46 protein-coding genes and 1 tRNA gene (2 of these 47 running past the window's edge) are annotated in these 57,671 nt (G+C 67.4%); 22 read left to right on the forward strand and 25 right to left on the reverse strand.

The features are described 5' to 3' along the window. Nucleotides 1-1,840, reverse strand: partial view of a nitrate reductase subunit alpha gene (locus ACFWVD_RS03225; RefSeq protein WP_379240274.1) — the start only. The gene continues 1,868 nt to the left of window position 1, outside the view; the window shows 1,840 of its 3,708 coding nt (coding positions 1-1,840); the start codon lies at nucleotides 1,838-1,840; its stop codon lies beyond the left edge, outside the window. Between the two features lie 645 nt (nucleotides 1,841-2,485). Here ACFWVD_RS03225 and ACFWVD_RS03230 point away from each other — a divergent pair. Continuing rightward, nucleotides 2,486-3,211, forward strand: coding sequence for a helix-turn-helix transcriptional regulator (locus ACFWVD_RS03230; protein ID WP_379240275.1), 726 nt, complete (start codon nucleotides 2,486-2,488; stop codon nucleotides 3,209-3,211). On the opposite strand, the gene ACFWVD_RS03235 is transcribed toward ACFWVD_RS03230, so the two are convergent. Continuing rightward, nucleotides 3,208-4,020, reverse strand: a complete 813-nt coding sequence (locus ACFWVD_RS03235; RefSeq protein WP_379240276.1) for an alpha/beta fold hydrolase — start codon at nucleotides 4,018-4,020, stop codon at nucleotides 3,208-3,210. The two genes, ACFWVD_RS03230 and ACFWVD_RS03235, sit on opposite strands and share 4 nt — an antisense overlap. 191 nt (nucleotides 4,021-4,211) lie before the next feature. Between ACFWVD_RS03235 and ACFWVD_RS03240 the strand changes: the two genes are divergently transcribed. Both ACFWVD_RS03240 and ACFWVD_RS03245 read left to right on the forward strand, forming a co-directional pair. Beyond that, on the forward strand, nucleotides 4,212-4,613 hold the full coding sequence (locus tag ACFWVD_RS03240; RefSeq protein ID WP_379240277.1) for a hypothetical protein: 402 nt from the start codon (nucleotides 4,212-4,214) through the stop codon (nucleotides 4,611-4,613). A gap of 114 nt (nucleotides 4,614-4,727) precedes the next feature. Beyond that, nucleotides 4,728-6,272 (forward strand): alanine/glycine:cation symporter family protein, encoded by a 1,545-nt coding sequence (locus ACFWVD_RS03245; RefSeq protein ID WP_379240278.1) that lies wholly within the window; start codon nucleotides 4,728-4,730, stop codon nucleotides 6,270-6,272. 44 nt (nucleotides 6,273-6,316) lie between these two features. On the opposite strand, the gene ACFWVD_RS03250 is transcribed toward ACFWVD_RS03245, so the two are convergent. The 5 genes from ACFWVD_RS03250 to ACFWVD_RS03270 all read right to left on the reverse strand — a co-directional run bounded on the left by ACFWVD_RS03250 (nucleotide 6,317) and on the right by ACFWVD_RS03270 (nucleotide 12,982). Continuing rightward, nucleotides 6,317-7,435, reverse strand: coding sequence for a hypothetical protein (locus tag ACFWVD_RS03250; protein ID WP_379240279.1), 1,119 nt, complete (start codon nucleotides 7,433-7,435; stop codon nucleotides 6,317-6,319). Between the two features lie 9 nt (nucleotides 7,436-7,444). Then, complete coding sequence (mtnC, locus tag ACFWVD_RS03255) at nucleotides 7,445-8,131, reverse strand: acireductone synthase (protein WP_379240280.1); 687 nt, start codon at nucleotides 8,129-8,131, stop codon at nucleotides 7,445-7,447. After that, nucleotides 8,128-8,697, reverse strand: coding sequence for an acireductone dioxygenase (locus tag ACFWVD_RS03260; RefSeq protein ID WP_379240281.1), 570 nt, complete (start codon nucleotides 8,695-8,697; stop codon nucleotides 8,128-8,130). Before ACFWVD_RS03260 ends, mtnC begins: the two co-directional genes overlap by 4 nt. Further along, nucleotides 8,694-10,367 carry an S-methyl-5-thioribose-1-phosphate isomerase gene (gene mtnA, locus ACFWVD_RS03265; RefSeq protein ID WP_379240282.1) on the reverse strand — a complete coding sequence of 558 codons (1,674 nt, stop codon included), beginning with the start codon at nucleotides 10,365-10,367 and terminating at the stop codon, nucleotides 8,694-8,696. Before mtnA ends, ACFWVD_RS03260 begins: the two co-directional genes overlap by 4 nt. A 209-nt stretch (nucleotides 10,368-10,576) precedes the next feature. After that, nucleotides 10,577-12,982: an arylsulfatase gene (locus ACFWVD_RS03270; protein ID WP_379240283.1), complete on the reverse strand. Its 2,406-nt coding sequence runs from the start codon at nucleotides 12,980-12,982 to the stop codon at nucleotides 10,577-10,579. Nucleotides 12,983-13,083: 101 nt separating this feature from the next. Here ACFWVD_RS03270 and ACFWVD_RS03275 point away from each other — a divergent pair, with 101 nt between their 5' ends. The 4 genes from ACFWVD_RS03275 to ACFWVD_RS03290 are packed head-to-tail and all read left to right on the forward strand — an operon-like array spanning nucleotide 13,084 to nucleotide 18,372. After that, a complete protein-coding gene (locus tag ACFWVD_RS03275) occupies nucleotides 13,084-14,661 on the forward strand; it encodes an ABC transporter substrate-binding protein (protein WP_379240284.1) in 1,578 nt (525 codons plus the stop codon). Continuing rightward, nucleotides 14,658-15,617, forward strand: coding sequence for an ABC transporter permease (locus ACFWVD_RS03280; protein ID WP_379240285.1), 960 nt, complete (start codon nucleotides 14,658-14,660; stop codon nucleotides 15,615-15,617). Before ACFWVD_RS03275 ends, ACFWVD_RS03280 begins: the two co-directional genes overlap by 4 nt. Nucleotides 15,618-15,676: 59 nt before the next feature. Next, on the forward strand, nucleotides 15,677-16,480 hold the full coding sequence (locus ACFWVD_RS03285; RefSeq protein WP_379240286.1) for an ABC transporter permease: 804 nt from the start codon (nucleotides 15,677-15,679) through the stop codon (nucleotides 16,478-16,480). After that, nucleotides 16,477-18,372 carry a dipeptide ABC transporter ATP-binding protein gene (locus ACFWVD_RS03290; protein ID WP_379240287.1) on the forward strand — a complete coding sequence of 632 codons (1,896 nt, stop codon included), beginning with the start codon at nucleotides 16,477-16,479 and terminating at the stop codon, nucleotides 18,370-18,372. Before ACFWVD_RS03285 ends, ACFWVD_RS03290 begins: the two co-directional genes overlap by 4 nt. 50 nt (nucleotides 18,373-18,422) lie before the next feature. Here the strand turns inward: ACFWVD_RS03290 and ACFWVD_RS03295 are convergent, their stop codons facing one another. From ACFWVD_RS03295 to ACFWVD_RS03315, 5 genes are all read right to left on the reverse strand, one after another. After that, on the reverse strand, nucleotides 18,423-18,584 hold the full coding sequence (locus ACFWVD_RS03295) for a hypothetical protein (RefSeq protein ID WP_379240288.1): 162 nt from the start codon (nucleotides 18,582-18,584) through the stop codon (nucleotides 18,423-18,425). Between the two features lie 194 nt (nucleotides 18,585-18,778). Beyond that, a complete protein-coding gene (locus ACFWVD_RS03300) occupies nucleotides 18,779-20,218 on the reverse strand; it encodes an ATP-binding protein (RefSeq protein WP_379240289.1) in 1,440 nt (479 codons plus the stop codon). Nucleotides 20,219-20,284: 66 nt separating this feature from the next. Further along, the gene (locus tag ACFWVD_RS03305) at nucleotides 20,285-22,027 is read right to left on the reverse strand and encodes an NTP transferase domain-containing protein (RefSeq protein ID WP_379240290.1); all 1,743 of its coding nucleotides are present in this window, start codon (nucleotides 22,025-22,027) and stop codon (nucleotides 20,285-20,287) included. Between the two features lie 202 nt (nucleotides 22,028-22,229). Continuing rightward, entirely contained in the window at nucleotides 22,230-22,520 is a 291-nt protein-coding gene (locus ACFWVD_RS03310; protein WP_379240291.1) for an MGMT family protein, read from the reverse strand. Nucleotides 22,521-22,524: 4 nt separating this feature from the next. After that, on the reverse strand, nucleotides 22,525-23,313 hold the full coding sequence (locus ACFWVD_RS03315) for an alpha/beta fold hydrolase (RefSeq protein ID WP_379240292.1): 789 nt from the start codon (nucleotides 23,311-23,313) through the stop codon (nucleotides 22,525-22,527). 115 nt (nucleotides 23,314-23,428) lie between these two features. Here ACFWVD_RS03315 and ACFWVD_RS03320 point away from each other — a divergent pair, with 115 nt between their 5' ends. The 4 genes from ACFWVD_RS03320 to nudC all read left to right on the forward strand — a co-directional run bounded on the left by ACFWVD_RS03320 (nucleotide 23,429) and on the right by nudC (nucleotide 32,888). Continuing rightward, complete coding sequence (locus ACFWVD_RS03320) at nucleotides 23,429-27,148, forward strand: ATP-dependent helicase (RefSeq protein WP_379240962.1); 3,720 nt, start codon at nucleotides 23,429-23,431, stop codon at nucleotides 27,146-27,148. Then, nucleotides 27,145-30,714: an ATP-dependent helicase gene (locus tag ACFWVD_RS03325; protein ID WP_379240293.1), complete on the forward strand. Its 3,570-nt coding sequence runs from the start codon at nucleotides 27,145-27,147 to the stop codon at nucleotides 30,712-30,714. The genes ACFWVD_RS03320 and ACFWVD_RS03325 overlap by 4 nt, the downstream gene beginning before the upstream one ends. A 201-nt stretch (nucleotides 30,715-30,915) precedes the next feature. Continuing rightward, entirely contained in the window at nucleotides 30,916-31,971 is a 1,056-nt protein-coding gene (locus ACFWVD_RS03330; RefSeq protein ID WP_379240294.1) for a potassium channel family protein, read from the forward strand. A 26-nt stretch (nucleotides 31,972-31,997) separates the two neighbouring features. Further along, nucleotides 31,998-32,888 carry an NAD(+) diphosphatase gene (gene nudC / locus ACFWVD_RS03335; RefSeq protein ID WP_379240295.1) on the forward strand — a complete coding sequence of 297 codons (891 nt, stop codon included), beginning with the start codon at nucleotides 31,998-32,000 and terminating at the stop codon, nucleotides 32,886-32,888. 10 nt (nucleotides 32,889-32,898) lie between these two features. On the opposite strand, the gene ACFWVD_RS03340 is transcribed toward nudC, so the two are convergent. Next, nucleotides 32,899-33,129, reverse strand: coding sequence for a mycoredoxin (locus ACFWVD_RS03340; RefSeq protein ID WP_379240963.1), 231 nt, complete (start codon nucleotides 33,127-33,129; stop codon nucleotides 32,899-32,901). Between the two features lie 111 nt (nucleotides 33,130-33,240). Between ACFWVD_RS03340 and ACFWVD_RS03345 the strand changes: the two genes are divergently transcribed. From ACFWVD_RS03345 to ACFWVD_RS03355, 3 genes are all read left to right on the forward strand, one after another. Further along, complete coding sequence (locus tag ACFWVD_RS03345) at nucleotides 33,241-35,397, forward strand: ATP-dependent DNA helicase UvrD2 (RefSeq protein ID WP_379240296.1); 2,157 nt, start codon at nucleotides 33,241-33,243, stop codon at nucleotides 35,395-35,397. Between the two features lie 110 nt (nucleotides 35,398-35,507). Further along, nucleotides 35,508-35,807, forward strand: a complete 300-nt coding sequence (locus tag ACFWVD_RS03350; protein WP_379240297.1) for a hypothetical protein — start codon at nucleotides 35,508-35,510, stop codon at nucleotides 35,805-35,807. A gap of 138 nt (nucleotides 35,808-35,945) precedes the next feature. Continuing rightward, nucleotides 35,946-36,251 (forward strand): WhiB family transcriptional regulator, encoded by a 306-nt coding sequence (locus tag ACFWVD_RS03355; protein ID WP_379240298.1) that lies wholly within the window; start codon nucleotides 35,946-35,948, stop codon nucleotides 36,249-36,251. Nucleotides 36,252-36,314: 63 nt separating this feature from the next. On the opposite strand, the gene ACFWVD_RS03360 is transcribed toward ACFWVD_RS03355, so the two are convergent. Further along, the gene (locus tag ACFWVD_RS03360; RefSeq protein ID WP_379240299.1) at nucleotides 36,315-36,902 is read right to left on the reverse strand and encodes a helix-turn-helix domain-containing protein; all 588 of its coding nucleotides are present in this window, start codon (nucleotides 36,900-36,902) and stop codon (nucleotides 36,315-36,317) included. Nucleotides 36,903-37,096: 194 nt separating this feature from the next. Between ACFWVD_RS03360 and ACFWVD_RS03365 the strand changes: the two genes are divergently transcribed. Together ACFWVD_RS03365 and ACFWVD_RS03370 are read left to right on the forward strand one after the other, a co-directional pair. Beyond that, entirely contained in the window at nucleotides 37,097-38,200 is a 1,104-nt protein-coding gene (locus tag ACFWVD_RS03365; RefSeq protein ID WP_379240300.1) for an aryl-sulfate sulfotransferase, read from the forward strand. Next, a complete protein-coding gene (locus tag ACFWVD_RS03370; protein ID WP_379240301.1) occupies nucleotides 38,188-39,522 on the forward strand; it encodes a uracil-xanthine permease family protein in 1,335 nt (444 codons plus the stop codon). The genes ACFWVD_RS03365 and ACFWVD_RS03370 overlap by 13 nt, the downstream gene beginning before the upstream one ends. Nucleotides 39,523-39,548: 26 nt before the next feature. Here ACFWVD_RS03370 and ACFWVD_RS03375 read toward each other — a convergent pair whose 3' ends face one another. From ACFWVD_RS03375 to ACFWVD_RS03385, 3 genes are all read right to left on the reverse strand, one after another. Further along, a complete protein-coding gene (locus tag ACFWVD_RS03375) occupies nucleotides 39,549-40,901 on the reverse strand; it encodes an ABC1 kinase family protein (protein WP_379240302.1) in 1,353 nt (450 codons plus the stop codon). A 58-nt stretch (nucleotides 40,902-40,959) separates the two neighbouring features. Next, entirely contained in the window at nucleotides 40,960-41,835 is an 876-nt protein-coding gene (locus ACFWVD_RS03380; protein ID WP_379240303.1) for a TOMM precursor leader peptide-binding protein, read from the reverse strand. A 210-nt stretch (nucleotides 41,836-42,045) separates the two neighbouring features. Beyond that, nucleotides 42,046-43,485, reverse strand: a complete 1,440-nt coding sequence (locus ACFWVD_RS03385) for a zinc-dependent metalloprotease (RefSeq protein WP_379240305.1) — start codon at nucleotides 43,483-43,485, stop codon at nucleotides 42,046-42,048. Nucleotides 43,486-43,613: 128 nt separating this feature from the next. Between ACFWVD_RS03385 and ACFWVD_RS03390 the strand changes: the two genes are divergently transcribed. Then, nucleotides 43,614-44,639 carry a PDZ domain-containing protein gene (locus ACFWVD_RS03390; RefSeq protein ID WP_379240306.1) on the forward strand — a complete coding sequence of 342 codons (1,026 nt, stop codon included), beginning with the start codon at nucleotides 43,614-43,616 and terminating at the stop codon, nucleotides 44,637-44,639. Here ACFWVD_RS03390 and ACFWVD_RS03395 read toward each other — a convergent pair whose 3' ends face one another. Beyond that, on the reverse strand, nucleotides 44,640-45,218 hold the full coding sequence (locus tag ACFWVD_RS03395; RefSeq protein WP_379240307.1) for a PPA1309 family protein: 579 nt from the start codon (nucleotides 45,216-45,218) through the stop codon (nucleotides 44,640-44,642). A gap of 156 nt (nucleotides 45,219-45,374) precedes the next feature. Here ACFWVD_RS03395 and ACFWVD_RS03400 point away from each other — a divergent pair, with 156 nt between their 5' ends. Beyond that, nucleotides 45,375-48,356, forward strand: coding sequence for a UPF0182 family protein (locus ACFWVD_RS03400; RefSeq protein WP_379240308.1), 2,982 nt, complete (start codon nucleotides 45,375-45,377; stop codon nucleotides 48,354-48,356). A 70-nt stretch (nucleotides 48,357-48,426) separates the two neighbouring features. Here ACFWVD_RS03400 and ACFWVD_RS03405 read toward each other — a convergent pair whose 3' ends face one another. After that, the gene (locus tag ACFWVD_RS03405) at nucleotides 48,427-48,972 is read right to left on the reverse strand and encodes a transglycosylase family protein (RefSeq protein WP_379240309.1); all 546 of its coding nucleotides are present in this window, start codon (nucleotides 48,970-48,972) and stop codon (nucleotides 48,427-48,429) included. A gap of 356 nt (nucleotides 48,973-49,328) precedes the next feature. Here ACFWVD_RS03405 and ACFWVD_RS03410 point away from each other — a divergent pair. Further along, nucleotides 49,329-49,402: transfer RNA gene (locus tag ACFWVD_RS03410), tRNA-Met, on the forward strand. A gap of 51 nt (nucleotides 49,403-49,453) precedes the next feature. Here the strand turns inward: ACFWVD_RS03410 and ACFWVD_RS03415 are convergent. The 4 genes from ACFWVD_RS03415 to ACFWVD_RS03430 all read right to left on the reverse strand — a co-directional run bounded on the left by ACFWVD_RS03415 (nucleotide 49,454) and on the right by ACFWVD_RS03430 (nucleotide 53,675). Next, nucleotides 49,454-49,711, reverse strand: a complete 258-nt coding sequence (locus tag ACFWVD_RS03415; protein ID WP_379240310.1) for an HPr family phosphocarrier protein — start codon at nucleotides 49,709-49,711, stop codon at nucleotides 49,454-49,456. A gap of 26 nt (nucleotides 49,712-49,737) precedes the next feature. Beyond that, a complete protein-coding gene (locus ACFWVD_RS03420) occupies nucleotides 49,738-51,813 on the reverse strand; it encodes a fructose-specific PTS transporter subunit EIIC (RefSeq protein ID WP_379240311.1) in 2,076 nt (691 codons plus the stop codon). 114 nt (nucleotides 51,814-51,927) lie between these two features. Further along, on the reverse strand, nucleotides 51,928-52,911 hold the full coding sequence (locus ACFWVD_RS03425) for a 1-phosphofructokinase family hexose kinase (RefSeq protein WP_379240312.1): 984 nt from the start codon (nucleotides 52,909-52,911) through the stop codon (nucleotides 51,928-51,930). Next, nucleotides 52,908-53,675: a DeoR/GlpR family DNA-binding transcription regulator gene (locus ACFWVD_RS03430; protein WP_379240964.1), complete on the reverse strand. Its 768-nt coding sequence runs from the start codon at nucleotides 53,673-53,675 to the stop codon at nucleotides 52,908-52,910. The genes ACFWVD_RS03425 and ACFWVD_RS03430 overlap by 4 nt, the downstream gene beginning before the upstream one ends. Nucleotides 53,676-53,936: 261 nt before the next feature. Here ACFWVD_RS03430 and ACFWVD_RS03435 point away from each other — a divergent pair, with 261 nt between their 5' ends. Then, complete coding sequence (locus tag ACFWVD_RS03435) at nucleotides 53,937-54,752, forward strand: amino acid-binding protein (protein WP_379240313.1); 816 nt, start codon at nucleotides 53,937-53,939, stop codon at nucleotides 54,750-54,752. 14 nt (nucleotides 54,753-54,766) lie between these two features. On the opposite strand, the gene ACFWVD_RS03440 is transcribed toward ACFWVD_RS03435, so the two are convergent. Continuing rightward, nucleotides 54,767-54,991 carry a hypothetical protein gene (locus ACFWVD_RS03440; protein WP_379240314.1) on the reverse strand — a complete coding sequence of 75 codons (225 nt, stop codon included), beginning with the start codon at nucleotides 54,989-54,991 and terminating at the stop codon, nucleotides 54,767-54,769. A gap of 96 nt (nucleotides 54,992-55,087) precedes the next feature. On the opposite strand from ACFWVD_RS03440, the gene ACFWVD_RS03445 reads away from it, so the two are divergent. Together ACFWVD_RS03445 and ACFWVD_RS03450 are read left to right on the forward strand one after the other, a co-directional pair. Beyond that, the gene (locus ACFWVD_RS03445; protein ID WP_379240315.1) at nucleotides 55,088-56,260 is read left to right on the forward strand and encodes an alpha-hydroxy-acid oxidizing protein; all 1,173 of its coding nucleotides are present in this window, start codon (nucleotides 55,088-55,090) and stop codon (nucleotides 56,258-56,260) included. Between the two features lie 142 nt (nucleotides 56,261-56,402). After that, the gene (locus ACFWVD_RS03450) at nucleotides 56,403-57,161 is read left to right on the forward strand and encodes a DUF6319 family protein (RefSeq protein ID WP_379240316.1); all 759 of its coding nucleotides are present in this window, start codon (nucleotides 56,403-56,405) and stop codon (nucleotides 57,159-57,161) included. On the opposite strand, the gene ACFWVD_RS03455 is transcribed toward ACFWVD_RS03450, so the two are convergent. Further along, nucleotides 57,158-57,671 carry the 3' portion of a diguanylate cyclase gene (locus tag ACFWVD_RS03455; protein WP_379240317.1) on the reverse strand. 989 nt of this gene lie beyond the right edge of the window, so 514 of the gene's 1,503 nt are visible here — the last part of the coding sequence; its start codon lies off the right edge, out of view; it ends in the stop codon at nucleotides 57,158-57,160. The two genes, ACFWVD_RS03450 and ACFWVD_RS03455, sit on opposite strands and share 4 nt — an antisense overlap.

Genomic DNA, 57,671 nt, shown 5'->3' on the forward strand with positions numbered 1-57,671 from the left:
ACTGGTCATTGGTCAGGTACCAGAACACGGTGCCCTGCATCTGACGCGGCGGCCGCTGCCAATCTGAAGCGGAAGCCAAAGTGGCCCAACCGGTTACGGGACGGCACTTCTCCTGGCCGACGTAATGGGCCCAGCCGCCACCGTTCTTGCCCTGGCAGCCGGTGAGCAGCGTCAGTGTGAAGAAGGCACGGTAGATCTGATCGGAGTGGAACCAGTGGTTGGTGCCCGCGCCCATCAGAATCATCGAGCGACCGCCGGAACGCTCTGCGTTGTCAGCGAATTCGCGTCCGATGCGCGCGGCCTGCACGGCCGGAACGCCGGTGATGCGCTCCTGCCACGCCGGGGTGTACGGGGAGTCCGCGTCGTCGTAACCCTTGGCCCACTCACCCGGCAGCCCGTCACGGCCCAGGCCGTACTGCGCAAGCAGCAAGTCGAATACCGTCGTGACACGTTTGCCCGCAACGGTTTTCGTCGGCACACCACGCAGGATCGACCCGGCGACATCGGTGTCGAAACGGGGCAGCGCGATGGTGGCAGGCGCCTCGTCGGTGTGGCCGAGCAGGGTCAGCAGCGGATCGATGCCCTCGAGGTCGAGGTTCCACTTGCCCGCGTCGGCCTCGTTGAACCGGTGCCCCAGAGAACCGTTGGGCACCACCGGGTTTCCGTCCTGATCCAGCAGAACCGGCTTGTGTTCGGCGTTCTCGTCGGTGTGGCCCAGATCGGCCGCGGTGAGGAACTTGCCGGGCAGTGCGCCTTCTTGATCCGCCGTCTCGTCGAGGCAGATCAGGTACGGCAGGTCGGTGTAGGACTTGATGTAGTCGGTGAACATCGGAGTCTGCTTCTCGAGGAAGAACTCCTTGAGCACCACGTGCCCCATCGACATCGCCAGTGCCGCATCGGTTCCCGGGTTCGCCGCCACCCACTCGTCGGCGAACTTGGTGTTGTCGGCGTAGTCGGGGGAGACCACCACGACCTTCTGGCCGCGGTACCGCGCCTCGGTCATGTAGTGCGCGTCGGGGGTCCGGGTCACCGGGACATTGGAGCCCCACATGATCAGGTAACCCGCGTCGAACCAGTCCGCGGACTCGGGCACGTCGGTCTGATCACCGAACACCTGCGGCGAGGCCACCGGCAGGTCGGCGTACCAGTCGTAGAACGACAGCATGTAACCGCCGATCAGCGACACGAAACGCGCGCCGGTGGCATGGCTGACCATCGACATCGCGGGGATCGGCGAGAAGCCGGCCACCCGGTCGGGTCCGTACTGCTTGATCGTGTAAACGTGTGCGGCAGCGGCGATCTCGGCGGCTTCCCACCATTCGGCGCGTACGAACCCGCCCTTGCCGCGCGCGGTCTTGTAGGCCTTGGCCTTGACCGGATCCTCGACGATCGACTCCCAGGCCAGCACCGGATCCTTGAGCTCGGCCTTGGCCTTGCGGTACAGGTCCAGCAGCGTCCCGCGCACATACGGGTAGCGCACCCGGGCGGGGGAGTAGGTGTACCAGGAGAACGAGGCGCCGCGAGGGCAGCCGCGCGGCTCGTACTCGGGCTTGTCCGAACCCACCGACGGGTAATCGGTCTGCTGCGACTCCCAGGTGATCACGCCGTCCTTGACGTAGATCTTCCACGAGCACGAACCCGTGCAGTTCACCCCGTGCGTGGAGCGCACCACCTTGTCGTGCGACCAGCGATCCCGGTAGAACTCGTCGGCATCGCGACCACCGACCTTGTGGATCGACCGGTTGTCCGCGGACACCTCGCCGCGCTGGAAGTACTTACCGAGGTTCAGCAGTGTGTCGCCGAAATCGGGCGACGGACCTTGCGTGCGCGTATTAACCACGACGCCCCCTTCGAGCTGTGAAATCGGGCTGTTGGGGAAACAGTAAGGAGGCCGAGGTCGTGGGCAAAACGAACTTTTCACATCCGGATTCGGGCCCGTGTGAGCTGTGAGGTGGGCGAAATGTACTGGTCACGGGGGAGGTGACCAGCGTCATCGACGATCGGAGCCCCACCAGCGTGAACGAGCCTGCAACGGCGCGAACGGCCACGACGCGGGTCGGCTCGGCGGGTCGACGGTGATGCTTCGGAAACGACGGGTTCTCCCGCGGTTTACATTTGTTTACACACCTGGCGTGCCCACTGAACAGCGCGGATGTGACGCCGCGCACAAGTATGGTGGGGCGGCCGGATCGTGTCGGCCGTCGGCGGTGGGCAGTGTAGTCGAGGCGAAAACAATAGAATTCGAGATCGATCTATATCGTTCTGTGTCAATATGATTGGTGACCGGCGGCACAGTTGCCTGTCGTTAACTACCCAATGTTCACGCTCGGTAATATAAAGAAACGGCATCTTTTCCGTTTTGCTATTGGATCGTGGTTGAAGCGTCATCCAGGATGAAGTCATGCAGACAGGGAGGGCAGGGGTGCTACCGAAAACTTCGTCCGAGGGACCCGACGGTCCACCGCGACCGCCGACACTGGGTGGATTGCTGCGGCGACTGCGCGACGACCGGCATATTTCCCGGGAGAAGTTGGCATTCGCCGCGGGAGTGAGTTCCAGCTACATCACCCACTTGGAAAGCGGCGACCGTGAGCGGCCCACACGCGCGGTGATCGACGCGCTGGTGCGCTACCTGGACCGCATTTCGCCGGTCAGCGATATCGAACGCAGACACCTGCTCGATCTGGCCGGACTCGCCCCGATCGACAATCCCTCGGTGCAGGATTTGCGTGCGGAAATCACCGATGACATGCGTCGCACCCTGACACTGCAGGAACCCAATCTGGCGGCTTACGTCGACACTCGCTGGAATGTGCTGACAGGCAACGAAACCTACGCTCGCGCGTTTCCCGGCCTGATCGACGATGTGAATATTCTGCGGTGGTTCTTCGGTAACCCGCTGTCGCGCGAGGTGATGGTCGAGTGGGAGAAGGAATCCACGCTCACCGTGAACTGGTTGCGCGGGCTGATCGGTCAGCAGGCGGGCGGCGACTGGGCCGCGGAACTGCTCGAGGAGTTGGCGCAGTACCGCGACTTCCGCCGTATCTGGGACTCGGGCGACACCGCCTACGGCCGCGAACACACGGCCATGCGCCTGCGTGACCAGCACACCGGCGAGCACTACACCGTCGACGTCCAGCTGTTCCGCCTGGATTCCGTGGCCTACCCCGGCCGCATCCAGTACTACCTGGGCGTGCGCGGCCCCGCCTAGGCCGCCGCCCGCTCCGCGCACCGGGCCACCAGGCCTTTCACTGCCGCGCCCACCTGCTCGGGGTGGGTCAGCGCGCATCCGTGACCGCCGCCGGTCACCGTGACCACGGCACCCGCGTTGTGTAGTCCCGCCGCCAGGTGCGCGCACTTGTCGGCGGTGCTGTTGTGGTCGTGTTCGCCGCGCAGAACCAGTGCGGGAGCGGTGATTTCGCCCAGTCGCCCCAGCACGCAGTCGCGGCCGATCAGGCAGTCGGCGGCCGGGCGGATCGCGCTCCGGTCGCCGGCGAGCCAGCGGTCGATCCACGGCTGCCAGGCGCGCGGATCATCGCCGCCGATCAATTGCGGTGCGAGATTCTCCGCCAGCGGCGCCAATTCGCCCGTCCCGCACCAGGTGTCGAAGAAATCCTCGTAGTAGTTTTCGTCGGCCCTGGTGCACGCACCGGCTTCGGTATCCAGCAGCGCCAATCCGGTGACTCGCTGCGGCGCGAGCAGCGCCATGCGCAAGGCGACGTATCCGCCCTGGCTCATGCCGCCGACGATCGCGGTCTCGATGCCCAGCGAATCCAACACCCGCAGACCGTCTTCGGCGAGATCCCAATAATCGAAACGAGGGTCGGTGCCGTATCCCGTGCGTCCGTGTCCGCGGGCATCCCACGTCACAATGTTGATGTCGGTGTGCGCCAAGACACTTCGCAGGGGATCGAACATGGATTGGTCCATGAGGAACCCGTGCGCGAGCAGCAGGGTGGGGCCACCGACGTCGCCGGTGCGGAAATGGATATCGACCGAATCAGAGTGCGCGAAGGGCATTGTCGAAACATACAAACTCGGCCGCGGAAAATCGACAGTCCGACAACAATGCGATACCGCCGGTTCGGTGGATTCACTGGCGAGTGGGGGTACCTCACAGGGGTTTGCTGAAATGCGTTCAGCTATGGACAAATACATTCATCGGCGATGAGATCGGAGACGTACCGAAATTCGGGCAGGAAAGGTCGGCCATGCACACCGTTACCCTGGACCACTGGACCGAACTCCGCGCGGCGCTGGAGGGTTTGTTGCTGCACGACGCGATCGGCATGGACGCGAAGATGCGGCACGCCGTCGCCGCGGTTGTTCACCTGACCGTCGACACCCCGCACGGCCCGCCCGAGGACGCCGAGGAATTCCTCGGCAGGTTCGACGCGTCGTGGCTGGTGGCCTCGTGGTTGGGGCACGACACCGAGTTGTCGCTGATCGCGACCCTGTGCGCGGGCGAGATCCCGGCGCTGTCGTGGTGCGAGCTGATGTTCACCACCACCCTGGCGCCGTGGTCCACCGCACCGGTCGCGGTGCACGCGCGGCGAGTGTTCGCTCCGATGCAGCGGGGCAGGTTGGGCGCAGTCGCCGCCCACGTGGGTTGAATCCTGGGTGATCAATAGTTTCGCTAACAAGAACGTAACGGGTACAGCTACCCGACCGTTACTCGGCGTGCGATTATGTCTCCCGACCGCGTTACCGTTAGGGAGCAAAAACAAGTGTCTGAGTTCTTGACCACGATCAACGGGTACATCTGGAGTGACTCGCTGATCTATCTGTGTTTGGCCGCAGGTTTGTACTTCTCGATCCGGACCAGATTCGTGCAGTTGCGCGAGATCCCGGAGATGATCCGGCTGCTGATCAACGGGGAAAAGTCCAGCTCCGGCGTCTCGTCGTTCCAGGCACTGGCCATGTCGCTGTCGGGCCGGATCGGTACCGGCAATATCGCCGGCGTCGCGACCGCGATCGCGTTCGGTGGCCCCGGCGCACTGTTCTGGATGTGGGTGGTGGCGTTCCTCGGCGCGTCCACTTCCTACGTCGAATGCACGCTGGGTCAGATCTACAAGACCCGCGACAGCATCACCGGTGAGTACCGCGGCGGCCCCGCGTACTACTTCAGCAAAGCCATGGCACACACCAAGGCCGCGCCGCTGTTCAAGGTGTACGGCGTGCTGTTCGCCGCGGTCACCGTGCTGGCCTGTGGTCTGCTGATGCCCAGTGTGCAGTCCAACTCGATGACCGCCGCGATGCACCAGGCCTGGGGCCTGTCGGAGTGGGTCATCGCCGTGGGCACCGTGATCGTGCTCGCCTTCGTGATCATCGGCGGCGTGAAGCGCATCGCCGCGTTCGCGTCGGTGGTCGTGCCGTTCATGGCCGTGGCCTACATCCTGATCGCCATGGTGATCGTGTTCGCCAACGCGGGCCAGATTCCGGAAATCCTCTCCCTGATCTTCCGTAGCGCGCTCGGCCTCGACTCCGCGTTCGGCGCGATCGTGGGCTCCGCGGTGATGTGGGGCGTCAAGCGTGGCGTCTACTCCAACGAGGCAGGCCAGGGCACCGGCCCGCACTCCGCGGCCGCCGCCGAGGTCTCGCACCCCGCCAAGCAGGGCCTGGTCCAGGCCTTCGCCGTGTACATCGACACCCTGTTCGTGTGCACCGCCACCGGTTTCCTGATCCTGTCCACCGGCGCCTACCGGGTCTTCGACGGTGAATCCGCCGACGGCGCGATCCTGCACGACGGCGGCGCGCTCCCGTCCGACGTCGCCGTGGGCCCCGCCTACGCGCAAACCGCGGTCGACACCCTCTGGGGCGGCTTCGGTTCCACCTTCGTCGCGATCTCGCTGGCGTTCTTCTGCCTGACCACGATCATCGCCTACTACTACATGGCCGACACCAACGTCCGATTCCTGCTCGGCAAGAAGGCCGCCACCCCCGTCCCGTTCCTGCGCGGCACCGTCGGCAGCAACACCACCCTGGTCCTACAGGCCCTGATCCTGACCTCGGTCGCCGCGGGCGCGGTCTCCACCGCCAGCGACGCCTGGGCACTGGGCGACGTCGGCGTCGGCCTGATGGCGTGGCTCAACATCATCGGCATCCTGATCATCCAGCAGCCCGCCTTCAAGGCCCTGCGCGATTTCGAACGCCAGAAGAAGGAAGGGAAGGACCCGGTCTTCAACTCCAAGAAGCTGGGCATCCCGAACGCCACGTTCTGGGAGACCTACCAGCCCGAGTCCGAACGGGACAAGGAGTCGGTCTCGTCCTGATCGTTGATCGTCGAGGTCCGGTCGACCCCGGACCTCGGCGAGGCCTACCGCTCGACGAGGGTAACGCCGAGGTCGCGCAAGCGGGGAAGGACTTCTGGCGGAAACAACGCTCTCGGCAGGACCATCGGTGCGGCGCCGTAGTGCACGACCGAACAGTCTGCGTGCAGGACCACCTTGGTGACCAGCGAATACGGCACGCGCAGTTGGAAGGTGTGCCCGGCCAGCACGACCGCGTCAGTGCCGAACTGCGCCGCCAGCCCGCTCGCTACCGGCAGCATTCCTTGGTACTGGCGCAAGGCGTTGTCCGACGGATGACGCATCCAAAACCGAATCGTCAACCCGCACAGGGATGCGACCACCAACGCCGTCAGCGCACCGCGGACTCCGTATTCCAGTGCGCCGAGCACACCGGCCTCCGCCAGCATGAAGGCGAGGGCGACCGGAGTCCACGCTCGCCGCCACGGCTGCAGGCGGCGAGCGACGGTTAGTCGGTGTGCGGTATCGGCGGCGATCACCGTGTGGACTTGCGGGTGGGGGAGTCGAGGAAGCGGTGGCAGCGGGGCCGGGACGTCTGTGGGCTCGGAGTCGATGAGCCGACGTAGTCGCGCGAGCAGCGCGTCGGGGAACAGCGCCCGCGGTAGGGCGACGTGCCGGTTGTCGAAACTCAGGGTGACGACGTGGCGCGCAGCCGTGACGGATCGCAGACGGTCGTAGCCGATACGGGTGCGCGACGCACTCTCCGCCAAGTCGAGTGCGTCGGCGCCGAGCGTGATGGCGCAACTGCCCGTCGTGACATCGGACCGCGACACGCTCCGGAACTGTCGATGGAGCGAAAAGTACGTGATGACCAGTACATACGCGACGATCGCACCCTGAAACATCACGATCGTTTTCCAGGGCAGGTTCAACCAGAGCAGCGCGATCGTGCAGGCCGGCACTGCGATCGCGAGGAAGATCCCGATGAATCGTGGCGCCGCCCGGAGAGCATTGTGGCGGGCGAGTTGTGCCGCTGTGTCCGGCGTCAACGCGACGGTCGCGTCGGGGACGTCGAGGCCCGGGATCTCGGGTGCGGGCTGGGTGAATGGGTCGATGTCGGGCTGCGCTGTGGTCGGCGGATTCGTCGGTTGCGGGGCGGATTCGAGGCTTTGCCCCTGGTCGTTCATGGAAGCAGACTAAACGGTCATCTCGACGTCGGCGAACGTGCTCACCCAGTGGTGGGGCGGGCGTGCCGGGTTGGGCTCGCCGGGGCGTCGGACGCCGACTACCTGCCAGCCTGCGGCGACCGCGGCGTCGAGTTCGTCGGGGTGGTCGGACAGGAACAGGATGTGCTCCGGCGGGGTGGCGATGCGTTCGGCGATGCGGTCGTAGGACTTGGGGTCGCGTTTGGGGCCCGCGGTGACCAGGTCGAAGTGGTCTTCGATCAGCCCGGAGAGGTCGCCGGGTTCGGCGTAGGTGAACCAATCTCGTTGATTGCGTTCGGAACCCGAGGAGTAGACATAGAGGTGCAGGCCTTGGGTGTGCCAGGTTTTCAGGGCGGGGGGGACGTCTTCGAAGAAGCGGCCGTGCAGGGCACCTGCTCGGAAACCTTGGGCGCAGATTGCTCCCTGGGCGGCCTTCAACGGTTCGGCTTTGATGTCGGAATGTAGCCAGCTGGTGAGGATTTCGGCTATTCGGACGGTGTCGGCGGTGGGTTCTTCGGCCAGTTCGCGGGTGGTGGCGATGACCGATTGTGCTGCGCCGTCGGCGTTTTCGGCCAGCCACTGGGGTAGGTGCTGTTCGGTGTAGCCGTAGAGGTCGGTGCGGACGGCGTCGGTGGGGCTGGTGGTGCCCTCGATGTCCACGACGATGGCGCGGATCATGCGAGCAGCTCGTCGAGGGTCGGGAAGCCGGCGCTGATCTTGTCCCCGGTGAAGTCGCCGATCCAGCCGTCGGCTTCCTCGAAGAAACGCAGGGCGATGAAATCGGGGCGGGTGCCCATGTCGAACCAGTGCAGGGTGCCCGCGGGGACCGAGAGCAGGTCGCCCGCTTCGCAGACCGTCGCCAGGACGGCGTCGTCTACGTGCAGGTAGAAGCAGCCTCGACCGGCGGCGAAGAAGCGGACCTCGTCTTCGGCGTGGCGGTGTTCGTCGAGGAATTTGGCGCGCGCGCCCGCGGCGGTGGTCGGCCAGTCCGGGTCGGTGTCGTCGGGGTGGATGCGCGCGACGTCGATGTGCCGGTACCGGCCCGACGCGTTGAGCTCGGCGATCCGCGGGGCGTAGTGCGCGAGCAGGGTGTCGGAATCGGTGGTGGCGGCGTCGGGCAGCACGTCCCAGTGCGAGTAGGCGATGCCGTGTCGGGCCAGCTCGGCGGCGATCTCGGTGGGGTCGGTGGTGCGCACGCGGACGTTCGCGGCGTTGTCGGCGGCCATCACTTGCAGCAGGGTCATCGTGATCCGATCTCGAGAGGCGAGGCGTGCGTGCGGCCGGTGCGGGTGATCAACTCGCACAGGGCTTCCAGGCATTCGGCGCGGTCGCGCGCCTGAGCCAGAGTGTCGCCCCAGGTGGTGATCCCGTGGGCGGTGATGAACAGAATCGGTGGGGCGTCAGGGTTTTCGCGCAGGTAGGTCTCGATGTCGGTGCCGATGCGGGGGACGTGCGGCCAGTTCGGGAAGACCGGGATCTCGAGCGTCGACGGGTCGGCCAGGCCGAAGCCTTTGAGTAGTTCGAAACCGTTGATGCGCAAGGTGGTTACTGAATCTTGTGCGGCGGTCGTAGCGAGGGTGGTGGCGAAGGGGGAGTGGACGTGCACGACCGCGCCTGCGGGGCGAGTGCGGTAGACGGCGGTGTGAATGCTGGTCTCCGCGGAGGGTTTCCGGCTTTGCCCGGGGCGTGCGGTGGTGTCCTCGATGGAAACGAGCACCGTATCGCGTTCGCTCAGTTCACCTTTGGACAATCCGCTGGCGGTGATGAGGGCATCGTCGTCGATGCGCACCGAGATATTGCCCGCGGTGCCGGGCATCCAGCCGCGCCCATACAGTTGGCGTGCGGTAGCGGCGATCGCCTGCCCTTGCTCGGTGAAACGCTGTTCGGCGCTGACATCCGAATTCCGGTACACCACACCGTTTTCCGTGACAACGGCCGTCACCAGCTCGGTCGGTGTCACGTCGAAGGCCGGGTTGAATACCGCGGTGCCTGCCGGTGCGGTCTCGACCCCGCCGAACCCGGTGACCTCGGCGGCCGCGCGCTGTTCCACCACGATCTGCGCGCCGGTCGCCATCGCGGTGTCGCGGGTGGACTCGGGCGCGACCACGATGAACGGAATGCCGTGGTGGCGGGCGGCCAGCGCCAGCGCGAACGTGCCGATCTTGTTGGCGACGTCGCCGTTGGCGGTGATCCGATCCGCGCCGACCAGCACCGCGTCGACCTGGCCGGTCGCCATCGCCCAGGCGGCGGCGGAGTCGATGGTCAGTCGATGCGGGATGCCTGCTTCGGCCAACTCCCACGCGGTGAGTCGGGCGCCCTGCAGCAGCGGGCGGGTCTCGTCGACCAGCACGTCCTCGACGGCACCGCGCTGGTGCAGCACCCGGATCGCGCCGATCGCGGTGCCGACCGCGCTGGTGGCCAGGCGGCCGGTGTTGCAGTGGGTGAGCAGGCGCAACGGGCGGTCGCCGCACAGCTGTTGCACCAGGTCGGCGGCGTGGGTGGCGGCGGCGAGGTTGACTCGCCCGTCCTCGGCGAGCATGTCCAGGGTCTCGGCCAGCACCGCGTCGGCACCCTCGGCGATCCGGGCGCGCACCCGGTCGACGGCCCACGCGAGGTTGACCGCCGTCGGTCGAGCCGCGGCAATCCGATCGGCCTCGGCGTGGACCGCGGCCACGTGGGGCATCGCGTTGGTCGGATCCGCTGCGTCATCGCGCGTATGGGCCCTGGTCGCGATGACCACGCCGAACGCCCCCGCGATGCCGATCGCCGGCGCCCCGCGGATGGCGAGGGTGGTGATCGCGTCGATGATCTCGTCGACGGTGCGCAGGCGCAGTTCGCGGACCTCGTGCGGCAGTCCGCGCTGGTCGATGGTCACGAGCGCACCGTCGTCCCAGATCAGGGAACTGTCGTCCATCGGAGGTCCTCACTGCGCGGTAATTCTGGCTGGTAGACGGTATCCGACCTGGTCATCGTGGTGTGCCGGGGGGCTGCGCTGAGCACGTGCTGTTCGCGCACGGCGAGTCCCGTGGCAACCGGCGTAATCACGCAATTCGCACGTTCTCAGTCAGTTTTCTGACTGGAAAGCGTCGTTGTGCGTGATTACGCCGGTCGGATCGCGATCGGTCATTCCGCGGCGTACTCGGCCTCGCGCTCCACCGCGTCGATCGTGCGCTGCGGGACCCGGATCGGTCCGGGCGTGTAGGTGATCGCCCGCAGCGCGCCGGTGTAGCGGAACGGCCCCCGGCGTTCGCGCAGATCCCACGAGACCGGGCCGCGTGCGTCGACGCCCACCGAGATCCCGGTCCACGGCGCCATCCCGACCAGTTGCACCTGATCGGTGAGTTCGGCCAGCGGCGTGCCGTCGACCTCGATGGTGAAGTCCCAGCGCAGGTGCGGCGCGACCGTGGCACGCACCCTGATCTCGCGCGTGCCGAGAGGCAGCGGCACCCCGACCGACGCGTACCGGCCGTAGCTGTTCACGCCGAGCACCACCTCCCCGTCCTCGACGTACAGCACGTACCCGCCCAGCGGATCGCCGTGTGCGACCAGTACACCTTCGTCGCCGGGTCGATAGCCCTCCTGAGCTGCGACTACCGGCGTTGGACCGTTGTCGCTGGGCGGTGAGGCGATGTGCGGGCTGCGGATGTCGGACGAGCTGGCGGAACGTGTGCCGGTGAGGTCTGCGGTAATGGTGAAGTCGCGGTAGGCGATCAGCCGTTGCGAGCGGTAGCGCTCGAGGGTGGGCGTGCCGGGCAGCAGCCGAACCGGGGCGGCGAACCGAGCTTCCTCCGGGCGGCGACGGAAAAGGTCGGCGCGGGTGAGCAGTGGGAAAACCGTGTTGGCCCAAGCAGATTCGTCCCAAGCGGCGGCCAGCTCGGCAGCTTTCTCCGGAAACTGCGCCGAAAGATCGTGCAGCTCCGTGGGATCGGCGCGCACGTCGAACAGTTGCCAGTTCGGTGCGTCGAGCGCATCTCCGTCCTCGTGCAACGACAGCAACTTCCACCCGTCGCGGTAGAACCCACGGTGGCCGGTCATCTCCGAATACTGCTCGGTGTGCAGGGTCGGCGCGGCGGGATCACGCAGCAGCGCGGCGGCGGAGACACCGTCGAAATCCTTGGCAGGCAGACCATTACGCACGGTCGGCCGGTTCAAGCCCGCGAGTTCGAGCAGCGTCGGCGCGAGATCGGTGACATACGCGTACTCGTGACGGATTCCGGCGTCAGCCTCGGTGCGCGGCAACCCTTTCGGCCACGACACCACCAGCGGCACCCGAACCCCACCGGCGAACGTCTGCCCCTTGTAGAACCGGAACGGCGTATTCGACGCCTGCCCCCACCCACGCGGATAGTGCACCCCCAGCTTCGCGGTGCCGATCAACTCCTCGTCGACCGGGATGTCGCTGATCCATTCGGGATCATCCACCTGAGGGAACGCGGCGAAGTACGACCGCGTGCCCTCCGGCCCACCTTCGGCCGTGCCACCGTTGTCGGACGTGAACACGATGATGGTGTTGTCGAGTTCGCCGAGGTCCTCGAGCAGATCCACGATGCGGCCCACGCTCTGGTCGATGCTGTCGACCATGCCCGCGTACACCTCCATGTACTTGGCATACCGCCGCTGCTCGTCATCGGTCAGCGAATCCCATTCCGCCGCTTCATAACCCGGCTCGGTATTGCGCGGCTTCTGCTGCGTACCCGGCGGAAACAGTCCCTGCGCCAACTGTTGCGCGAAGCGACGCCTGCGCACCTCATCCCACCCATCGGCGTAGCGCCCGCGATACTTGGCCTGATCCTGCGCCTTGGCCTGCAGTGGACCGTGCATCGCCACATGGGCGAAGTACAGGAAGAACGGCTTCTCGGCATCGTGCGCGCGCAGGTCCTTGATGTACGACAGGGCCTTGTCGGTGAGATCGTCGGTGAGGTAATAGCCCTCGGGATACTCCTCGACATCGACCACCGAACTGTCCGACACCAGCTGATTGGGGTAGTAGAAGGAGTTCAAACCCTCCAGCGACCCGTAGTAACGGTCGAACCCACGTTGCGTCGGCCAGGAGTCCCGATTCGCTGACGGGTTCATCGTGGCATCGCGCACCAGATGCCACTTGCCCACGGCATAGGTGGCATAGCCGTTGTCGCGCAAGATCTCCGGCAATGTGAGCACATCATCGGCCAGTTCCAGCCGCAGACCGGGGTATCCGGGATCGGCATTGGCGACGAACCCGAAACCCGCACGGTGCGAATTGATTCCGGTCAGCAGCGCCGCACGCGAGGGCGAGCACAGCGGGGTCGTGTGATAGTTCGACAGTCGAACACCGTGCGCCGCAAGTCGATCCAGTGTCGGGGTCTCGATCTCCGAACCGAACGGCCCGATATCGCTGTAACCCATGTCGTCCACGAGCACCACGACAATGTTGGGCGCACCGGCGGGCGCGGTCGGCGGGTAGGTCCATTCGGGCGTGGATCCTTCGGATGTGCGACCGACCGAGCCGCCGAAGGATTCGTAACCGCGAGCATGAGATGGAACAGGCATGGTCGCAGTAAAGGCGACATATCCGCTGGTCACCAGGGTTAAGTGCACGCTGCGTCGAATCGGTGACCGCTACGCCGCGACTTGTTAGCGTCACTGCCGTGATGAGCTCTACTCGTGGCGGCCTCGACCGTCGTAACTTCCTACGCACCAGCGGTATTGCCGCGGCGGCTATTTTCGGCGGTGCGGCATTGGCTGCGTGCACCTCGGCGGTGTCGGAGCAAAAAGGTGGGGGCGACGATGCGACACCGGTGCGCGGTGGCACCTTGAAGGTGGCCATCAACGCCGACCTGGTCCCCGCGAACATCCTCACCAACACCACCACCGCGGTCTCGTCGGTCGTCGGTCTGGTCTACGAGTCGTTGATCCGCTACCCCAACGACAAGCTGGAACCCCAACCGCTGCTGGCGAAATCGTGGCAGTTGGCACCCGACGCCCGCTCGATCAGCCTCGACCTGCGTGACGACGTCACCTTCCACTCCGGTCGCCCGTTCACCGCCAAAGATGTCGAGTTCTCCCTGCGCACCTATGCCGACGCCAAGTGGTCGGGTCAGCTGCGCAGCACCGCCGCCGCGGTGACCGGCTTCGACATCGTCTCGCCCACCCGCATCGTGCTGACCCTGGACAACCCGGTCAACAACATCTTCGACCTGCTCGACACGGTCCCGATCCTGGACAGCGAGACCATCGACCAGCTCGGTACCGGCGACACCTATATCGGCACCGGTCCGTTCAAATATGTGCGGCGAGTGCCCAATTCGCAGTTGATCTTCGAGAAGAACCCGGCCTACCACGTGCCGGATCGGCCCTACCTCGATCGCGTCGAACTCACCGTCATCACCGACCGGCAGGCGCAGTTGAACGCGCTGAAATCCGGCCAGGTCGCCGCGGCCATCGATCTGGACTACCGCGACGCCGAGAATCTCGGCAAGGACGGCTACCAGGTGGTCAACCTCGAGGGCGCCGAACTGCAGACCTACGTGGGGGTCAATGTGACCGAACCCGCGCTGGCCGATGTTCGGGTCCGTCAGGCTATCGCCTTCGCGCTGGATCGGGAACGGATCGTCGCCGAGGTCTTCCGCGGTGCGGGCTATCCGCTGAATGTGCCGTGGCCCAAGGGTTCTCCCGCCTACGACGAGACCCGCAACACCAAGTACACCCGCAATGTCGCCAAGGCGAAGGAGCTGCTGGGCCAAGGCCCCAAGCCGCCGAAGCTACCGCTGACCTTCCCGCCCGGCTACGGCGCGACCGCGCAGATCGTGCAGGCCAACCTCGCCGAGATCGGTATCGAGACCGAGCTCGACCCGGTCGACGCCGCCACCTTCGTCAAGCAGCTCACCGGTCAGCAGTTCCGCGCGCTGTGGATCACCGACCACTCGTGGGCCCAGTTCGTGCCGTCGACGCTGACCGCGAGCGCCTATCCGTTCAACGCGCGACGCAACTCCTCGCGCTATGACTCGCCCGCCTATCTCGCCGCCGCCGACGCGGCGTGGCGCCAGCCTCGAGGCACCGGCCCCGACGCCGAGCGCACCTACCAGGCGCTCACCGACCAGCTGCTGGAAGGGCTGTTCCTCATCGAGATCGGGGTGCGCTACCTGCAGTACTCGGCCGCGGGCAAGGTGCACGGTCTGAGCTGGACCAAGCGCCGCGAAGCCGTGTTCACCGACACCTTCCTGTCATGACCGGGTACCTGCTGCGCCGGCTGCCGTCGGCGCTGGTGGTGTTGTTCGCGGCGTCGGTGCTGATCTTCCTGCTGCTGCGGCTGGTCCCCGGCGACCCGGCGACCATCCTGGCCGGCAACGACGCGACGCCGGACTCGATCGCCGCGATCCGGCATCAGCTCGGCCTCGACCGTTCGATCCCCGTGCAATACCTGAGCTGGCTCGCCGACGTGTTCACCCTCGATCTCGGCCGGTCGTACATGATCGGCGGCGAGATCGCCGAGCTGGTCGGGCGGGGGCTGAGCAACACCCTCGCGCTCACCGGCACCGCGCTGCTGCAGGCCGTGGTGCTGAGCGTGTCGGTGTCGGTCGTCTCGGTGCTGTGGCCGAATCGCTGGCTCAGCACGGTCGTGGCCGCGGCGAACACGATCGCGGTCGCGCTGCCGACGTTCGTGGTCGGGCCGCTGTTGGTGTTGGTGTTCGCGGTCGCCCTTCCGGTGCTGCCCGCCGGTGGCGTGCCGCCGGACGGGTTCATCGCGCGCCCCGACATCGCGGTGCAGTATCTGCTGCTGCCCGCGATCTGCCTGGCGCTGCCGGTAGCCGCTGCGCTGACTCGCTTCCTCACCGAAGCGCTGCGCACCGAACTCACCAAACCCTATGTGCTGACGGCACGTTCGCTGGGCGTGCCGCATCGCGAGATCGTCACCCGCGGCGCGTTGCGCAACGCGCTGCCGACCATGCTCACGGTGCTCGGCCTGCAGACCGGTCACCTGCTCGGCGGCGCCGTGCTGGTGGAGGCGGTGTTCGTGTGGCCGGGAATCGGACAGCTCATCGAACAGGGCATCAGCCGTCGCGACTACCCGCTCGTGCAGGTGCTGTTGCTGCTGTCGGTGGCGGTGTTCGTGCTGATCCAGCTGATCACCGACATCGCCCATGCCTGGTTGGACCCGCGGATCCGGATCGGAGGACGAGCATGACCCGGACACCGACAATCGGTACATCGTCTGTCGCACAGAAGGTTTCAGCCGGGAGCCCATTGCGCGCGCTCGGGCGCGGCCAGGGCTTGGCCGGAGTGCTACTGGTCGCGGTGGTCGCGTTGGCCGGGGTGTTCGCCGGACTGCTCAGCTCCTACGACCCGCTCGCCCAGATTCCGGGTGCCAACCTGCTCGGGCCCAGCGCGCAACACTGGCTGGGCACCGATCACCTCAACCGCGATGTCGCCGCCCGGGTGCTGGCCGGCATCAGGATCAACCTGCTGATCGTGCTGATCGCGGTCCCGGTCGGCGCGGCAATCGGCTCGTTGATCGGCCTGGTGGCCACCGCTCATCCGATCGCGGACGTGACCGTGCAGCGACTGTTCGATCTGATCCTCGCGTTTCCGACGCTGATCCTCGGTATCGCCCTGGCCGCCATCGCCGGACCGGGCTGGCACGCGGTGGTCATCGTGATCATCGCCGCCGAGATCCCGCTGTTCGGCCGCCAGATCCGGGCCGCGGTGCTGACCGTGCGCGAACAGCCCTTCGTCGAAGCGTCCGAGGTCATCGGCGCAGACACCTGGTGGACATTGCGAAAGCACTTGCTGCCCAACGTGATCGAGCCGCTGGCCGTGCAATTCGCACTGTCGTTGTCGATCGCGGTATTCATCGAGGGCGCGATGAGTTTCATCGGGATCGGGGTGGTCGCGCCGCAACCTTCGCTCGGCTCGCTGATCGCCGCCTCGATCGCCAACCTCGACGCCAATCCATGGATCGCCATCGGCCCGTTGGTCGTGGTATCGGCGTTGACCTTGGGATTTCTGTTGATAGCTCAGGCATTGGGCCGGGCAAGGAGACTGGCATGAGCGCACACACCGACCAGCCACGACACGACGACGACCTGGTGCTCGCTATCGAGGAGTTGACGGTCGCGTTCGGGGACAGGACGGTGGTCGACCGGGTGAGTCTGCGGGTGCGGCGGGGCCAGGTCGTCGCGCTCGTGGGTGAATCCGGGTCGGGGAAATCGCTCACCGCGCGATCGGTGCTCGGGCTGTTGCCCGAGACCGCGCGAGCGACCGGATCCATCCGGCTCGCGGGCACCGAGGTCATCGGTGCGGACGAATCCGCGTTGCGGGCGTTGCGAGGCACCAGGGCAGCCATGGTGTTTCAGGAGCCGCAGACCGCGCTGAACCCGGTGCAGAAGATCGGCACCCAGCTCGCGGCCGCCTTGCGGGCGCACGGGGTCAGCGACAAGGCCGCGGCGCGCACCCGTGCCATCGAACTGCTTGCCGCCGTGGACATTCCGGAACCCGAGAAGCGCCTCGATTGGTATCCACATCAGCTGTCCGGTGGTCAGAAACAGCGCGTCGTCATCGCGCTGGCGCTGTCGGGCGAACCCGATCTGCTCATCGCCGACGAGCCGACCACCGCGCTCGATGTGACCGTCCAAGCCGAGATCCTCGACCTGCTGCGTGCGCTGCAACGCGAGCGTGGGGCGGCGATTCTGTTCATCACCCACAACCTCGGGGTGGTCGCGGAGATCGCCGATCGGGTGGTGGTGTTGCGGGACGGGCAAGTGGTCGAGGAGCAGACGGTGTTCGGATTGTTCGCCGATCCGGGCGCGGAATACACCCGTACGCTGCTGGCCGCGGTGCCGCGTCTGCCTGTGGTGACGTCGCGGGGTGCGGTGAATGGTGTCGGTGCGGTCCAAGGGCAGGCAGCGGCCGAGGTCGATGGAGCCGCTGCCGCCGACGCAGATGTCGATGCCGACGAGGCGGGTGGTGTTCGCGAGGCCGCGGACTCGGGGAGTGATTCCGAAACGCTCGTCCCGGAAACTGCGGTCCGTCGGATCCTGCGCGGAGTAGTCACGCGCGCACCCGCGGTTGTAGCCGAAAAGGGCGGCGGCACAATCGAACCCGAGTACCGCGACGTTTTGCGCATCGACGAAGTATCGGTGGTGTATCCGGCACGGCACGGCGGCACGTCCTTCGCCGCGCTTGCAGACGTCTCGCTCACCCTCGGCCCGCGTGAGGTCCTCGGCGTGGTCGGTGAATCCGGTTCCGGCAAAAGCACTCTGGGCCGTGCGGCCCTCGGCATCGTGCCGATCACCGCGGGACATATCGCCCTGCAAGGCGTTTCGCTGACGGGGTTGTCGCGACGGGATCTGCGCGGACTGCGCAAGCATGTCGCACTGGTGCATCAGGATGTCGGCGCCTCGCTCGACCCGCGACGCAGCGTCGCGGACTCGATCGGCGAACCGTTGCAGGTGCACCGGGCCGCGTCGGGTGCGTTGCTGCGGTCCAAGGTCGAGGGTCTACTCGAATCGGTCCGTCTACCAAGGGATTACGCGCAGCGTCGGCCGAGCGAATTGTCCGGCGGACAGCGTCAGCGGGTGGCGTTGGCTCGCGCACTGGCCTTGGCACCGCGACTGCTGGTAGCCGATGAGCCCACCAGCGCGCTCGACGTCTCCGTGCAGGCGCAGGTCCTGGACCTGTTCGCCGACCTACGCGCCGAATACGGCTTCGCCAGCCTGTTCATCAGTCACGATCTGGCCGTGGTGCACCAGGTCGCCGACCGGGTTGTGGTGCTGCGGCAGGGCCGGATCGTCGAAACCGGCGAGGTCCGCGCGGTATTCGCCGCACCGGCTCAGGAGTACACCCGCCGCCTGCTCGACGCGGTGCCCGCTCCCGATCCGTCGACGGCGCGACGCGGGCGGGCCGGATCCGCGGCAGCCGCGCCACAGCGAGTCGGGGCATGACGTGGACGAGCCGCCGGTCATGACACCGGCGGCTCGTCGACACACGACTATCAGTGATGGCCGGGGCGGCGCTGCTGATCACGCCGATCATCCTGACCTGCTCGCGTGGAACCCTGCGAGTCCTGCTGCCCCTGCTCCTGCCGCTGCTCCTGCTGCTGGCGCGGCATCTGCTTGGGCATCTTCTTCGGCGCCTTCTTCGACTTATCAGCCATCTCCACACGGTCCTTTCCGAGGGATAAAGGGATAAAGCCTTCAACGCACTGTCCGACGCAATCCACCTCGCGTGCGGGGCGTCCCACGCCTGACTTCTCCCACGATAGGCACCATTACGCCGCAAGGGTAGAGCTGAGCAGTAAATAGGCCAACTACCAGCGCATATGCGGCGTGTCCGGCAATTGTTGAATTGTCACGGCCGTCGCCAGGCGGAAACCAGTTCGTCCGGTCCCCACCACTGCGCGACACCGGCATCGGGGGTTATTCCGCAACGGGATACCGCCACCAAAGCGGTATCCGGATCGGTGCCGGGAATGGCTAGCAGTGATCGAGAGAGGGCGTCGTAATCGTGGCGGTCGAAAGGGTGGTTTTCCAGCCATTTGATCGAGCCGACGAAGTGAATGGATTTCGCGACGGGGGATCGGTCGGTGCCGATCAGGTCTACCTCGGGGGTGTTGGTGCGGTTCCACCAGCCGCCGACTTCTTCTGTGTCGGGCCAGTTTTGGTCGGGGAGCAGGCGCAGCAGGGATGCGCGAATGAGGGGTTCGACGGCGCGGCCGCGCCAGGACGTCCAGGATCGCTCGATGCGGGCCAGGGCCAAGTCACCGCGGCCGCGTTCTACGAGGGGCAGGCTGCGTTCGAGGAAAGCGAGCCAGAAACGCAAGTAGGAGTCGGTGATTCGGTAGCGCTTGTTCTTCGTATCGGCGACGGTCGATACCGGATAGTCGGCCGCGACGATTCGCTTGTCCTGCAACGTTTTCAGCAGGGGGTTGAGGGTGCCGGCCGGGAGGTCGCCCTGGGAGCCTGCCTGCGCGGCGATGGTGCTGAAGGTGCGTTCGCCGCTGCCGATTGCCTGCAGGACCGCGCGGGAACGGGTGCCTTCGGGGAACTCGCCCAGTAGCGATAGTTCGCCTGCGACCAACAGCGGGGACAGGGGGTCGGCGGTGGATTCGCGTAGGAAGTCCAGGCGGTCCATGCCCGGTCGCCATGAGGTCAGGATCTGCGGGAAGCCGCCGGTGATGAGGCGGGCGTCGATGGCGGCGGCTGCGTCGAGGCCGGTCATGGTTTGCACGTCCGCGACATCGAGCGGTTCGACCGTCATCTTGGTCGCGCGGCCGAAGAACGGGCGATCGCGGGCACCGAGTGCCTCCATGACCGAGATATCACTGCCGACCAGGATCAGCAACACCGGTTTGTTGGACAGGTCCCGATCCCAGACCGTCTGCAGCGCGCCCTCGAACTCGCGGTCCTGCTCGACAAGCCACGGCACTTCATCGATGACGGCAATCGATGGTCGATCGTCCGGAACGGCGACGGCCAGTGCCCGGAGAGCCTGGTTCCAGTCGGTGGCCGACAGCCCGCGGATCAGGTCCGCGCCCGGGGAGCCCATACGGCTGGCGGTCTCGACGAAATCGGCCCGCTCCGCGCTGGGATTGCGGCCGCGGGTCGCCTGGAACACGGTGTACGGGACGTCGGCCCGGTCGCAGAACTCCTGGATGAGGCGTGATTTACCCACGCGGCGGCGGCCGGTGACGATGACTGCGCGACCGGGTGTGCCTGCCGCACCGTCGGTGACCAAGCGGAGTTGATGCGCGATGAGCTCGAGATCTCTGGTTCGGCCGGTGAACTCCATGCAGGCACCTAACTGAGATGGAATCTTACTAAGATCAGATCTTACTAAGATTGAATCTTAGTTTAGTCAGGAGGGGATCGGGAGGAACTCGACCAGGTCTCCGTTGGTGGCGTTCGGGGGGACGATGACCAGGCCGTCTCGGTTGATGAGGCCTGCCAGGTGGGCGGTGCGGATGGTGGGGTCGCCGAGGTAGCCACCTTGGGGGGCGTGTTGGGCGGGGGTGATGCGGGTGACGGGGGCGGTGATGTCGGCGGCGTTGTGGAGGGGGGCCAGGATTGTTCGGGGGAGGGGGGAGGCGGTGCGGGCTGCGACGATGGCGGGGGTGAGGGCTAGCAGGACGGCGATGGCGGCGAAGGGGTTGCCTGGTAGGCCCAGAATTGTTGGGCCGGTGGGGAGTTCGGCTACCACGGTGGAACCGCCGGGGCGGAGGGCCAGGCGGGGGACCAGGATGCGGGCTTCGGCTCGGGCGAGGGCGGTGCGGAGTTGGTCCGCGGCGCCGCCGCCGGTGGCGCCCACTACTACCAGCAGGTCGACACCCTCGGTGTCGGTGAGCATGTCGTCGAAGCTGTTGGCGGTGTCGCGGAGGTGGACTCGGTCTACTACGCGAACGCCGCACCCGGCCAACAGGTCTGGGAGGACGGGCCCGATCGAGTCGCGGGTCTGGCCGGTTTGCAGGGGGCCGGTACTGCGAATCTCGTCGCCGGTCATGATGATTCGTGCGCGCACGGGTCCGCGGACCGAGGCGGTGGTGACTTCCACCGAGGCCGCGGCCGAGCGGAGGGCGGCGGTGACTCGGGTGCCCGCGGGGGCAACGAGGTCGCCGATCATCCTGTCCTCACCGCTTTTTCGCACGTCACCGCGGATCGGGGTGTCCGGCAGGCGCGTCAGTTCGTCGCCGGTGATGGTGGCGAACTCGTCGCGCAGGACCGAGGTGGTGCCGTCGGGGACGTGCGCGCCGGTCGCGATGCGTACTGCTTCGCCGAGGAGTAACCCGGCAGGCCTTGCGCCGCCGGCGAATCCGATGTCGCGTCGTAGTTGCCACGGGCCGTCGCCGCAGACCGCGTAGCCGTCCATCGCGGAGACATCGAAGCGGGGCAGTGCGCCCGCGGCGGTGATCGGTGCGGCCAGTGCGGCGCCGGGGACGTCGGCAAGTTCCGCCTCGTGCGGTGCCAAAGATGTTGTGCCGGAGGCGATGTGCTCGCGTGCTTCGGTGAGGTCGAGGCGGGCTGACGCGCGGGTGGTCGCGAGCGTTTCGCGGGCGAGGCGAACCTCTTCCTCGGTGTCGCAATCGGCGATGTCGGGCAGCTCGATCAGGGCGGTGTGCGCGGGAACGATGGCTTTCATCGGCTGATTCACCAGCGAATCCAGCCCTGCCAGTGCGGCTTCCAGCGCACTGTGCCGCCACACTCCGACGAGATACTGTGGGCGACCGTCGGCGTCGATGGCGAAGACGGCATCAGCGGTGGATTCCGTTGCCTCGCGCAGCAATTCGATCACCGTGGCCTCGGTCAGGAACGGCATGTCCGCGGCGAGCACGACGATCCACGAGTTGGTGGCGTCGAGCGCGCTCAGTCCACTGCCGATCGCGGCGACCGGGCCCGAACCCGGCGGTACCTCGCGAGCCTGTAGGAAACGTGAATCCAGTTCGGGGCGATGCGGTCCGACCACCACGACCCGTGTGCAGTCGTGCACCGACGCCAGGGCCGCGTCGAGCATCGACCGCCCCCCGATCACGATCGCGGGTTTGTCCACCCCGCCCATCCGGCTGGCCCGCCCACCCGCGAGCACGATCGCATCGGCGGCGGTCATCGGCTGATTCGGCATCGGTTGATCGGCACGACTGCATGGTAGTCGCGGTGGCAGATCAGCCCGGATTTCGTCCATATCGAACGTGTCATCGGCAGCGAGGTCGTCGACAGACCGGCAACGATCTCACTGCCGCTCGATGGAACGACCGTCCCCTGCACCCACTCGTGCTCGGCGGGGGAGGTCTCCAGAATGCGCCGAAGAGTCAGAGCCTGGCCGTGCGCAAAACGACGCGACCATCGACGATCGGAACACCTTCCTCGCCGAGCAGACGCAACTGACGCGCAGCAAGATGCGCGGCGGGCCGACCGGACGCGCCGATCACCCGGTGCCACGGCAGATCGGCGGAGTCGGTGCGCATGATCCAGCCGACCGTGCGCGCCGAGGACAGCCCCGCCGCCGCGGCGATATCGCCGTAGGTGGCCACGCGACCGGCCGGAATCGCGGCGACGAGTTCGCGGACCTTCTCGACCTGTTCCTCGGTGGTGGCCGCCATCGGGCTACAGCACCCCGGCGATCAGCGCGGCGGTCTCGGCGGGGCGGGCCTGGGCGACCATGTGATCGCAGTCCCACACCTGCGCGGTGAAATCGTCGAGGTGGTCGGCGAGCGCGGCCAGGAACTCCGGCGTCACATACGGCGGCTGCACCTTGGCCGCGCGGACCAGCACGGTCGGCAGGTCGGCGGGCGGCAGCACGAACGGGCGGGCCAGCTGACCCCAGTACGAGGTGATCGCGGGCTGGAAGATCCGCCAGCCGACCCGACCGCCCTCGGTGGGCACCAGGTGCTCGGCCAGCTCCCGTTCCAGCACCTCGGGATCGACCTCGTCGGGGCCCCACGCGCTCACCTGCTTGTCCGAACGCGCCTCGGCGAGATCGGTGTAATCGGGGGAGGCGAGGTTGGCCTGCGCGACCTGTTCGATCAGCTTCGCGTCGATACCGATCGCGGGATCCAGCAGCACCAGCGCACGCACGAGGTCGGGATGTCGCCGGGCGAGGTGGATCGCGGTGGCACCGCCGAACGAGTGGCCGACCACCACGACCGGGCCGTCGGTCTCGGCGCGCAGCAGGTCCGCGAGGTCGGCGACGATCGTTTCCAGATCCCACGGCGGCAGCGAGCTGGAACGGCCGTGTCCGCGCAGGTCGGGAGCGATGATCCGGGCCTGCGGCAGGTGCTGGGTGGCCAGGGTTTCCCAACGGTTGCCGTGACCGGTGAGACCGTGCAGGGCGAGGACGACGGGACCGTCGGCGGGGCCGAAACGGTACACATGAAGAGGCGACACGACTGCCATTCTGGCCGGTCGGACGCGGTCTCGCAGCGTGCCTGGTCGGTAGGGGTGCGCCGGAGTGTCGGAGGGGTCTGTTGCAATAGCCGATGTGGTGCGATCGGATAGCTCGGTGCGACTTGTGCGCCGGACAACGCGGACGCCCCGGCCGCGAGCCTGGGGCGCGGCTGTTCGCGCGCTGTTCGCGGAGCAAGCCCAGCCCGCGCCGCCGCGTCCCGGCTGGCGACCGTGGCAGGTGATGGGCGGGCCCGGCACGGGGAAGACCGCGTTGCTGGTGGATCTGGTGACGGCGCGGATCGTCGACGGCGCGGACCCGGAGTCGGTGTTGGTGCTCACTCACACCAAGCACGCCGCCGCCGCGTTGCGCGACGCGATCACCCACCAGTTAGGGCCCGCCGCCGGGATCGCGGGTGCGAGCCGCGAGCCGATGGTGCGCACGCTGCACTCCTATGCGTTCTCGGTGCTGCGCCGGCACGCCGACCTGCACGGCAATCCGCCGCCGCGACTACTCACCGGCGCGGAGCAGGACGCGGTGTTGCGCGAGATGTTGCACGGCGACCTCGAAGACATCGAGCGGGGCGCACCTGGCCTGTGGCCGCCCCGGTTGCAGCCCGCGCTGGCGCTGGGCGGGTTCGCCGAGCAACTGCGCGACCTGATGTTGCGTGCCACCGAACGTGGTCTCGGCCCCGAGGACTTGATGGCGCTGGGTCGCGAACACGACAACGATGCGTGGGTGGCGGCCGGGCGGTTCTTCGAACGGTATGAGCAGGCGTCGATGCTGCGGTGGTCGGTGGGTGTGGCCGCGCCGGAAGCTACCGCGCCTGCTCTCGATGCCGCCGAGCTGGTTGGTGCGGCTTTGGACGCGCTGGTCGGGGATCGGAATCTGCTTGCCGCCGAACGGGATCGGACTCGGTGGTTGCTTGTCGACGATGCGCAGCATTTGGATCCGCAGGCCGCGACGTTGGTGCGGGCGATCGGTAGCGGTAGTGCGAGCACGGTGATCGCTGGTGATCCAGACCAGGCAGTGTTCACGTTTCGCGGTGCGGATTCGGCGTTTCTCACCGAGTTGGACACGGTGGCGCAGCGTCGAATTGTCTTGCGGCACAACTATCGCAGCGGTGCGCCGATTCGATTGGCGACTGCTCGAATCGCGGCGAGGCTGCCGGGGAGTGCGCGGCATCGGGTTCTGCCGGGGCAGGAAAACGACCTGCCGGAAGGCGTCGAGTCCGAAGACGGATGGGTTCCGCCTGAAGAACCGTCGACGGATGGGTGGGTTCCGCCTGACGAACCCCCGGACGACGGGTGGGTTCCGCCCGACGAACCCCCCGAGGACGGGTGGATGCCGCCCGAGGAGCTGCCGCCTGTCGACGAGTCGAGCGTGCGCGTGCGGGTGCTGTCGACACCGGCCAAGGAAGCGGCACTCATCGCCGACCATCTGCGACGCGCATACCTCACCGACGGGGTGCGGTGGTCGTCGATGGCCGTGATCGTGCGGTCGGTGCCGTTGTCGTTGGCGCCGTTGCGGCGGGCGCTGCTCGCGGCCGGGGTGCCGGTGCGCAGGCCCGCGGTGGCTGAGCCGTTGGCGCGCAGGCGGGGTGCGGCGTGGATGGTGCTCGCGTTGCGGGTGCTGTTGGCGGGGGATTCGTCGCGGCCGGGGTCGCGGCGCGCGATCGATGCGATGTTCTCCGCGGACGACGCGATGGATCTGCTATCCGGGCCGCTGGGTGGGGCCGATCAGATCGCGCTGCGGCGGTTGCGGCGTGGTGTTCGGCGCAGCGTACTGGACCTGGAACGTACTGGGGCACTTGCTGAGTCGTTCGTCGATGGTGCTGATCAGTTCGTGCTGTGGGACGAGACGGTGCCGCCGCCGGACATGCTCGAACCCGATCCGATCGACGATGAGTGGTTGCCGCCGCCGGACCTGGAACCCGAACCGGACTGGGATATCGCCGATCGTCTGCCTGACCACCTCGACCTGCTCGATGTCGAAAATCCCCCTGCCGCAAGAACGATCATCGAGGCCGTGCCGGAATCGCCGCGCATCGAGCGTGCGGTGGCCGCCGTGCCGTTGATCGACCAATCGTCAGCCGAGGTATTGCGCGACCTGATCGTCGGCGTCGGCGAACAGCGACTGCTCGATAAACTCACCGAAGTCGAAGCGGCACCGTTGAATCGCGTGCTGCGGGCGATCGCGAAGGCGAAGGAAACCCAGGCCAGAGGGCAGGGTCTGGAAGACGTGCTGTGGACACTGTGGACGAGTTCACGGCTGGAGCGACGCTGGTTCAAACAGTCGCGGCGCGGCGGCGCGTCGGGGATGCAGGCCGATCGCGATCTCGATGCCGCCGTGGAACTGTTCGATACCGCGGCGGCTTACGTCGACCGGTTACCCAAGGCGAGCATCGACGGTTTCGTCGAATATCTGTTGCACCAGCAACTTCCGCAGCAGGGCAGGCCGCTGACCGTCGAAGGCGAGGCGGTGACACTGCTCAGCGCGCACGCGGCGGCGGGTAGGGAGTGGGATGTGGTGGCGGTTGCCGCTGTGCAGGAAGGGATTTGGCCGAACCCGCGTGCCAGGGGAACGCTGCTGCACACCGAGGACCTCGTCGATCTGGTGGCCGGGGTCGATCCGAGCGCGACCGTGAGCCGGGGCGCGCCGATCCTGGCCGAGGAGCGCAGGCTGCTGTTCGTCGCGTGCAGCCGGGCGCGGCGGTCGCTGCTGGTGACCGCCGTGGAATCCGTTGCGGGAGACCAGGATCTGGTGCCGTCGCGGTTTCTGGCCGAGCTGGTCGGCGATGACGACAGTGGTGAACCGGGTGCGTTGCCGGTGGTCGATCCCGGTCGTGCGCTGGTGATGCACTCGCTGGTCGCGGAACTACGCGGGGTGGTGTGCGATCCGGGCACCGACCCGCAACGTCGCGACCGTGCGGCACGTCAGCTGGCCCGGCTGGCAGACGCGGGCGTGCCGGGCACCGACCCCGCGCACTGGTACGGCACCGCCGAACTGAGCTCGGACCGGGAACTGTGGGACGACGACGATTCGCCGATCGGCTTGTCCCCGTCGACGGTGGAACTGTTGCGCACGTGCCCGCTGCGCTGGGCGCTGGAACGGCACGGCGGCACCGACGGCGACAACCCGCACGCGGTCAAGGGCAACCTCGTGCACACGCTGGTGCAGGCGCTGGCCGGTGACGTGCCGGAGGCTCAGGTTCGCGCGGCGCTGGACCAGGCGTGGAAGACGGTCGACCCGGCCAGCGGTTGGCATTCGCGGCAGGAACTGCGTCGCACCGAGACGATGCTGGAAACCTTCCTCGGCTGGGTGCGCGCCACCCGCGGTGAACTCACGCAGGCCGGGGTGGAGGTGCCGGTCGACTGTGTGTTGCCCGCGCGCACGGAAGACGCACGGGCCGTGCGGATTCGGGGACGCATCGATCGGCTCGAACGAGATGCGCAGGGCCGCTTCGTGATCGTCGATGTGAAGACGGGTAAGACGCCGGTCAGCGCGAAAGCCGTTGCGGACCATGCCCAGTTGGCGACCTATCAGGTGGCCGCCGCTCATGGCGCGCTCGACGAGGACTCGGATGAGCCTGCGCCCGTTGCTGATCCGGGTGGTGCGCGACTGGTGTACGTCGCCAAGCCCAGTACCAAAACCGGTGCCACCGAACGGGCGCAGAAGCCCCTCGACAGCGAGGGACTCGAGCAGTGGCGCACCACGATTCACGATGCCGCCGATGCCACTCGGGGGCCCGGTTATCTGGCAGTGCGCAACGACGGGTGCAGGCATTGCCCGGTCGCGGGCAGTTGCCCGGTGCAGGACACCGGACGGCAGGTGACCGACGAGTGAGCGGCGTGCGCGTCACCCCGCAGCGGTTGGCCGACGCGCTCGGCCTACCGCCCCCCACCGAGGAACAGGCTGCGGTCATCGCGGCACCGCCAGGGCCGACGCTGGTCGTGGCGGGTGCGGGCGCGGGCAAGACCGAGACGATGGCGGCGCGCGTGGTGTGGATGGTGGCCAACCAGCTAGTCGCCCCCGACGAGGTGCTCGGGCTGACGTTCACCCGAAAAGCCGCGCAGCAGTTGACTTCTCGTATTCGCACGCGGCTGGCTCGGTTGGCCGGCGCGCCGCTGTTGCGCGAGATCGACCCCAGTGGGGCGTTGCGCACGATCGTCGCCGCGGCCGAACCGGAGATCAGCACCTATCACTCGTACGCGGGTCGGCTACTCACCGCGCACGGACTGTTGCTGCCGGTGGAACCTTCCGCGGCGCTGCTCACCCAAACCCAGCTGTGGCAGCTCGCGCACGAGGTGGTGCGGTCGTGGGACGGCGACCTCGACACCGACCGCACGCCGGTCTCGGTGACCGAGGCGGTGCTCGCCCTGTCCGGGCAGCTCGCCGAACACCTGGTGGAACCGGAACAGCTGGCCGAAGCGCACGCTGAGCTGGAGAAACTGGTCTACACGCTGCCCGCGGGTCCACGGCAACGCGGCGGGCCCAAACAAGAGCTGATCAATGTGGTGACCGCGCAACGCGAACGCGTCGCCCTGCTGCCGCTGGTCCGGCAACTCGCCGAGGCCCTGAACCGCCGTGGTGCACTGGATTTCGGCTCTCAGATGTCCCTGGCAGCTCAACTGGCCGTCGACCATCCCGAAGTCGCCGCCGCCGAACGTGCTCGGTTCAAGCTGGTGCTGCTCGATGAGTATCAGGACACCGGGCACGCCCAGCGGGTGCTGCTGTCGGCACTGTTCGGCAATCCCGAAGCGGTGCACAAGAATCGAACGCGAACCGTGCGGGTTCGAGGTGATGCGCAGCCACCTCGCGCACACGAGTCCGACACGCTGTTCCCGATGGATGAGCGTGATTCGGCATCGGCGGTCCGCGACGAAATTGCCTCTGCGCCTTCAGGGAGCGATGAGCGAGCCCACAGTGCACAAGCGCTCGCGGTGACAGCGGTCGGCGACCCGATGCAATCCATCTACGGATGGCGCGGAGCCTCAGCGGCCAACCTGCCACGGTTCGCCACCGACTTCCCCACTGCGCCAGGAGTTCCCGCGCCGGTACTGCCGCTGTTGACCAGCTGGCGGAACCCGCCGGAAGCGTTGGCATTGGCGAACCTGGTAGCCGACCCGTTGCGGATGGTGGCGCGGGCCGCAGGTGGCGCGACAGTGGACGCCTTGCGCGCCAAGCCGCAAGCTCACGCAGGCGTAGTCGAATTTGCACTCACCGAAACCATTGCCCAAGAACGAGATTGGATCGCAGAGCGAATCGCCCGAGAGTGGGAAACCGCATGCGGCAACGATGATCCGCCCCCCACCTCGGCGGTGCTGATCAGGCGCAATGCCGACGCCGCGCCATTGGCCGAGGCGCTGCGCGAGCAGGGGCTCCCGGTGGAAATCGTCGGTCTCGGCGGCTTGCTGGCGACACCGGAGGTCGCCGATATCGTCGCCACCCTGCGCCTGATCGCCGAACCGGGCACCGGCAGCGCGGCGGTCCGAATTCTCACCGGCGCCCGATGGCGAATCGGCGTAGCCGACCTGGCCGCACTGGCGCGACGGGCGCGAATGCTGTCCATCGGCAGCCTGTCCGGCGGCGACGCCAACGAGATCACCGACGCCGCGGGTCTGGCCACCGCACTGCGCGAGGTCGCACCCGAACCCACCGAGAAAGCAGGCTTGGCCGACGCCATCGCCGATCCCGGTGCGGCAGACCAGTATTCCGAGGCAGGGTTCACCCGCATCACCGCCCTGAGCGAGGAACTGGCAGCGCTGCGCGAACGCAGCGGGCAGCCGCTGATCGAACTCGTCGCCGACGTCGAACGCACCATCGGGGTCGGTGTCGAAACCCAAGCCAGGCGCGCCATCGTGGGCGGCGGTGCCGGACGCGAACACCTGGACGCCTTCGCCGAGGTGGTCGCCGGATACGCCGCGGACTCCCGTGCCTCGCTGAGCGGTCTGCTCGCCTTCTTCACCGCGGCCGAATCCGTCGAAAACGGCCTCGAGCCAGGCGAAGTGGAAGTTGCGCGCGACCGCGTGCAGGTGCTCACCGTGCACGCCGCCAAAGGCCTGGAATGGGAAGTCGTCGCCGTGCCACACGTGAGCTCCTCGGTATTTCCGTCGACCAATGCCCTGAGCACCTGGCTCGGCGCGCTCACCGAACTGCCCACCACCCTGCGCGGCGACCGCATCCAACCCGACTCCGGCGAGGGGGTCCCAGTCCTGGACCTGACCGGCCTCGGCGATCGTGTCGACCTCGAACGCGCGATCGTCGACCACAGGGAGGCCCTGCGGAACCGTCGCCTCGACGAAGAACGCCGCCTGTTCTACGTCGCGCTCACCAGAACCGAACGGGTACTGCTGGTTTCGGCCTACTACTGGCCAGAAACGGGAACCTCGCAGAAGGGCCCTTCGGATTTTCTCCTCGAACTGAAGGAGGCGAACGAGAACCCCGACAGCGAGGCCTACGGCGTGGCCACCATCGCACGCTGGGACGACAAGCCCGCCCCGGACGCGGTCAACCCCTTCGCCGACAACCCCCCGACCGCCCAGTGGCCGCGCGACCCACTGGGCAACCGCCGCGACCCCATCGAACAGGGCGCCGCACTGGTCCGCGACGCCCTCGACCAATTGCGAAGCACCCCAGCAGATTCCGAGGACACAGACACGCCAGAGGATGACCCCGAAGGCTGGGTCAACGACGTCGACGCACTGCTCGCCGAATTCACCGCCGCCGAACTAGCCGAACAACAGGTGGAACTACCCGGCCAACTCCCCGCCACCGCCCTGGTCGAACTACGCGCCGACCCCGCCCGCCTCGCCGCCCGCCTACGCCGCCCCCTCCCGTACCCGCCGAACCCGATGGCGCGGCGCGGCACTGCCTTTCACGCCTGGGTGCAATCCTGGTTCGGCACCGAACAGCTACTGGGCCTGGACGAACTGCCCGGCGCCGCCGACAGCACCACCGAAATGGGCCGCGCCGACCAGGAACTGGCCGCCATGCAGTCCGCGTTCCGCAGATCCGCCTGGGCGCACCGCAACCCCGTCGACGTGGAGGTGCCGTTCGAAACCAGCATCGCGGGCACCGTGATTCGTGGCCGCATGGACGCCGTGTTCGCCGAACCCGGCGGCCGGTGGATTGTCGTCGACTGGAAGACCGGCGCCGAACCGGGCCCCGCCGACGAACCCGCCGTGGCGATGCAGCTGGCCGTCTACCGCCTGGCGTGGGCCCGCCTGATGGCCGCCCGCACCGGCGACACCGAACAGCACATGCTCGAACGGGTAAGCGCCGCATTCCATTACATCCGATCCGGCCGCACCATCGCCCCCACAGACCTGGCAGGCCCCGCCGACCTGGAACGCCTCATCCGCGACGCCGCCCCCGAAAACACCGACACCGCGCCACACGACCACACATGAGCCGATACGCTGGCGAGCGCCGCAGGCCAGCCCTCCGGCACCGGCCCGACAACGACGCGGCGCCAGCCGCCAGTTTTCGGCCGCCTTGATCTGGACTGACCAGAGGGTGTGACGAAGGAGCACCCGCCGGGAGGGAAGATCAAGGTACCCAGGCCGAAAACCCGCGGCACCAGCCGCCAATAAACACAGGAGCTCATATTTATGTTCGGTGACACGCGCAACCCGATCGGGTTGAGTAGCAGTCCCGACTATGCGCTTGTCGGTCTGCTGCGGATTCCCGCGGCGCAGTCCAGCCCGTGGGTTTCGCTCACCCGCCGCGTGCTGTTCGCGATCGCGCTGCTGTTCACCGCCGCGACCGTTGTCTACCTCGGCCGCCACGGCTATCGCGACAACACCGGCGACGAACTGTCGTTCCTCGACGCCATGTACTACGCGACCGTCTCCCTGTCGACCACCGGTTACGGCGATATCGCCCCGGTGACCCCGTCGGCGCGACTGGTCAACATCATCGTCATCACCCCACTGCGCGTGCTGTTCCTCATCGTGTTGGTCGGTACCACTCTCGGCGTGCTGACCGAACGGTCGCGGCAGGCATTCAAGATTCAGCGATGGAGGCACACCGTGCGTAATCACACCGTCGTCGTCGGCTACGGCACCAAGGGCCGCACCGCGATCGATGCGATGGTCGGTGACGGAGTGCAGCTGTCCGACATCGTGGTGGTCGACACCGACCCCGTCGCGTTGGAAGCCGCCGCCGCCGCGGGCCTGGTGACCGTGCACGGCTCGGCGACCAAATCCGATGTGCTGCGGCTGACCGGCGTGCAGCGCGCGTCCGCGGTGGTGGTCGCCACCAACCGCGACGACACCGCGGTGCTGGTCACGCTCACCGCCCGCGAACTCAACAAGACCGCCAAGATCTCCGTGGCCATCCGCGAAGCCGAGAACACCCACCTGGTCCGCCAGTCCGGCGCGGACTCGGTGGTGGTGTCCTCGGAGACCGCGGGCCGGCTGCTCGGCATCGCCACCACCAAGCCGACCGTGGTGGAGATGATGGAAGACCTGCTCACCCCCGAACAGGGTTTCGCGGTGGCCGAACGCGAGGTCGAACCCGGCGAAGTGGGCGGTTCGCCGCGCCACCTCAGCGACATCGTGCTCGGCGTGGTGCGCGACGGCGCGCTGATCCGGGTCGGCGAGCCCGAGGTCGACGCGCTGGAAACCGGCGACAAACTGCTGTACATCCGGCACACCGGAAAGTAGGCCGCGCCCAGCGCTAGGCTGCACAGGTGTCCTTCCGGCTGAAAGACGTTCCGCTGCTGTCCCGTTCCACCCTCGATCGCGCCGACCACGTGCGACTCGATCCCGACGCGCTGCGTGAGGGGTGGGGCAAGGCGAAGGTGCTGCGCGTGGACCCGCGCGGAAAAGTGCGCGTGGACAACGACCAGATCGTGCTGGACCCCGCAGCCGTCGTGGGCGACGGCCCCGGTGAGGCCGCGGTTTTCCTCGGCGTGGTCGAGGGCAGTCACCTGTGGGCGGTGCGCGAACCGGAACTGGACGGCACGCTCAAGGACCTGCGGGTGCTCGGCTCGGTCGACGATTTCACCGCCGAACTGCTGTCCACCGCGTACGCGCTGCTCAACTGGCACGACCGGGCCCGATTCCACGGCGGCGACGGCTCGACGACCACGCCCGCGCGTGGCGGCTGGTCGCGTCTGAACGCGGCGGGCGAGGAAGAATTCCCGCGCATCGACCCGGCCGTGATCTGCCTGGTGCACGACGGCGCCGACCGGGTGCTACTGGCACGTCAACAGCACTGGCCGGAGACGATGTTCTCGCTACTGGCCGGATTCGTGGAGGCCGGTGAATCGCTGGAACGCTGCGTGGAGCGCGAGGTGCGCGAGGAAGTCGGCGTGGACCTGCGCGATATCCACTACCTGGGTAGCCAGCCGTGGCCGTTCCCGCGCTCTCTGATGCTGGGTTTCGCCGCGGTCGGCGACCCCGCCCAGGAGTTCGTGTTCTCCGATGGCGAGATCGCCGAGGCGCACTGGTTCACTCGCGACGAGGTCCGTGCAGCTCTGCAGGCAGGCGACTGGACCGCCACCCAATCGGGCGCACGACTGCTCGTCCCGGGTTCGATCTCGATCGCGCGAACGATCATCGAATCCTGGGCTGACTGACCCGCCGGGCTCAGGCCTGCGCGGCCAACGCCTTCTTGACCGCGGCCAGCGACGGGTTGGTCGCGGTCGATCCGTCGCGGTACTTGATCGTGGGCACCACGTGGTTGCCGCCGTTGACGCTGCCGACGAACTCCGCCGACGCGGGATCGTCTTCGATATCGATCACCGAGTAGGTGATGCCCGCCTCGTCGAGCTGGGTCCGCAGGCGCCGGCAGTAGCCGCACCACGTGGTCGAATACATCGTCAGATCTGGGGTTGCTTCAGTCACGCAGTGTGCAACGTCGGGCAGGCGCCTGGTGTTCCGACGCGGTGCGATTGCGGCCGTGCGCGTTTGTTGTCGGTGGTCGCTGTCATGATGGTGCGCGTGCCAGCACTCGATCTCACCGCCCTCGACCCGGAACAGGCCGCCGCGGTGCGGGCACCACGGGGGCCGGTGTGCGTTCTCGCCGGTGCGGGCACGGGCAAGACCAGGACCATCACGCACCGGATCGCGCATCTGATCGCCGGTGGGCACGTGAAAGCCGACCAGGTGCTCGCGGTGACCTTCACCGCGCGGGCGGCGGGGGAGATGCGCAATCGGCTGCGCACGATGGGGCTGGGCGGCGATGCCGGGCAGGTCCAGGCGCGCACCTTCCACGCCGCGGCGCTGCGGCAACTGCGCTATTTCTGGCCGCAGGTGGTCGGGGATGTGCCGTGGCGGTTGATCGACAGCAAGTTCCCCGTGGTCTCGCAGGCCGCGCAACGAGCGGGACTGCGCGCGTCGACCGAAATGGTGCGTGACCTGCTCAGTGAGATCGAATGGGCCAAGGCATCGCTGATCGCGCCGGAGGACTATCCGGCCGCCGCGGCCAGACACCATCGCGACGCACCCGTGGACGTGACCAAGGTCGCCGAGGTCTACCAGGCGTACGAATCCGCCAAAGCCTCCGCCGACGGCCTGCTGCTGGACTTCGACGACCTGCTGCTGCACACCGCCGCAGCCCTCGAGGACTATCCGGCCGTGGCCGACGAATTCCGTGGCAGGTATCGCAGTTTCGTCGTCGACGAATACCAGGACGTCACCCCGCTGCAACAGCGCGTGCTCGACGCCTGGCTCGGCGAGCGCGACGACCTGACCGTGGTCGGCGACGCCAATCAGACGATCTACTCCTTCACCGGCGCCACCCCGAAGTACCTGCTCGATTTCTCCCGGCGCTTCCCCGACGCCGCGGTGGTCCGGCTCGAACGCGACTACCGGTCCACCCCGCAGGTGGTGTCGCTGGCCAACCGGGTGATCGGTGCCGCGCGTGGGCGCATCGCCGGCACCCGCCTGGCGCTGATCGGCCAGCGCGCCGACGGTCCCGAACCCGAATTCGCCGAGTACGTCGACGCGCAAGCCGAGGCTGTCGCGGTCGCCGAGCAGATCCAGAAACTGATCGCCAACGGCACGTCCGCCGCCGAGATCGCGGTGCTGTACCGGACGAACGCGCTGTCGGAACCGTTCGAACAGGTTCTGGGCGCGCGCGAGATCCCGTTCCAGGTGCGCGGTGGCGAGGGATTCTTCCAGCGGCCGGAGGTGCGGCAGGCGGTGTCGGCGCTGCGTCAGGTCGACGGGCGCGACGACCTGCCCGACGCCGCCCGCAGCGGATCGTCGCTGATCACACTGGTGCGCGCGGCGCTGGCCCCGGTGGGACTGACCACCGAGGAACCCGCGGGCGCGCAGGCGAAGGAACGATGGTCCTCGCTGCTGGCGCTGGTCCAGCTTACCGAGGAACTGGTCAGCCACGACGACGACATGGACCTCACCGCGCTGCTGCGCGAACTGGCCACCCGCGCCGAGGCCAAACATCCGCCGACAGTCGACGGCGTCACCCTGGCGTCGCTGCACGCGGCCAAGGGCCTGGAATGGGACGCGGTGTTCCTGGTCGGACTCACCGACGGCACGCTGCCGATCTTCCACGTGCTCGGCAAGAAGAACACTCCCGTCGACGAAGCGGGACTGGAGGAGGAGCGGCGACTGCTGTACGTCGGCGTCACCCGAGCGCGCGAACACCTGAACCTGTCGTGGACCCAGCGACGACTGCAGGCAGGCGGGGACTACCGGCCGGTGACCCGCTCGCGGTTCCTCAACGACCTGATCCCGGACACATCCGCGGCCTCTCGGATCGCGGTCGAACTGCCTGGCAAGGCGCAGGCACCACGTCCGCTGTGCCGGGTCTGCCTGAAGCCGCTGATCGGCACCTACGCCACCATGCTCGGCCGCTGCCGACGCTGTCCGGGCGAAGTCGACCCGCTGCTGCTGGACACGCTGAAGGAGTGGCGGTCGGAAAAAGCCGAGGCGCTGAAGGTGCGCGACTTCGTCGTGTTCACCGACACCACGCTCACGGCCATCGCCGAACAGTTCCCCGCCGACGACACCGCTCTTGCGGCCATCGCCGGAATCGGGGCGAAGAAGATCGAACAGTACGGCGCCGATGTGCTGGCCATCGTTGCCTCACGTTTGCGGGCCACGGAGCAAAACCCCAGGTAGAAAATAGGTTGTTAGGTTCTCGATCATTGCCTATGGTGGAGAACACGCAACGGCAGCAATGCCGATGCGCGGCCATTGTTCACACACGAGTTCAGGAGGGAGGCAGAGACATGAAGACGAATACGAACACCACGTTCGATGCGATGAGCAATCGCGTCCTGGTGAACGCCTTTGGCATGTCCGCCTTCCGGGGGGTCCTCGCTCTGCAGGGGACCGGCCTGTCCGTCGGCGATGCGCATCAGATTCGCCGCCAGGACAAGCCCAGTGTGGGTTGGCAGCCGACCGCCGTTTCGGCACCGGCAGCACCCGCCGACGAAGCCGGTTACGCACCGGCGGTCGTCGGCGCAATCCGCCTCCGCGTCCACCCAGCGACCGTGAACAGGGTTCGACAGCACTGTCGAACTAGGTAGGGAACCACTTCCCAGACCTCCTGGCCACGGATCGCGAACAGCGAAATCCGTGGCCATATTTTTTCGGCTCCTCAGCCGTAGGCACCGGGTTCGCACACCGAACATCCCACCGCTGCATACGAGCTGAAGGAGAACGACGTGTTCACCGCCCAGGACTGGCCCACGGCCACTGCTGACGTGACATGCCGAACCGTGACGCAGGTCACCAGGACTCTGCCCTGCCGGGGCGGAAACCCCGATCTGTGGTTCGCCGAGAGCCCCACCGATCTGGAGCAGGCCAAGGAACTGTGCGCTGCCTGCCCGATCCGCAAGACCTGTCTGACCGCGGCCATCGACCGCGCCGAGCCGTGGGGCGTGTGGGGCGGTGAGATCTTCGACCAGGGTGTCGTGATCGCCCGCAAGCGCCCCCGCGGTCGCCCGCGCAAGGTCGCGATCATGGCATGAACCCGGGAAAGGGGTTGTACCGCAAGCGAACCGCTCACCTGTTTCTGGTGAGCGGTTCGTTTGTTATTTGCGGGAGTTGCGTTTGACGGTGCGGCCGTCGGCCACGGCCAGGACCAACGTGGTGGTGTCCGGGGAGTGCGCCCACCACCGGTGTTTCTCGCCTGCGCGGCAGTAGTAGGTGTCGCCGGGGCCCAGCTCGTGTTCGGTGCCGTCGGCGATCAGGGAGATCGCGCCGCGGGTCACGTGGATGATCTCGTCGCCCTGGTGCACGAAGTCGCGGTCGCCGCGGTCGGTGCCGCCGGTGAATTCCAGGGCGCGCAGGTCGCGGTCGCCGTGGACCAGGGAGCGGACTGTGCCTGCGCCGGGGTCGGTTTGGGGCAGGACGGTGTCGTCGGCGGCGCGGACTACGGCCGCGGGGGCGGTGTCGTCGGCGGCGGCCAGCAGCGCGGTGGCGGTGGTCGACAGGGCGTCGGCGATCTGTTGCAGCGAGCGCAAACTGGTGTTGGTGCGGCCGTTTTCGAGTTGGCTGAGAAATGACTGGGACAGGCCGGTGTCGGTGGACAGGCGGGCCAGGGTGTGTCCGGCGGCGAGGCGGCGGTCGTGGATCACGGTGCCCAGTTGTCGATGTCGGATGTGGTCGCCGCTGGCCACTGCTCGCCTCCGTGTGTTCGGTACCGCTGTGCCTGCGACTGTAGTGAATTTTCGGTGGACCGAATCGGGGCGGGGTGCGGTTTTCGGGCGCCGACCAGGCGATGAGCGGGTTTCGCGCACCGTGATCGGAACCGTTCCCGTTTCGGCGCCGCTACTGAATATTCAGTGGGGTCGAATATTCAGGAAGAGGCGGCATGGAACAGAACACGCTCAAGAGACGCGGCATCGGGCTGATCGGCAGCAATGCCGAGCTGGCCTCACCCGGCTTCACCCTCTATGCGCCGCTGGCGGGCAACGGCCGGGTCGACCTGGTCGACCTCGACGGCGAGATTGCCCACCAGTGGCACCTGCCCTACCGCCCCGGCAGGCACGCCCGCATCCTCGCCGACGGCAGCCTCGCCTACAACGGCGCGACCCTGGCTCGCGAGCCGCTGTTCGCCATGTGGCGCAAGTACTCCGGCGGTTCGATGGCCCGCTACGACCACACCGGCGCGCGACTGTCGGAGATCCGCGACGACCTGGCCCACCACGACGCGCACCACTACGACGACGGCCGCGTGCTCTACGCCGCGGTGCAGCCGCTCACCGGCGCCGACGCCGCCCGGATCCAGGGTGGTGTGCCCGGCACCGAAGCCGACGGGATCGTGTGGTCCGACGTGATCCGCGAGGTCGACGCCGACGGTGCGCTGCGGTGGGAATGGCGTGCGGTGGAGCACCTGGATCCCGCGGAATTCGCTTTGCAGCCACACTACTGGCGTGAGCACTGGCCGCTGATCAACAGCGTGTACCCGCTCGACGAGCACACCGTGGTGGCCAGCCTGCGCAGCGTGTCGGCGGTGATCCTCATCGATCGGCGCACCGGCGCGGTCACCAACCTGGCCGACCGGACCGTGCTCGCCCAGCAGCACCACGCGACCCCGGTGGGGGACGGCAAGATCCTGGTGTTCGACAACGGCACCTTCCGCACCGGAGAATCGGTGACCTACAGCCGCGTCGTCGAAATCGACACCGCCACAGGCGCTGTGGGCTGGACCTATCAGGATTCACCGCGTGAGGCGTTCTTCACTCCTTTCATGGGCGGGGCGCAGCGGCTGCCCAACGGCAACACGCTGATCACCGAGGCTGCCTTCGGCCGGATCTTCGAGGTGACGCCGGACCGGCAGATCTGCTGGGAGTACGTGGTGCCCTCGTTCACCGAATACCCCGATCCCGATACCGCGCAGGTGTTTCCGGGCATCTCCAACGCCATCTTCCGCGCGTACCGATACCAGGCGGAGGAACTGCCATGGCTGCGGTGACCGATCCGGTGGACGAAATACCGCCCGCTGGAAGGGCTTTCGCGGGTGCGTTGCAGCACCTGGTGGTGATGATCGCGATGCCGCTGACCTCGGTGTTGCTGATCAGCCGCAGCCTGCACCTCGACGATGATGCCGCACGCGCATTGCTGTGTGGTGCACTGCTTTTCAGCGGCATCGGCACGATCCTGCAATCGAGTGGACGATATGGCCTGGGCGCCGGGCTGCCGTTCGTGATGCTGCCCGGTGGTGCGGCGGTGGTGCTGTTCATCCAGACCGCCCAGACCTATGACCCCGCGACCGCGACCGGTGCGGTGCTGATCACTGCGGTCGCGGGCATCGCGCTGGTGCCGGTGGCGCGCAAGCTGGTGCGGTTCCTGCCGATGGTGGTGATCGCCAGCATGATCCTGGTGATCGGGGTGAACCTGGTGAAGGTCGGCGCGAACCTGATCACCTCGGCCGACGACCCGACCCCGATCAGGTCGGTGTCCATCGCCGGCGTGACCATCGTGGCGACTGTGCTGGCTCATCGTTTCCTCCCTTCAGGGTGGCGTCGGGTTTCGGTCCTGATCGGCATGGGTGTGGGGACCGCGGTGGCGGCTGCGCTGGGCCAGTTCACCCTGGCCCCGGGTAACGCACTGGTGCAGTTGCCGGAGCCCTTCCTGTTCGGCACACCGCATTTCGACCTGCTCGCCGCGGTGCCGCTGCTGGTGTTCAGCATCGGCTCGATGGCCGAGGCCACCGGACAGACCGTGCTCAACGCCCAGGTGGTCGGCAAGCAGATCGACACCGCGCCCACGGTCGGACGCACGATCCGCGGTGACGCGGTGACCTCGCTGTTCTCCGGTCTGTTCGGTGGTCCGACCATGGTGACCAGCGGCGAGAACATCGGCCTGATCCGCCTGACCGGTGTGCGCAGCCGCTATGTCACCGCGTTGACCGGGTTGATGCTGATCGTGGCCGCGTTCGTCGCCCCGGTCGGGCGCATCGTGAACTCGCTGCCCGGTCCCGTGGTCGGCGCGACGGCCGCGATCGTGTTCGCCACGATCATCGCCTCCGCGATCGGCCTGTTCCGGGAGGTCGACCTCGACGAGGACTCCGCCCTGCTCACCACCACCGCGGCACTGACCGCGGGCCTGCTACCGATCCTGGTGCCCTCCCTGTACCGCGGCTTCCCCGCCGACCTGAAACTGCTGCTCGGCAGTGGGGTGACCATGGCTGCCGTGGTCGGCATCGTGGTTCACCTGCTGTGCACCGTCGGCAGGCGACCCTCCGCCGACCGGAAACCTCGGTCGGAGGTGGGTACCGAAGCGTCCGTCGACTAGATGCTTCGGATAGGGCCAGGTGTCGCCTACGAGGCCTGTTCGGTGCGGAATCCCGGAACCCAGGTGCGAACCAGGTTCATGAAGCCCAGTTCCGCGTCGAGTTGGGCCAGGATGCCCACCGATCCGCCCAGCACGCGGAACACGGTGAGGTATTCGGGCGGAAGTTGCAGGGCGCGGGCGGTTTTCATCTCCGGGCTGGAGAACTCCGACGCCTTGCCCGCCACCTGTTGCATCCACGCGCGGGTGAAGTGGAAGGTGTCGGTGCGGATGGGGTCGCTGAACGGGCGTAAGTACGCCTCGATCTCCTCGTGGGTGACCACCCGGCCGGGAATCACCCAGCCGTGTTCGTAGAGCAGTTCGGTCAGCGCCGCGTGCTGGTCGGCTACGGCCAGGGCCAGCATGCGGCCCAGGATCTCCGGGAAACCGCCCGGCATCGGTGCGCAGGCACCGAAGTCGAGCACGGCCAGGGTGCCGTCGGGTCGGATCAGGAAGTTGCCGGGGTGCGGGTCGCCGTGCAGCAGCCCGACCAGTTCGGGCGAGCTGAAATGGAAGACGCCCATCAGCTCGGCGATCCGATTGCGCTGTGCCAGCGTGCCTTCCGGGTCCTGCGCGCCTGCCTTGATCAGCGCCGACACCGGCGTGCCGTCGAGCCACTCGGTCACGATCACCTTCGGGGCACCCGCGACCACCTTCGGGACGGTGATGCTGGGATGTCCGTCGAAGGCCGCGGCGAAACGGCGCTGGTTGGCGGCTTCGATGCGGTAGTCCAGTTCTTCCTCGGTGCGCTCGACGATCTCCGCCAGCAGCGGCTTCACATCGGCGCCGGGGATCACCGACGCGAACAGGCCGGTCATGCGGGACAGGGTTTTCAGGTCGGCGCGCAGGGCGTCGTCGGCACCGGGGTACTGGACCTTCACCGCGACCGGACGACCGTCGGACCACACCGCGCGGTGCACCTGGCCGATGCTGGCCGAGGCGGCGGGGGTGTCGTCGAAGGACTGGAAGCGTTCGCGCCACTTGGTGCCCAGCTGCTGATCGAGCACGCGCCGCACCGTTTCGATGGGCATCGGCGGTGCCGCGGCCTGCAGTTTGGTCAGCGCGTCGCGGTAGTGCTCGCCGAACTCCTCCGGGACCGCGGCCTCCATCACGCTCAGGGCCTGGCCGAACTTCATCGCGCCGCCCTTGAGCTCACCGAGCACCGCGAACAGTTGCTCGGCGGCCTTCTGGTTCAGGTTCGCGTTGATCTGCTTCTTGTCACCGCCGACGAGTTTCTTGCCGAATCCGACCGCGGCTCGTCCGGCGATGCCGAGCGGTATCTTGGCCAACTTGGCATTGCGGCTGGAACTGCGGCGCACGATCTCGGACACGGTACCCATCATGGCCGAACCTGCCCGGTGTGTGCCATAAGAATGCTCACACCGGCGTATGCGACGCCCGTCACCGCGACGTTCCCTGCACGTGCGCGGTCATGTTCCGGCACCCGCATTCCTGATGCGGCAGCCACGGGCGGCGCTGGATCTCGTGCGTATCCAGGTCCAATTCCACGGTGGCGTCGAGGGTGCGCGGTGCCCGCCGCGGCGAGCAGGCGATGATCGCCTCCAGTTCGCCCAGTGCCAGCGCCGTGGTGGCCGCGATGCCGGCGGGCGAGGCATGGCCGGTGCGGCCCAGCAGCTGGGCGGCCAGGTGCGGCCAGTCGGTGTCGAAACCCGCGCGGGTCAGGTCGGCGCAGCGCAGGCAGCTGGTTTCGCCGGGCAACACCAGCGGACCGACCACGCCGATCCCGTCACGAACGCGCACCTGCAGATGCGGGACCCGCCGCAACACCAGATCCACCGACAGTCCGGGATCGATCATCAGGGCGTCGGTGAGCACCACCAGATCGCCGGGGGTCGCCCCGATCGGGGTGTCGGGTCGGTACTCGCGCGAGCGGGTCGGTCGAAAACCCATGCGCCGCAACCCGATCGCCACCGCATCCGACAGCGGACCCAGTCCGTGCACGGTGATGCTGCGGATCTTGCCCTGTTTGTGTTCGGGTTCCAGCAGGAGTCCTGCCCGTTCGATCGCGGTGAGCATCCCCATGGTGCGATCGGGACTGATGCCGAATTCACCTGCACGCCAAATGATCTGGGGTCTGGATTGCAGCCCGTCGAGCAGGCGGAGGAAGGCCAGCACCGTGCCGGTGTCGTGGTCGGTGGTCTCGAGCAGCAGCGCGCGTTCGGGATCCCAGCCGAGTTGGACCGTGCCGGAGGGTCGAACGAGCGTGGTCACGCGCGGGTGCAACATCGGGCCGCGCAGTGGGGATTTGGTCGTCATGCCCAAAGTGTCGACAACCCGACCGAGCACAACCTGCCCCGAAAGCGCAGTTATCCACAGGCTTTCGGCGTGTCGGCAGCTCGACTTCGAACTGTGAACAACCGGTGTACCGCGGGTCGTCGCGGCATTTCCCGACGGTCGTTAGCGGGGGAACCGTGTCGCGCCGCCATGGTCGCAAGATTTATCGGCAGACCATGGCGGCGGCGCGGATCAGGACTTGTCGGTACCGGAATCGGGGTCGGAATCGCCGGTGTCGGACGGGTTCTGGTCACCCTTGTTCTTCTCGAGGTCGGCCGCTTCGCGTTCGCGCGCCTCGGTCTCGGCCAACTGCGCCAGCGGATCGTCGAAAGCGCCCGTGCCACCGCCGATCACCGAGTCGATGAACCCGGCGGGGGAGTCCAGGTCGGCGGAATCGGGCAGCAGGTCCGGGTGCTCCCACACCTTGTCGCGCCCTTCCATTCCCGCGTCGGTGGTCAGCCGACGCCACAGCGCCGCCGCCTCACGCACCTTGCGCGGGCGCAACTCCAACCCGACCAGCGTGGCGAAGGTCTGCTCGGCGGGCCCACCCGTGGCGCGACGGCGACGCAGCGTCTCCGACAGCGCGCCCGCACCCGGCAGCCGCTCACCCACGGCATCGGTGACCACCACGTCGACCCAGCCCTCGATCAGCGCGAGCAGGGTCTCGAGACGTTCCAGCGCCTGCTTCTGCTCGGGCGTGGTCTGCGGCTCGAAGGTGCCCTGCGACAGCAGTTCCTCCAGCTTGGACGGGTCGCTCAGTGACATCGGGTCGATGCCCTGCGCGGCCTCCTCGATCGCGGAGAAGTCCATCTTGATCCCGCGCGCGTAATCCTCGACCGCGCCCAGCACCTGCTGACGCAGCCACGGCACATGCGCGAAAAGCCGCTGGTGGGCGGCCTCGCGCGCGGCCAGGAACACCATGATCTCGCTCTCGGGCTGCTCGAGCCCCTCGCTGAACGCCGAGATCGCGGTCGGCAGCAGCGCCGCGGTACCGGCCGGGCCCAACGGCAGACCGATATCGGTGGAGGTCAATACCTCCTTGGCCAGCTGGCCCAGTGCCTGACCGAGCTGGGAGCCGAACGCCAGCCCGCCCATCTGGCCCAACATGCCGACCATCGGCCCGGCGAACTGCTTGGCCTCCTCGGGCAGCTGCGCGGTCCACATGCCCGAGATCTGCTCGGCCACCGGATCGCACAGGCGCTTCCAGGTGGGCAGGGTCTCCTCGATCCAGTCGTTCGCGGTCCACGCGACTGTCTTGGTGGCGCCCGCGGGCAGCACGGTCGCGCCGTCGAGCCACAGCTCGGCCAGGTGCGCGGCGTCGATCACCGCGGTGGTGGTGCTCGGCGCGATCGGGGCCACGGTGGAACCCAGCTGCTGGCGGGCCAGGCGCTTGGCCACGTCGTAATTGACCGGGCCCGACTGAGTGCCGCCGGGGCCCATGCCCTGTCCCATGCCGCTGATCATCTGCCCGAGCTGGCTGAGCATCTGACCTAGCTGCGACGGATCGAACCCGCCCGCACCGCCGGTTCCGAAACCGAACGGATCGCTTCCGCCGGGGCCGTTCGCCTCGTCACGACGCTTGCCGGACTCGTCGTCGTCGCCGGTCGAGAAGCCGAAGGGGAGATCGCTCATACCCTTTACGTTACGCGGGCCCCCTGGGGCTTCGGTGTTCGCGCATCGCGAAATCGCCCGGCATCGCCTGCGCCACAAAAGCGTGCCACTACCGTTGCGCACGCGAGCTGATCACTACTGTGGTCGGAGTGAATCGTCGGATCCTCACCCTGATCGTGGCCCTGGTCCCTGTCCTCGTGCTCGGCGTGACGGGCAGCGTGGTCACCGTGCCGTTCGTGGCCCTGGGCCCCGGCCCGACCTTCGACACGCTCGGGCAGGTCGAGGGCAAACCGGTGGTCGATGTCACCGGCGCACCACTGGATCCCACGACCGGGCACCTCAATATGACGACCGTGTCGGTGCGCGACGGACTGAACCTGTTCGAGGCGTTCGGTTTCTGGGTCAGCGGTGAACACGGACTGGTCCCGCGCGCCGAGGTCTACCCGCCCGGCGTGTCGCGCGAAGAGGTCGACAAGTCCAATCAGCAGGACTTCAAGGATTCCGAGAGCGATGCCGAGGTCGCCGCGCTGCACTACCTGAAGATGCCCACCGTCGTGCTGGTGCGCGGACTCGGTGAGGAAGGCCCGGCCAACGGCGTGCTGGAGGCAGGCGACGAGCTGATCAGCATCGACGGCACCCCGATCACCGCGCCCAAGGACGTGATCGACATCGTCGGGACCAAGGCTCCCGGCACCGTCATCACTGTCGTGTACCGGCGCGGCGATGCCGAGCGCACCAGCCAGATCACCCTGGCGCCGCGCCCCGACGACGATGCCAAGGGCTACCTCGGCATCACCCCCGGCGAAGGTGGTCGACCGCCGCTCGAGGTCGAGTTCAACCTCGCCGACATCGGCGGACCGTCCGCGGGCCTGATGTTCAGCCTGTCGCTGATCGACAAGCTGTCGCCCGGCGAACTCAACGGCGGCAAGTTCGTGGCAGGCACCGGCACCATCGATCAGGAGGGCAAAGTCGGCCCGATCGGTGGCATCCAGTACAAGATGATCGCCGCCCGCGAAGCCGGCGCGGAAACGTTCCTAGTGCCCGCCGACAACTGCAACGAGGCAGCTCAGCGCATCCCAGAGGGCCTGCGCTTGGTCAAAGTCGACACCCTCGACAGCGCGATCAGCTCGCTGACAGCAATCAACGAAGGCCGCGAGCCGGTCGGCTGTAAGTAGTCACTCCAAGGTGTGTTGCAGGGCCTCGACCAGGCCCGGTGCCAGGTTCGGGTAGGTGCGCAGGTCCAGATCGCCGAAGCCGTCGTCGTCTTCGGGGCGGATCTGCAGCAGGCACAGCACCGCGCCCTGGCGCAGCACGCCCGCGATGAGGCGGGCGTCGCGACGACCCGGATGCGCGTGTGCGGCGGCGCGCCCGGCCGCGTCGGCGGCTTCGTCGTCGGCCAGCAGCGGAACCAGTGCCTCGTCCAGATCGCTCTCGGCGTCGGGCGGCAGCACCACGATCTCCTGCACCAGCACGCACCCCTCGACCGCGGGCGGCCAGGTGGTGGTGGCCAGGAATTCGTCCAGCGCCATCGACCCGCCGGTGATGTCGTCGGGAAAGGCTTCCTGCGCAACAGGGGTCAGTTCGCTGCCGTCGTCGAGCTGATCCTGCAGGTCGGGTTCGGCCGCGGCCAGGTCGGCGGTGGGCACCAACGCGAACATCTGCGGCGGGTTTCCCCAGCCCTCGGCGTCGGCGAACTCGACGACCTCGCGTACACAGCGGGCGAGGAGGACTTCGGCGTGCTCGTCATCGTTCACCCGCACATCCAATCATTTTCGGCCCGCACGCTTGCACGGTGTCCGATTTCCGTAGAGTGGGCGCCAACGATCCGGCGACGGGTCATCCGCAACATTCGGACTGCGGTGTCCGTGCCGATCACGGCGCGGAACCGCCGGACCTTGGAGAGTGGCACCGTGGGCATGCGGCCCCCCACCGGCTTACCTTCGTTGTCCCGACGCAGCCGTGTGCTGCTTGTGACAGCAGTCGTCCTCGCGGCGCTGCTGTTGCTCGGGCCCCGCTTCACCGACGCCTATACCAACTGGTTGTGGTTCGGCGAGGTCGGTTATCGCAGTGTGTATCTCGGCGTGTTGCGCACGCGGGTGCTGCTGTTCGTCGTTGTCGGAGTGTTCGTCGGTCTGGTGGTCTGGGCGGCGCTGCTGCTGGCCTATCGGTCGCGTCCGGTGTTCGTGCCGGTCGCGGGGCCCAACGACCCGATCGCGCGCTACCGCACCACCGTGATGAGCAAGCTGCGCCTGTTCGGCATCGGCATCCCGGTGCTGCTGGGCGTGCTGTCCGGGCTGGTGGCGCAGTCGAATTGGGCCACGGTGCAGCTGTTTCTGCACGGCGGCGAATTCGGCCAGACGGACCCGCAGTTCCACCTGGACATCGGTTTCTACACCTTCGATCTGCCGTTCTTCCGGATGGTGTTGAACTGGCTGTTCGTGGCGGTGGTGATCGCGTTCTTCGCGAACCTGGTGACCCACTACGTGTTCGGCGGCCTGCGGCTGGCCGGGCGCGAAGGCACGCTGACCCGCGCCGCACGGGTGCAGCTGGCGGTGATCGCGGGAATCTTCGTGCTGCTCAAGGCGGTGGCGTACTGGTTCGACCGGTACGACCTGTTGTCGAGTACGCGCAAAGAACCAACGTTCGGCGGTCCCTCGTACACCGACATCATGGCGGTGCTGCCCGCCAAACTGATCCTGCTGTCGATCGCGGTGATCTGCGCGCTGGCTTTCTTCACCGGAATCGTGTTGCGCGATCTGCGCGTTCCCGCGATGGCGGCGGCGCTGCTGGTGCTGTCGTCGATCCTGGTCGGCGCGGTGTGGCCGATGGTGGTCGAGCAGTTCTCGGTGCGACCCAACGCCGCCGAAAAGGAGAGCCCGTATATCGAGCGCAATATCCAAGCCACGCGCGAGGCCTACGGCATCACCGACGACAAAGTCGAATATCAGAACTATCAGGGCGAGAGCAAGAAGAGCCCGCTCGAGGTGCCTGCCGACGCGGCCACCATCGGCAATGCCCGGCTGCTGGATCCGAACATCCTGTCGCCCACCTTCACCCAGTTGCAGCAGCGGAAGAACTTCTACGGCTTCCCCGAGTCGTTGGACATCGACCGCTACAACCTCAACGGTGAGATCCAGGACTACATCGTGGCCGCGCGCGAGCTGCACCCGGCCGCGCTGTCGGGCAACCAGAAGGACTGGATCAACCAGCACACCGTCTACACCCACGGCAACGGCTTCGTCGCCGCACCGGCCAACCGGGTGAACAAGCCGCAGTCCGAGGCCCAGAGTGCCAGCGGCGGCAGCGATTCGGGTTACCCGCTGTTCATGGTCAGCGACCTGTTCACCAAGGTCGAGGACCAGCAGATCAAGGTCGATCAGCCGCGCATCTACTACGGCGAGCTGATCGCCCAGACCGACCCCGACTACGCCATCGTCGGAACCGCCGACGGCCAACAGCCCCGCGAATACGACACCGACCAGGCGCAGTTCACCTATGACGGCAGTGGTGGCGTGCCGATCGGGAACTGGTTCAACCGGCTGGCCTTCGCCGCGAAGTACGCCGAGCGCAACATCTTGTTCTCCTCCGCGATCAGCGAGGACTCCAAGATCTTGTTCAACCGTGGTCCGCGTGAGCGGGTGCAGAAGGTCGCACCGTGGCTGACCACCGACGGCAACGCCTACCCTGCGGTGATCGACGGCCGCGTGAAGTGGATCGTCGACGCCTACACCACGCTGGACAAGTACCCCTACGCCCAGCCGACCTCGCTGGACGGCGCGGTCGAGGACAGTATCGACAAGAAGACCGGGCGCGTGATCCCGCGCAAGGAAGTCAGCTACATCCGCAACTCGGTGAAGGCCACCGTCGACGCCTACGACGGCACCGTCACCCTGTACGAGACCGACACCGTCGACCCGGTGCTCAAGGCCTGGCGTGGGGTGTTCCCCGACGCGGTGAAGCCGCAGAGCGAGATCTCCCCCGAGCTGCGCGCGCACTTCCGCTACCCGGAGGACCTGTTCAAGGTCCAGCGCGAAATGCTCACCAAGTACCACGTGGACAATCCGCGAGAGTTCTTCACCAACAACGCGTTCTGGTCGGTCCCCAATGACCCGACCATCGAGGGCGGGGTGTTCAAACAGCCCCCGTACTACGTCCTGCTGGGCGACCCGAAGACCAACAAGCCGGTGTTCAACCTGACGTCGGCCATGGTCGGCTACAACCGAGAGTTCCTGTCGGCCTACATCTCTGTGCGGGCAGATCCCGAGGGGTACGGCAAGTTCACGGTGTTGCAGCTACCGGTGGAAACGCAGACCCAGGGTCCGCAGCAGACACAGAACGCGATGACCACCGCGGGCGCGGTCTCCCAAGAGAAGACCCTGCTGTCGAACTCGAACAAGATCCGCTACGGCAACCTGCTCACCCTGCCGGTGGCCGACGGCGGCATCCTCTACGTCGAACCGTTCTACAACGAACGCAACACCGGCTCGTCGACCTTCCCGCAGCTGCTTCGCGTGCTCGTGAGTTATCGCGACGCGGGAGGCAGCGTGAAGGTCGGTTACGCGGCGACGCTGGCCGAAGCGCTGAACCAGGTGATGCCCGGTACGGGATCGCTGGCCACGCCGTTCGGTGGCGATCCGTCGGTGAAGCCGAAGCCGGGCGCGACCCCGCCGGTCGAGCCGGGCACGGTCACTCCGCCGCCCGGTGGCACCCAGCCGCCGGGGACGACCCCGCCCGCGGGTTCGCCGACGCAGGAGGCCGCGGCCGCCGAGCTCAACCGCAAGATCGAGGCGGTGCGCACGGCGATGCGGTCGGGCAACTTCACCGATTACGGTAAGGCGCTCGATGAACTGGACGTCGCGATGAAGGCGTACCAGGACGCAGCCGGACGCTAGTCGCAGGCAACAGCAAGGAAGGCCCCGCCAAATTCTGGCGGGGCCTTCCTCGTGCAGGGGGAACGGTGGATCAGCCGCCGATCGAGGAGATCAGCGGAGAATTGGCGTTCAGCAGGTCCTGGTACTGGCCCGCGACACCGTACTGGTCGGCAAGCGCCTGACCGGCGGTCTTGGCCTGGTCGACGGCGACCTGAACGTCGGTCTTGGCCTGCGCGGGGACCTGCACCGGCAGTTCGACGGCGGGCTCTTCGACGGCGGGCTCGGGAGTCGAGGCGCCCGACTGCAGGAACTGACCGCAGTGCGGCCACGCGCCGACGCCCTGGCTGGCGAGCACGTTCTCCGCGACGCGGATCTGCTCTTCCTTGCTGGCATTGTGCGCCGAACCCTGGCCGCCGTTGGCAGCCCAGGTGCTCTGCGAGAACTGCAAGCCACCGTAGTAGCCGTTACCGGTGTTGATACCCCAGTTGCCGCCGCTCTCGCACTGGGCGACGCCGTCCCAGTTGTAGGAGGCTGCGGAGGCGGTACCGGTGGCGAGGCCGAACGGAGCGGCAACCAGGGCGCCGGCGATAGCGGCGACGCCGAGGGCACGGGTGCTGATTTTCCGGGTCTGGATCATGAGGGAGACGCTAACCAAAGAATCGATGCCGATCACATCTTGATAACGAGCGAATTCTATGAATGGAATAGCCGTCTTATCAAGGTTTACGGTGCATAGCCAGTGGGAATACCTAGATTCCGGTCGGTCTGTTATTGGGCCGTTATGTGTTCGGGATCACGGGGTTATAGTGACGCCACTCACTGAAATGCCGACCCGGCCGGGAGTGGCCGCCGAATCTGTGACGGCTGCCACATTTTCGGCCCTCGATCTGTGGTGTCGCACAGTGAAGATCGCGCGAATGCCCTCGAAAACCCACGCTGACCACGCGATTTGGCACTCACGCGCACCTGTGTGTAATGTTGTGTTCACACCGACGCGGGGTGGAGCAGCTCGGTAGCTCGCTGGGCTCATAACCCAGAGGTCGCAGGTTCAAATCCTGTCCCCGCTACAAAACGAAAGGCCCGGAACCACTGGTTCCGGGCCTTTCGCGTTATCCGGGTCAGGCGTCGAGGTCGCTGGCCACCAGTTCCGCGATCTTGTCCAGGGTCGCCTGGTCGTCGCTGGTGATCACGACCTCCGCGCCCTGACCCGCGCCCAGGGTCATGATCATCAGGGCCGAACCCGCGTCGACCGGGTCGCCGCCGGACACGGCGATCGTGACGGGCACGCCCGCGGCGCCGACCGCCTCGGCGATCAGGGCCGCGGGGCGAGCGTGCAGGCCGACCGAGGAGCCGACGGTGACGGTGGTGCTTGCCATGGGATATCTCCTTGTGTGCGAATGGATTACGCGGTGGTGAGGACGGGGGACACGGGCTGTTTGCGGGTGAATTCCTTGGCCACGGTCACGCACAGCGCCGCCACCAGGGTGCCTGCCAGCAGCGCGACCAGGAACCAGCCGATGTGGCCGATCGCGAAGAACACGAAGATGCCGCCGTGCGGGGCGCTCAGGGTCACCTGCGTGGCCATGATCAGGCCGCCGGTCACCGCGCCGCCCACCATCATCGACGGCAGTACGCGCAGCGGGTCGGCGGCCGCGAATGGGATCGCGCCCTCGGAGATGAACGAGGCGCCGAGCAACCAGGCGGCCTTGCCGTTCTCTCGTTCGGCCTCGGTGTACAGGCGCGGACGCACCAGGGTCGACAGGGCCATCGCCAGCGGCGGCACCATGCCCGCAGCCATCACCGCGGCCATGATCCGCAGGGTCGCGGGGTCGTTCACCGACAGGCCCGCGGCGGCGAACGAGTAGGCGGCCTTGTTGACGGGACCGCCGAGGTCGAAGCACATCATCACGCCCAGGATGACACCCAACGCCACCGCCGAGGTGCCGGACAGGCCGGAAAGCCAGTCGGTGAGCCCGTTGGTCACCGCGGCAAGGGGCTTACCCAACAGCACGAACATCAACAGGCCCACGATCGCCGACGCCAGCAGCGGAATGACCACCACCGGCATCAGTCCGCGCGCCCACACCGGCACCGGCAGTTTGCTGACATACAGCGCGGCGAAACCGGCCACCAGACCACCCACGAGACCGCCGAGGAAGCCCGCGCCGACGAACACCGCGATGGCGCCCGCGGTGAAACCCGGTGCCAGACCGGGGCGGTCGGCGATCGCGAAGGCGATATAACCGGCCAGCGCCGGGACCAGGAAGCTGAACGCCAGCGAGCCGATCTGGAACAGCACCGCGCCGAAGTAGGTGGCCAGGCCGCCGTCGGGCAGGTCGGTGATCGAGTTGTCCAGCACGATCGCCTTCGCGCTGTCGGAGATCTCGTAGCCGCCCAGCAGGAAGCTCAGCGCGATCAGCAGACCGCCCGCGGCGACGAACGGGATCATGTAACTGACGCCGGTCAGCAGGATCTGACGGAGGCGAGTGCCCCAGCCGATGCCCTTGGCCGATGATTCCGAAGGGGCGGGTGCGGCACCGCCGACCGTAGCCGCGTTCGGATTGTCGCTGGCCGCGACGGCTTCGGCGATCATCTTGTCGGGTTCGTTGATGGCGCGTTTGACGCCGGACTCGATCACCGGCTTGCCCGCGAAACGGCTGCGGTCCTTCACACCGACATCGGTGGCGAAGATGACGGCGTCGGCATCGGCGATGGTGGACGGGTCGAGTTTGCCGCCGCCGCTGGAACCTTGGGTTTCCACGGCGATGTCGACGCCTGCGCGTTCGCCCGCGGCGACCAGGGAGTCGGCGGCCATGTAGGTGTGCGCGATGCCGGTGGGGCAGGCGGTGACGGCGACGATCTTCTTCGGTGCGTTGGACTTCGCGATGCTGACAGCCTTTGTGTCACCAGTCGAGTCGCCCCCGGCTGCCGATGCGGCGCTGGTCGTCGCTGCGGCGGAACTCGCGGCTGCCGCGGTGCTCGAGGCTCCGGCTGAACTCGCGGAGGATGTTGCGGACGCGGCCGGGGGATTGATGACGCCGTCGACGAGCGTGACCACGTCCGCGGGTGTCGCGGCGGCGCGCAGGTCGGCCACGAATGCCGGGCGGACCAGCGCGCGAGCCAGCGACGACAGCAGTTTCATGTGCTCGGCGCCCGCACCTTCGGGGGCAGCGATCAGAAAGACCAGGTCGGCGGGCCCATCGGGAGCACCGAAGTCGACCGCGGGAGACAGTCGCGCGAAGGCCAGGGATGGGGTGGTCACCGCGGCCGAGCGGCAGTGCGGGATCGCGATGCCGCCGGGTAGGCCGGTCGCCGATTGCGACTCCCTGGCCAGCGCGGCCATCGACACCGCGGCGGCATCGGTGGCGCGGCCGGCTGCGGCGAGCTTGTCGGCTAGGGCGGTGATCACCGCGGACTTGTCGGTGCCGAGGTCGGCGTCCAGGGCGATCAGGTCGGGAGTGATGATCGAGTCGGCCATCGTCGTGTCTTTCTGAGTGGGGGTGCGGCGGGGGTCGCGATATCGGGGCGGATCAGTCGGTGGTGACGGCGGTCGAACACCGTGGTGGGATTCCGGCGCTTTCGGGGGTGGCGCTCATGCCGGTGGACGTTCGGCGGTGAGGGGGGCGGCAGTCACTGCCTCGAGGAGAATGTCGGCCGGTCCGGGTAATTCGGTGCCGGGTAGTGCGGTGGCGGCGCTGCCGTAGGCGACGGCGGTGCGCAGGCGGTCGGCGGGGGAGGCGCCCGCCAGGTCGGCGAGCAGGTAACCGGCCAGTGCGGAGTCGCCCGCGCCGACGGTGCTGCGGGGCACGATCGGCGGAGCGGCGGCAAACCAGGCGCCCTCGGCGGTGACCAGCACCGCACCCGCCGCACCGAGCGTGGCCAGCACCGTCCCGACGCCACGTTCGACCAGAGTCGAAGCGGCTTCGGCTGCGGCCGTGGGGTTTTCGAGGTCGATGGCATCGAGCCCGGTGAGCTGAGCCAGTTCGTCGGAGTTCGGTTTGATGAGATCCGGGACAGCGCCGAAAGATTCAGCGAACAGCGCGAGCAGCGGGGCATCGGAAGTGTCGACGGCGACGCGGGTGCGTCGAGTTCCGTTGGGCGACAAGCTCAGTGTGGACAACGTCGCGACGAGCTGCGCGTACCAGTCGACCGGAACACCGGGCGGCAGCGACCCGGACAGCACGATCCACTGCGCACCCGCGGACAATTCGACGAGCAACGCGGTGAGCTCGGCCAGATCCCGCGCCTTCAACGGATAACCCGGTTCGTTGATTTTGGTTGTGGTGCCGTCGGTTTCGGCGATGGTCAAGTTCACTCGTGGCCCACCGGCCACCGGCACGGTACGGAATTCGATTCCCGCCGTGCGTAATCCGTGCACCACCGGGTCGTCCTCGGCGCCCGGCAGAACGGCGAGCACCGCCGCGCCCCCTTCGGACACCACCCGCGCGACGTTGACGCCCTTGCCACCCGGATGCGACGTGACACTCGCGGCGCGATGCACCTGCCCGCGTCGCAACGGCTCGGTGAGCGTGACCGTGCGGTCCACGCTCGGGTTGGCGGTCAGTGTGACGATCATGCGAGCACCACCTCGATTCCTTCGGTGACCAGGTCCGCGTGCGCGGTGGTCGGGATGTCGGTATCGGTGACAAGGACGTCGATATCGGTGGCGAGGCCGAAGCGCACGAAGTCCTCGCGCCCGATCTTGCTCGCGTCGGCCACCACCACGACCCGGTCGGCGGCGGCGATCATCGCGCGTTTCACCGCCGCCTCCTCGGGGTCGGGAGTGGACAAACCGTGCCGCACGGTCAACGCGTTGGTGCCGAGAAAGGCCACGTCGACCCGCAATTCGCCCAGCCCTCGCAGGGTCTCGGCGCCGACCGCGGCCTGGGTGACCCCGCGCACGCGCCCGCCCAGCAGATGCACGCGCACGCCCGCGAATCCGGTGAGCCGGGTGGCCACGGGCAGCGAGTTGGTGACGGTGACCAGGTCGACGTCGATCGGCATGGCCGCGGCCACCCGCGCGGTGGTGGTGCCCGCGTCGAACAGCACGCTGCCGCCGGGGCGCGGCAGGTAGCGCTGCGCGAGTTCGGCGATCCGGTCCTTCTCCGCGGCGCGGGTGCTGTCGCGTTCGACGGTGCCCGGTTCGAAGGTGGTGAGCGCACCGGACCCGACCGCGCCGCCGTGCACCCGCCGGATCACCCCGAGCCGGTCCAGCACGGCGAGGTCGCGGCGCACGGTTTCGGTGGTGACCCCGTACTGGTCGGCGAGTTCGGTGACCGACACGCGCCCGCGATGCCCGATCAGGGTCGCGATCGCCTGCTGTCGTTCCTCGGCGTACATGGGTTCCTTCGAGGTCGGTGAATCTGTACTCATGTTGTTTTATGCCCGCTTATGTGGGTTTGTCAATGGATTTTGGTGAGCCGAGTCACAATCGTTGCCGGTGCCTATCGATGAAAAGGTGTCTCCGATCACACGATGGGCGTGCCGGTGTTCGGTATCACCACCGAAGTCCGCACAGGTCAACGGCTTTCGCGTCGGCTTTCACGTCGCTGTTACGCGCGCCTTCGAAGATCGACACGAACGACCAACACGCTGGCCCGTATGTGGCGATTCGCAGTGCGACCCCGTGTCACGGCCCTGGCCTGCGAGGTATGCGGCCGACTGCCGCATCCGGGCCGGACCAGGCTCACCCTGGCCAAGCTCGCGGCGGTGTTCCCGGTGGAACTGGCGCTGCACGCGCTGGTCATCCACCTGCACCCGCCCTACCTGCTGACCGTGGCCCTGCTGACGATCACCACCACGATCCTGGTGATCTGGGTGGTCGAACCCTCGGCGATGCGGATGCTGGGCGGGTGGCTGCACAGCCCCGAACTACGCCACCGCGACCGCATCGATGAGGCCCCCGCGCTGTGGCGGATCCGTGTGCGCCTGGCCGACCGGCCCGGTGCGCTGGAAACCCTGGCCAAACAGTTGGCGCATCGCGAGGCCAACATTCTCACCGTGCACGTGCACCAACTCGAGGACGCGGTCCTGGACGAACTGGTCGTGTCCGCGCCCACCGAGGTCACCGCGCACGCGATCACCGCCGCGGTGGAACACGCGGGCGGTTCCGGGGTGCGGGTGTGGCCCGCGACCGTGCTGTCGCTGATCGACGGGCAGACCAAAGCGCTGGCCATCGCGGCCCGCATCGTCGGTGATCCGGACGAATTGCCCCTGGCCGTGGCGGAATTGCTGGGTGCGCGCTATCTCGCGCCCGGGACCGCGCCGGTGACCGGGCTGGGGGAGGGGACGCTGCTGGAATTGGATCGCGACGATCGCCGCTGGGGTTTCGTGCGGCCGGACGAGCCGTTCACGCCCGCCGAAATCGCCCGCGCGCATCGGTTGGCAGACCTAGCTGCGCTGACCGTGCGGCGGTGACGATTCCGCTCGACTCAGTCGAAGCCGAGGTCGGCGGTGAGCGGGTCGCGCAGCGCACCTTCCGCGGCGCGCAGCCGATCGGTGACCGAGGTCAGCAGGTCCATCGAATCCTGCGACAGCCCCAGCGCGAGGCGGGTCAGGTGGCGGATGGCAGCGCAATGGAAGCGGTCGGCCAGTAATGCGTCCGGGTCGGCGGGCACGGCCGAGGGTTCGACGACGGTCACGACAGTGGCACTCACAATCTCGGGCACTCACATTCTCGTATTTTCGAGTATGACGCACCTTACATCCACCCTGCGGTCCGTGACCCCGAGTCGGCGTGCGAAAGTGCTGCGATGAGTCAGTTCGCCGACTATCAGAACGAGATCTACCTTGCCGCGCTCGGTGGGATCCAGCCCGAATTTCCCATGGACTACGCGACGTTGGAACGCAAAGCCACTGCGGCACTGCCGGATTCGTTGCTGAACTATATCGCCGGTGGGGCGGGCGACGAGCTCACCCAGCGGCGCAACGCCGAAGCGTTCGGGGACTGGGGTCTGGTGCCGCGGATGCTGGTGGGCGCCACCGAACGCGACCTGACCGTCACCGCGTTCGGTCATACCTTCGCCAGTCCGCTGTTCCTGGCGCCGGTCGGGGTGATCGGCCTGGTCGGGGAGCGGGGCCACGGTGACATCGCGGTGGCGGAAGCGTCGGCGCAGACCGGGGTACCCGCGATCTACTCGACGCTGATGGAGGACCCGCTCGAGGACGTGCGCCCGCACGCCGGGGACACACCCTCGTTCTTCCAGCTCTACACGCCGAAAAACCGTGAGCTGGCGGAAAGTTTGGTGCACCGCGCTGAGGCCGCCGGTTATGCCGGAATCACGGTCACCCTCGACACCTGGGTGCCCGGTTGGCGTCCGCGTGACCTGGCCAGCGGCAACTTCCCGCAGCTGCGTGGACACGTGCTGAAGAACTACACCAGCGACCCGGTCTTCCAGAAGATGGTCGGCTCCGACGACCCGAAGATGATTGTCCTGCACTGGATTTCGACCTTCGGCAACTCGCTGACCTGGGAGGATCTCGAGTGGTTGCGTTCGCTGACCGACCTGCCGCTGATCCTGAAGGGCATCTCCCATCCCGAGGACGCGCGCAAGGCCATCGACCTGGGCGCCGACGGCATCTACTGCTCCAATCACGGTGGGCGGCAGGCCAATGGCGGGCTCAGCGCGCTGGAAACTCTGCCCGAAGTAGTGGCGGCCTGTGACGACCGGGTGCCGGTGCTGTTCGACTCCGGGGTGCGTTCGGGTGCCGATGTGGTGAAGGCGATGGGCCTTGGCGCCACGATGGTCGGCCTCGGCAGGCCGTACGTGTACGCGTTGGCGTTGGGTGGGGTGCGCGGTCTGGTGCATCTGCTGCGCAGCTATTCGGCCGAGGCGGATCTGTTGATGGCGGTCAACGGGTATCGCGATGCGGCGGCGGTGCGTGCGAACATTCGACCGACCACGCGCGGAAACGCCACTCGCTGAGTGCGTTCGGCGGCCCCGGATTCGCGTCGCGAGAGGCGTTTTGGGGCCGCGATGGTGGCTCGGCGGGAAACTTGTCGGTGGCGTGCGGCATCATCGGTGCCACACACCACCGAACACCCAGCGTCAACCCCCGGAGTCCACGATGTCCTCGCCGAGCACCAAGTCCGCATCCCGTCGATCCGCACCGCCGGTACTGTCCGAGGCCGAGCTCGCGCGCATCGCAGGCGAGCTAGCGCAGGGCAAGCCGCCGATGGTGTGGTTCACCGCCGCCGCTGTCGGTGTCGCCGAAGGGAAATCGGGCAAGGTGATCGCCCTGGACGATCCGTCCGCGGGCGACTTCCTGCAGGTGCGGCCCACCGGTTCCAAAGATGTGCTGTCGTTCGGCCCCAGCGAGGTGACGCTGACCAAGCCGGCCCGCGGCACTACCGTTGCGCCGAGCGGATCCGCCAAGAACCGCCCGGAGAATACTCCCGCTGTCAGCAACCGAAAGGACACCACTGTGACCCAGCCGACGACCCTGCCGAGCGCGCCTACGCCCGCGCCGAGGTCGCTCGCCCCGGTGCCCGACGAGGCGCCGAAGCCCGCCGCCGCGGCCGCACCGCGTCCGGCGAAAGCTCCTGCGGCACGCAAGACCAAGGTGCCCGAGGTGACCGTCACGCTCACCGGCACCGCCGATGGTGAGTGGACTGTCGATGTGGTCAACGGTAAGAAGCGTTCGGTGAAGGGGATGGCGGTGAGCAGCGGGGCGGTTGCGCAGGCGGCCAAGATCCTGCATCCCGAGGTCGAGGAAGTGGTGGCCGGGATTCTGGAGGCCGCGCGCGGGGCACAGCAGGCGAAGGTGGCGCAGTTACAGGCTGAGCTGGAAGCGGCGCGAAAGTTGTTGGAGGAGTTGGGCGACTAGACCGCCGTGCTGGTGGGGTTGGTGGTTCGCAGGTGGAGGCGGCGGGGTGTCGGCTTTCTGAGGTCGTCGTGGAAGGTCAACCCCTGGCGGAACTCCTTGGCGTGGTACATCGCCGCGTCGGCGTTGCGTAGCAGGTCGTAGATCGTCTTCTCGGTGGGTCGAGTGGTCACGCAGGCGACGCCGATGCTGGCGGTAATGGGGATTTCGCCGCAGCTGAGTTCGAACGGGCGAAGGAACGCGCTGAGCAGTTGTTCGGCCAGCACGGCGGCGTCGGAACGGGTGCGGGGGGTCAGCACGACGAATTCGTCGCCGCCGTAGCGGGCGGTGATGTCGGCGTGGTGGGTGGTGCGGCGGATGCGGGAGGCGGCGTTGGCGATGAGTTCGTCGCCTACGGCGTGGCCATAGCTGTCATTGACCATTTTGAAGCCGTCGAGGTCGATGAACAGCAGGCACAGGGGTTTTCCGGCCCACTGGTCGCGGTAGCGGTGAGGTGCGCGCAGCAGGGCGGCA

The sequence above is a fragment of the Nocardia sp. NPDC058666 genome, from assembly GCF_042714895.1.
In the GTDB taxonomy this organism is placed as follows: Bacteria; Actinomycetota; Actinomycetes; order Mycobacteriales; family Mycobacteriaceae; genus Nocardia.

Bases quoted from the DNA above. Each gene is read 5' to 3' on its own strand.
- ACFWVD_RS03385 (WP_379240305.1), bottom strand. From the start codon at position 43,485: ATGAGCGATCTCCCCTTCGGCTTCTCGACCGGCGACGACGACGAGTCC.
- ACFWVD_RS03405 (WP_379240309.1), bottom strand. From the start codon at position 48,972: ATGATCCAGACCCGGAAAATCAGCACCCGTGCCCTCGGCGTCGCCGCT.
- ACFWVD_RS03300 (WP_379240289.1), bottom strand. From the start codon at position 20,218: ATGGAGTTCACCGGCCGAACCAGAGATCTCGAGCTCATCGCGCATCAA.
- ACFWVD_RS03280 (WP_379240285.1), top strand. From the start codon at position 14,658: ATGACCGGGTACCTGCTGCGCCGGCTGCCGTCGGCGCTGGTGGTGTTG.
- ACFWVD_RS03275 (WP_379240284.1), top strand. From the start codon at position 13,084: ATGAGCTCTACTCGTGGCGGCCTCGACCGTCGTAACTTCCTACGCACC.
- ACFWVD_RS03425 (WP_379240312.1), bottom strand. From the start codon at position 52,911: ATGATCGTCACACTGACCGCCAACCCGAGCGTGGACCGCACGGTCACG.
- ACFWVD_RS03370 (WP_379240301.1), top strand. From the start codon at position 38,188: ATGGCTGCGGTGACCGATCCGGTGGACGAAATACCGCCCGCTGGAAGG.
- ACFWVD_RS03310 (WP_379240291.1), bottom strand. From the start codon at position 22,520: ATGGCGGCCACCACCGAGGAACAGGTCGAGAAGGTCCGCGAACTCGTC.
- ACFWVD_RS03380 (WP_379240303.1), bottom strand. From the start codon at position 41,835: ATGACGACCAAATCCCCACTGCGCGGCCCGATGTTGCACCCGCGCGTG.
- ACFWVD_RS03415 (WP_379240310.1), bottom strand. From the start codon at position 49,711: ATGGCAAGCACCACCGTCACCGTCGGCTCCTCGGTCGGCCTGCACGCT.
- ACFWVD_RS03420 (WP_379240311.1), bottom strand. From the start codon at position 51,813: ATGGCCGACTCGATCATCACTCCCGACCTGATCGCCCTGGACGCCGAC.
- ACFWVD_RS03270 (WP_379240283.1), bottom strand. From the start codon at position 12,982: ATGCCTGTTCCATCTCATGCTCGCGGTTACGAATCCTTCGGCGGCTCG.
- ACFWVD_RS03350 (WP_379240297.1), top strand. From the start codon at position 35,508: ATGAAGACGAATACGAACACCACGTTCGATGCGATGAGCAATCGCGTC.
- ACFWVD_RS03375 (WP_379240302.1), bottom strand. From the start codon at position 40,901: ATGATGGGTACCGTGTCCGAGATCGTGCGCCGCAGTTCCAGCCGCAAT.
- ACFWVD_RS03330 (WP_379240294.1), top strand. From the start codon at position 30,916: ATGTTCGGTGACACGCGCAACCCGATCGGGTTGAGTAGCAGTCCCGAC.
- ACFWVD_RS03365 (WP_379240300.1), top strand. From the start codon at position 37,097: ATGGAACAGAACACGCTCAAGAGACGCGGCATCGGGCTGATCGGCAGC.
- ACFWVD_RS03305 (WP_379240290.1), bottom strand. From the start codon at position 22,027: ATGACCGCCGCCGATGCGATCGTGCTCGCGGGTGGGCGGGCCAGCCGG.
- ACFWVD_RS03260 (WP_379240281.1), bottom strand. From the start codon at position 8,697: ATGACCCTGCTGCAAGTGATGGCCGCCGACAACGCCGCGAACGTCCGC.
- ACFWVD_RS03345 (WP_379240296.1), top strand. From the start codon at position 33,241: ATGATGGTGCGCGTGCCAGCACTCGATCTCACCGCCCTCGACCCGGAA.
- mtnA (WP_379240282.1), bottom strand. From the start codon at position 10,367: ATGGACGACAGTTCCCTGATCTGGGACGACGGTGCGCTCGTGACCATC.
- ACFWVD_RS03340 (WP_379240963.1), bottom strand. From the start codon at position 33,129: ATGTATTCGACCACGTGGTGCGGCTACTGCCGGCGCCTGCGGACCCAG.
- ACFWVD_RS03450 (WP_379240316.1), top strand. From the start codon at position 56,403: ATGTCCTCGCCGAGCACCAAGTCCGCATCCCGTCGATCCGCACCGCCG.
- ACFWVD_RS03235 (WP_379240276.1), bottom strand. From the start codon at position 4,020: ATGCCCTTCGCGCACTCTGATTCGGTCGATATCCATTTCCGCACCGGC.
- ACFWVD_RS03430 (WP_379240964.1), bottom strand. From the start codon at position 53,675: ATGTACGCCGAGGAACGACAGCAGGCGATCGCGACCCTGATCGGGCAT.
- ACFWVD_RS03290 (WP_379240287.1), top strand. From the start codon at position 16,477: ATGAGCGCACACACCGACCAGCCACGACACGACGACGACCTGGTGCTC.
- ACFWVD_RS03445 (WP_379240315.1), top strand. From the start codon at position 55,088: ATGAGTCAGTTCGCCGACTATCAGAACGAGATCTACCTTGCCGCGCTC.
- ACFWVD_RS03315 (WP_379240292.1), bottom strand. From the start codon at position 23,313: ATGGCAGTCGTGTCGCCTCTTCATGTGTACCGTTTCGGCCCCGCCGAC.
- ACFWVD_RS03295 (WP_379240288.1), bottom strand. From the start codon at position 18,584: ATGGCTGATAAGTCGAAGAAGGCGCCGAAGAAGATGCCCAAGCAGATG.
- mtnC (WP_379240280.1), bottom strand. From the start codon at position 8,131: ATGATCCGCGCCATCGTCGTGGACATCGAGGGCACCACCAGCCCCACC.
- ACFWVD_RS03250 (WP_379240279.1), bottom strand. From the start codon at position 7,435: ATGAACGACCAGGGGCAAAGCCTCGAATCCGCCCCGCAACCGACGAAT.
- ACFWVD_RS03240 (WP_379240277.1), top strand. From the start codon at position 4,212: ATGCACACCGTTACCCTGGACCACTGGACCGAACTCCGCGCGGCGCTG.
- ACFWVD_RS03435 (WP_379240313.1), top strand. From the start codon at position 53,937: ATGTGGCGATTCGCAGTGCGACCCCGTGTCACGGCCCTGGCCTGCGAG.